Genomic DNA, 57,671 nt, shown 5'->3' on the forward strand with positions numbered 1-57,671 from the left:
GACAAAACAGCGGGCCAGCGTTAGCAATTGCGCTGTAGCATTGTTTTGTCTTGATTTTTTGATTCTTTTTAATCAAGTAAAAAGAATAACCATTATTTGCTGTAAGGGGAGGATTCGAACCTCCAAGAAGCAGTTAGGCTACAGTTTCCACGATAAACTGTTTTGCAAATTATCGTGAAATGTCTGCGCTTTATCCCAAACCTCCACCCCCGAGACAGGAGGGCATGTTTGCCAATTCCATCACCTTACAATATTTAATCTTTTCAGCACTTTTTGCCTTTCTGATATTTCAAAGGTAATAAAAACATCAATACGTTAAATATTATTTAATATTATTTGAAAATAAATACAGTATGATTAATTTTATGATACTTTATTTAAATATTCAATAATTTTTGACTTTCAAACCTATGGAAAATTATCAACTTGATAATACCGATTTAGCCATATTAAACATCTTGATGCAGGATGCTCGCAGACCATTCACTGAAGTAGCAGAAGAAGTCTTTGTTTCCCCTGGCACTGTACATGTTAGAATGCGTAAAATGGAAAAATTAGGTTTGATTAAAAATTCTCAGTTGCAGGTTGATTTATCAAAACTAGGCTTGGATGTAACCGCTTTCCTTGGGGTTTATTTGCAAAAAAGCTCCTTATATGATGATGTAGTTTCAGCTTTAAAAGCCATTCCAGAAATAGTAGATTGCCATTATACTACAGGAGCCTACTCTATGTTTGTAAAAATAGTTTGCAGGGACACTAATCACTTAAAAAATATTCTTCACGACAATATTCAGCCCATTGAAGGAATCGAAAGAACAGAGACTTTTATATCTTTGGAGGAAAGTATAAATAGGCAAGTTCAACTTAACCATAAATAAATGCTCAACTACATCATCTGGAACCCCGATGGAACATTAATAGATTTTGGTTTTTACCAATTAAGGTGGTATTCTGTGCTCTTTGGGTTGGGATTTGTTCTAGGCTATCAGTTTGTAAAATGGCGTTTCAAAAGAGATGAGGTCAATACAAAATTACTGGATAACCTCGCGGTTTATTTAGTAGTTGGAACTATCATTGGAGCTAGACTCGGACATTGCATTTTCTACGATTGGGATTACTATCAAAATCATTTATTGGAAATTCTACTTCCTTTCAGCTTTTCTCCTTCATTTGAATTTATTGGTTATCGTGGATTGGCGAGCCATGGCGGAGGTGTGGGCGTTATCATTGCATTGTTGATTTTCGCTAGAGTAGAAAAAATCTCCAAACTATGGATTCTAGACACCATAGCTTTAGTAATTCCTTTAGCAGCTGTTTGTATTCGATTGGGTAATTTAATGAATTCAGAAATTTATGGAAGCCCTACCAATGTAAGCTGGGCTTTTATCTTTCAGCATATTGATAATATTCCACGTCACCCAGCACAGTCATATGAAGCCCTCTCCTATTTAGTGATATTCGGTGTTCTATTTTGGTTGGACAAAAAACAAAAATTTGGAAAAGGATTTATTCTAGGACTACTATTGGTTCTAATGTTTATAGCTAGGTTCTTTATAGAATTCTTGAAAGCAGATCAATCTGCCTTCGAAGCCAATATGACCCTCAATATGGGTCAATGGCTGAGTATTCCTTATGTTATTTTAGGTTTGGTATTTATTTGGTTTGGGGTGAAGAGGAAAGTATGAAAAATATCAGGCACTCGCGCCACGCGTGCGCTAACTGAGAAGATTAATAACTACTTAACATATAAGAGATGCGCTCCAACGGAGAAGTAAATGAGATTCTACTACAAAATACAAATGATTTTATTGATATTATAATTAGTAAAGGTAAGGACCACCAATAATTACCTAACATTCATCATTTCTATTAAGAATATGACAAAGTAGGAGTATCCCACAATTTATAAGAAATTCAATATTACCTCTTTAAGGGTAGAAAACATCATATAAATCTTTATACGTTTGTTATTAAATTTCATCAATAAAATTATATGCATGTTATGAAAGTATTTTACAAGTTTCTACTTATTGGTTTATTAGTTTTAAACACTGATTTTATAGTTAAGGGTCAAAAAGACAAACCGCGTTTAGTAGGTTTTAATACTAATAATGAGGTTGTGATCGGATACAAATCAGGTACTATTGCTAAATTCAGTGTACCAAATCTTGAGATTATAAAAGAGATAAAACCAGACGACAGAAAGAATAAAACTTCATCCGGAAGTTTTTCGCCTAAGGGCAACAGATTGGTTATTTACGATAAAAAAGTCAAAAAACTTCTTTTATACAATGCCCAGACCTTGGAAGAAATCACAAGGTTTGAAAATAAAACCTGGAATTATACTTTTTTCGGTGACGATAAAATTCTTATCGCCAAGGATATCTATGACCTAAAAACAGGAGAAAAGATTAAGGATATTTCTTATTTGGAAGGAAAAATAAAATACGGAGACTTTAAATTTAGCCCAAGTGCAAAATTAGGATTGAATTTCAATTCCGGTGATATGTTAGGAATGGGTGGTTATACCATCTACGACATGGAAACAGGTCAATGGTTAAGAGAAGGTGAATTAGGAGTAGATAATTCAGGACTGACTGAAAACTCAAGGTTTATAGGTGAAGATTCTGTTTATCTGGAATCAAGAGTTATGGCAACTCAGGATGCCTCTAGCTACAATTTATTTGCTGTTAATGATAAGGATTTCGTATTAAAAGAAAATGCATTTACTCAAAACGTTCCACAGGACAATCCTTATATAAAATCATCTAACAAACTAACTTTGGGCAATCATGGTAATCACTACACAAATGGTTCAGATATCTACATACCGCTAGGAAGTGACTACAGTTTTAATTATGGATATGGTTCAATTTCACCAGATCAAAAATGGACTGTACTAGTTAATAAAAAAGGTGAAATCAGGCTTTATGATCTTACAGAAATGAAACCAATAGAAGAATGGGACGGTGATTATGAGCAACCAACGGAAGTGAAAAGAGTAACAATAGAAGAATAAATTAAATAACTGATTTGAAAACCTGCTACACCAAGCAGGTTTTTTTGTTTAACAATATGAAGATTTTAAATAGGAAATAGCGAATCTGCAACTTAAAAAAGTTGATTTTTGAGTATATCTTATGCTATTTTAGGGTTGGTATTTATTTGGTTTGGGGGGAAGAGGAAAGTATTAAAAATATCAGGCACACGCGACACGCGTGCGCAATGTCGTTAAGTTAAGGCATTCCTCTTCTTTTTTCTGCCTGCATTTGTATCTTCACAATTGTATGGAAGAAAGCTAAGCAACATTCTGCTAATTGGAATGAATTTTAAGTTACAAGTTTTTTCCAACTAGAATAAGAAAAATTATGAGTGAAGCTATTAAAAACAGAATTCCAGTTATATAATTATTTTCATTACTCTTTTTACTAAGTACTTCTTTAATTCCAATTAAAGAATGAAAAATTAATTGAATTATTCTACCAATTTCAATTATAACGTTTTTTATCATTATCCTATCTTGCTATTGTTACTATATCAACTATCAATGATTTTAAATCTTTATCATAATTTTTATTTACTGAAATTCAAATATATTGATTTCAAGCTAATAAAACAGAAAGTTAGCGCACGCGTGTCGCGTGTGCTAAGATAGATTTTGCAATACCTACTACTTAAAACTTATCACCTATAACTCATAACCATCCCAAAATAAATCTTTCCCAAAACCAAACAATCCTCTATGCTATTTTGTAAATTAGCAGGTTATAAAATTAGAGGATGAGTTTAACAAAAGAAGCCCAAAATAAAGTTCAAAATACTACTACAGCAAGCCAAGATGAATATCTTGAAGTCATTGGCGCATGGGAGCATAATCTTAAAAATATAGATATTTCAATTCCGCGTGATAAGCTGGTTGTAGTGACTGGAATTAGCGGTAGTGGCAAATCAAGTTTGGCTTTTGACACCATTTATGCCGAAGGACAAAGGCGCTATATGGAAAGTTTTTCTGCCTATGCTCGTTCTTTTATTGGTAATATGGAGCGCCCTGATGTGGACAAAATTAACGGACTTTCCCCTGTTATTTCCATAGAACAAAAAACCACCTCTAAAAACCCACGCTCAACGGTGGGGACTCTTACCGAAATTTATGACTTTTTGCGTGTGCTTTATGCGCGTGCTGGTGAAGCCGTTTCTTACAAAACAGGTAAGAAAATGCAGCGCCAAACTGAAGATCAAATCATCGGGCATTTAATCAGTGAATTTCCCGATGCAAAACTGAGCATTTTAGCGCCAGTCGTAAAAGGAAGAAAAGGCCATTATCGTGAGCTTTTCCAGCAAATCCGAAAAATGGGTTTCACCAAAGCAAGAGTGGATGGTGTAATTTTCGAAATTGATGCCCGAATGCAGGTGGATCGATACAAAACCCACGACATTGAAATTGTGGTGGATAGAATTGTAGTCAATGAAAAAGACAAATATCGTATCACGCAATCTGTGAAAACTGCACTAAAACACGGAAATGGCATCATGATGGTGCGAGATACGGATGGAAATATTCAACATTTCTCTCAAAACTTGATGGATCCTGAGACAGGTTTGGCGTATGACGAGCCTGCTCCAAACAGTTTCTCATTTAATTCTCCTTATGGAGCTTGCCCGACTTGTAAAGGATTGGGAGAATTGGAAAACATCACTAAGGAAACCGTAATCCCCAATCCTAAATTGAGCATTAGCCGAGGTGGAATCGCACCTTTGGGTGAATACCGTGACATCTGGATTTTCAAAAAAATAGATGCACTATTAAAAAATACGGATGTTAACCTGAGTACTCCCATTGAGAAATTTCCAGAGGAAGTGTTAGATGTATTGCTTTTTGGAAGTAAAACCAAAGTAGAAGTAAATTCAAAAAAATATCCAGGCACTAAATGGAGCACAAGTTTCGAAGGAATAATCAAATTTTTGCAGAAACAACAGGAAAGTGGTACTGACAAAATGCGGGATTGGCTAGAGGAATACACCGTAGTTCAAAAATGCCCCGATTGTAACGGCCAAAGATTAAAAAAAGAATCACTTCATTTTTTGATTGATGGCAAAAACATCTCCGAATTAGCATTAATGAGCATCAGCAAATTAGGAGAATGGTTTAAAGATATTGAAAAAAGACTTTCTGATAAGCAAAACCTTATCGGTGCTGAAGTTTTAAAAGAAATCCGAAAACGTGTAGGCTTTATGCTGGATGTCGGATTGGATTATTTATCATTAGACCGACCACTGAAGACCCTTTCTGGTGGAGAAGCCCAAAGAATTAGATTAGCCACCCAAATCGGAACTCAATTAGTGGGCGTTTTATATATTTTGGATGAGCCAAGCATTGGTTTACATCAAAGAGATAATACAAAATTAATAGCTGCCCTTCAAGATTTAAGAGATTTAGGCAATACCGTGATGGTAGTGGAGCACGATAAAGACATGATGCTAGCATCAGATTTCATTTTGGATATTGGTCCAGGCGCTGGCAGACATGGTGGGAAAATTGTAGCGGCTGGAAGTCCAGAAGAATTTTTAAAGCAGAGAAGTAAAACTGCGAAATATTTAACAGGGGATTTAAAAATTGAAATTCCTAAAGAAAGAAGAAAAGGCAATGGTAAGAAACTCCAACTCAAAGGAGCTAAAGGTAATAATCTGCAAAATGTAAATGTGGACTTCCCTTTAGGTACCATGATGTGTGTAACAGGTGTTTCAGGAAGCGGAAAATCTACCTTAATCCATGATACGCTTTACCCAATTCTGAATCAGAAATTCTATCGTTCCAAAAAGGAGCCGATGGAACATCAATCAATCAAAGGATTAGAACATTTGGATAAGGTAATTGAAGTAGATCAATCTCCCATTGGCAGAACACCTCGCTCAAATCCGGCAACTTACACGGGGGTTTTTACAGATATTCGCGCGTTGTTCAGCAATTTGCCTGAGGCTAAAATAAGAGGTTATAAGCCAGGTAGATTCTCTTTTAATGTAAAGGGTGGAAGATGTGAAACTTGTGAAGGAGCGGGTATGAAATTGATTGAAATGGACTTCTTGCCCGATGTTCACGTTCCTTGTGAGACATGTAAAGGCAAAAGATACAATAGGGAGACGCTAGAAGTTCGATTCAAAGGAAAATCCATCTCAGATGTTTTGGACATGACCGTTGAGCAAGCGGTGGAATTTTTCACCAACCAACCTAAGATTCTAAGAAAAATTCAAACGCTTTCAGAAGTAGGTTTAGGATATATCACATTAGGACAACATGCTACTACCCTCTCAGGCGGAGAAGCTCAAAGGGTGAAATTGGCAACTGAATTATCGAAAAAAGATACTGGTAATACTTTCTACATTTTGGATGAGCCCACTACTGGATTGCATTTTCAAGATATTGAACACCTTTTGGAGGTATTGCAAAAATTGGTAGATAAAGGAAATACTGTTTTGGTGATTGAACATAATATGGATGTCATTAAGGTCGCGGATTACATCATCGACTTAGGGCCTGAAGGCGGTACTGGAGGTGGAAACATTGTTTTTACAGGTACTCCTGAGAAAATCATAAAATTGGAAAACAGCTATACAGGTAAGTTTCTGAAAGGAGAATTAAAAGGCTGATTATTATGTCAGAAGCGTCATCCTAGCAAAATTGAATGCGGTTTGACGCTTAGAATCGTCTAACCGCTAGGCTGTAGTGCTTGTAGTTACATTAATCAGTCAGACGGTGGAAAACCGTCAGACCGAAATTTCAGGCTTTGGTGTTATAAAAATTAATAAACCCACAAGTTATATACTTAATAAAATTGAATTGAAACCCATAATTTTTTCAATGTGCTCAGCATAATTTTTTATATATTGCCCGTATGGAAATGGATGAAGTAACGCTTAACTTCAATAGTGAAAGTTTATTGCTGTTAAATTTTTTGCTCGGCTTTATTATGTTTGGTGTGGCACTAGACTTGAAAGTCGAGGATTTCAAAAGGGTCTTATTAAATCCCAAAGCTTCTATCATTGGGCTCATATCTCAATGGGTTATCTTACCTATTATCACTCTAATCTTAATTTTTATATTTGACCCTCAACCAAGTATGGCTTTGGGTATGATATTAGTTGCTTGTTGTCCAGGTGGAAATATCAGTAATTTCATCAGTAAATTAGCTGGAGGAAATGCTGCCCTTTCAGTAAGTTTAACAGCATTGACTACTTCTGCAGCCATTTTCATGACTCCATTTAGCTTTGCCTTCTGGTCATCCTTTATTAGTAGTGCTGAAGGATTGAAAAGCAGTATCTCTCTCAATATATGGGATATGTTTTCTACAATTATTTATCTTATCGTTATCCCTGTAATACTTGGAGTAACCTTTGCTCAATATAAACCTGCAATAGCTCAAAAAATCAGGAAACCAGTCAATATCCTATCAATCGTAATATTTGCAGCCTTTGTGGTGATTGCATTTATGAAAAATGCCGATTATTTCATTGAGTTTATTCATATTATTTTTGTCATCGTATTATTCCATAATGGATTGGCTTTCTTAAGTGGCTATTGGATGGGGAAACTGGGAGGCTTGGAAGAAAGTGAGCGAAAAGCCATCTCTATTGAAACCGGTATTCAGAATTCCGGCTTAGGGTTGGTTTTAATTTTTAACTTTTTTGATGGTATAGGAGGAATGGCCATTATTGCCGGATGGTGGGGAATCTGGCATATAGTGGCCGGTTTAATAATTGCCTTTATTTGGTCAGGTAGGAAGGTTTTTGCCTAGCAACTAAAGCTCCTCATAATCCACATATTCACCACCTTTGAAATTTCCACCTGTTCTTTTCCCATTTTGATTGGGAATGTGGTCAATATTGATTCCGTCTTTGGATTTACGACCTTTGTTGTTTTGTTGATATTGTCTTTCTTGAGCCGCCTTGGCCGTTCTACCTAAAAAAATTCTAAATAGAAATTTCGCTACTTTAGAAAACAGATAGAAAATTAAAATTAAGACTAATAGATATTTTAATAGTACCGCCATAATAACACTTACTCTAGGCTCTTTGCCAAAATTCTTCTTGATATAAAAACAAATTCCTACTGCTAAAGTTTCAAATTCAGCAATAGGATTTTGTTAATTTACTCTTACTACCTACTCAAGTAAAGGTTTCGTTCTGAAACGATTTTAAGGAAATAATCATCCATTAAATCATCAATAAAATATATTGACTCTCCAGTTGATTTCATTTCAGGACCTAATTCCTTATTTACATTCGGGAATTTATTGAAAGAGAAAACCGGTTCTTTTATCGCATAACCTTTCTTTACAGGATTGAATTTAAAATCCTTCACTTTTTTCTCACCCAACATCACTTTTGTGGCATAATTCACATAAGGCTCCTGATAAGCTTTGCAAATGAATGGAACTGTTCTGGAAGCTCTCGGATTTGCTTCAATGATGTAAACTATATCATTTTTAATGGCAAATTGAATATTGATTAAACCTTTGGTTTCTAAAGCCAAGGCAATCTTTTTGGTATAAGTTTCGATTTGTGTTAAAACAAAATCCCCAAGATTATATGGTGGTAGTACAGCATAAGAATCCCCTGAATGAATCCCTGCCGGCTCAACATGTTGCATTACTCCTATGATATAAACATCTTCCCCATCACAAATGGCATCTGCTTCGGCTTCAATTGCGCCATCTAAGAAATGATCCAATAAGACTTTATTACCAGGAATATCTCTTAAAACATCTACAACATGCTCTTCTAATTCTCTCTCGTTGATCACGATTTTCATTCCCTGACCTCCCAAAACATAAGAAGGCCTTACCAACATTGGGAAACCAATATCTTTAGCCATTTCCAAAGCGTTATCCGCATCTTCCACTACCGTAAATTTAGGATAAGGAATATCATTATCGGCCAATAATTTGGAGAATGAACCTCTGTCCTCTGCCAAATCTAATGCTTCGAAAGAGGTTCCGATGATATTAATACCATATCGATTCAATTTCTCAGCCAATTTCAAGGCGGTTTGTCCACCGAGCTGAACAATTACTCCTACTGGATTTTCATGCAATATGATATCATAAATATGCTCCCAGAAAACAGGCTCAAAATATAATTTATCAGCAGTATCAAAATCTGTGGAAACAGTTTCAGGGTTACAGTTGATCATGATGGTTTCATAACCGCATTCTTTAGCAGCCAAAACTCCGTGCACGCAAGAATAATCAAATTCTATTCCTTGACCAATACGGTTTGGACCTGATCCCAAAATGATGACTTTCTTTTTATCAGACGAAACTGATTCGTTTTCTTCCTGGAAGGTAGAGTAATAATAAGGTGTTTGCGCTTCAAATTCTGCAGCACAAGTATCTACAAGCTTATAAACTCTTTTGATCCCCATTTCATGACGTTTCTTATAAACCTCACTTTCCAGACAACGAACTAAGTGGGCGATTTGCCTATCTGCATACCCTTTCTGCTTCACCTCCATCATCAATTCCTTTGGTATAGAATCGATAGAATATTTCTCCACCTCTTTTTCTAAAACCAATAGTTCTTCGATTTGCTCCAAGAACCATTTGTCAATTTTTGTGAGTTTTTGAATGGTTTTAAAAGGAATACCTAATTTAAAGGCATCATAAATATGGAAAAGCCTGTTCCAACTTGGATTTTCAAGGCTGTATAGTAATTCGTCTTGTTTTTTGAGTTCCTTACCATCTGCCCCTAAACCATTTCTCTTTATCTCCAATGACTGACATGCCTTCTGTAGCGCTTCTTGAAAATTACGCCCAATACCCATCGTCTCCCCTACCGATTTCATTGAGAAGCCTAGTCTTCTATCAGAACCCGGGAATTTATCGAAATTCCAACGAGGTATTTTAACAATCACATAATCAAGAGAAGGCTCAAAATAAGCAGAAGTAGTTTTGGTAATTTGATTTTTAAGCTCATGTAAATCATAACCTATTGCTAATTTAGCTGCAATTTTTGCAATTGGATAACCCGTTGCTTTAGATGCCAAGGCCGAAGAACGAGAAACTCTAGGGTTAATCTCAATTCCTATAATATCATCGTTTTCAGGGTTTACCGCAAATTGTACATTACAACCACCAGCAAAATTCCCGATACCTTTAATCATTTTAATGGCCAAATTCCTCATCTCCTGATAAACGGTATCAGGCAAAGTTTGAGCTGGTGCGACTGTGATAGAATCGCCAGTATGCACCCCCATTGGATCAAAATTCTCAACGGAGCAAATCACAATAACATTTCCTATATTATCCCTTAGGATTTCCAGTTCGTATTCTTTCCAGCCTAAAATACTTTGCTCAATTAACACCTCATGAATTGGAGAAGAATGCAATCCATCTTTCAATGCATTGTCAAATTCAGCAGGATCTTTCACAATTGAACCTCCAAGCCCCCCAAGGGTGAAAGAAGATCGAATTACTAAAGGAAACCCGATTCTTTGAGCTATTTCCTTACCTTGTAAAAAGGAAGTTGCTGTCTCACCTTCACATACACCAACACCCAATTCCTTCATTTTTAAGCGAAACAGCTCTCTGTTTTCCGTAGTATCAATGGCATCGACATCCACACCGAGCATTTTCACTTTATACTTATCCCAGACACCAGCCTTATCGCATTCAATGGCAAGGTTCAATGCAGTTTGACCACCCATCGTAGGCAAAACAGCATCAATTTCATGCTTTTCTAAAATTTCAATGATCGACTTTTTAGTAAGAGGTTTCAGGTAAATATTATCAGCCGTCACTTCATCCGTCATAATCGTGGCCGGATTAGAATTGATAAGCGTAACTTCAATTCCTTCCTCTCTGAGCGAACGTGCTGCTTGGGAACCTGAATAATCAAATTCACAAGCTTGACCGATAATAATTGGACCTGATCCGATAATGAGTACTGACTTGATACTTTTGTCTTTAGGCATGAGCTTTTTATTTCGTTTCGGGGCTAAATAAATTGGGCAAAATTAAGACGATAAATTTGAAATCGAAAGCAGTTTGTCATTCAATCTGACGATAAATTTTGCTTTCTATCATAGAATGGAAAAAAAGGGCATTTCGAGTACAAATAAATTTGTGCTTTTGAAAAAGGTAATCGAAATCAGCTAATGCTGTTACCTTTAATTTGGCTGTAATTCTAAAAAAGAAATACATCGCTCTAACCAAATATCTTTGCAAAACATTTTTAGGGTAAAAATCTGTATGAATCCAGCTAGCTTTTTCGGTTAAATTATTTTTAAGTTTAGTCATAAGGGAGTTTATGCTTGCTTCATTAAAGCAATCTAAAATAAAAGGAGTCAATATAAAATCAAATTTCTCATCAGATTCCCACTTTAGAACATCGCTATTAATAAATTCTATTGAAGCTTTGGAATTCACTTTTTTAGCCTTATTTAACATTGCTCGTGATAGTTCTACATATTTGATTTGATGGGTTGAGTTAAAACAGCTTAAAATATGCCCTGTACCCCCTCCAATTATTAGAATTTTAGAATATGAAGGGATAAATCCTAAAAAATAACGTGTTGCCTCTTCAATTTGATTATTGAAGACCATTTTTTTTAAAAGATTATACCAATTGGCTATTGGATCAAAATCAGCCATCTATTATGATTAATTCAATAATAGGCAAGACGAATACTATATCACCTATAACACGGTACCACTCTTCTTGCCTGAGCATAACTTCTTTGCTCAATACCATTGCTAGAACTGATGCCATTAAAATAAACATAGCCTGATAATCAAGTAAATCCACGGCTTTGAAAAACAAAAATGAGGAAGACCAAATGACAACAAAAGCAAACAATAAAAACAAAATGACCTTTCTGGAAAAGTCGGCACCCTTTACAGTGGCAAAAGAATTAAAACCCAGCTTCTTATCAACTTTATATTCAATCATATTGAATAAAATCAGATTAATACTTGCTAGAATAAAAAGTTGAATCCAAAAATAAATCAAAATAGGAGGAATACTTTGAATATAAGCCAGGGTTGGTAAACAGATTCCAGTTGCATAGACCAAAGCAATAAACCACTCCTTTCCCCAGTAAACTTTTTTTCTGATGAAGTGAATAAAAATGAGATAACAAAAAACTGCAAACCCCAACGCCAATCCATATCCTATCAAATAGGGCTTTAAGTTTTGCAAAATGAAAATTAAAACCATCGTAACAATGGCCATTAATCCAAATATATAAGGAGCATTTTTATAATGAATGATATGCCTAAATAAGGCATCCTTTGATTTAATTTTGCGGGCATCTAATAGATGATCTATAGTATATATTAACCAAACAGTAAGCCCTAATGCCAGAATAGCATAGGTAGGGATGTCTGCCTTAAAATAATTACCAATCCAGCGAGCACTAATGACCGCACCTGCCACTACGTCCAAACTAAAGGCTCTTATATATTGGTAAAACTTAGTAAACATCAGCGTAAAAATAGAATAAATCTAAGAATTTATTCATTTAATCGAACGAATTCTAGTTTTTAACGAAAAAAAAAAGGCGGTCATGTTTCCATAACCGCCTTGAATAATTTTGAATATCAGCTTAGATTTTTTCTTTAATCCTTGCAGATTTACCCATTCTACCTCTTAAGTAGAACAATTTAGCTCTTCTAACTGAACCTCTTCTAACTACTTCGATTTTATCTATTGCAGGAGAGATTAAAGGAAATATTCTTTCAACACCAATTCCACTTGAAACTTTTCTTACAGTGAAAGTTACAGAATTTCCTGAACCTCTTTTTTGAATTACGGCTCCTTGGTATTGCTGAATACGCTCTTTATTTCCTTCTTTAATTTTCACGTGAACATTAACAGTATCACCTGCCTTAAAATCAGGAAATTTACTTACTGCTTCGTGATATTCTTTTTCAATTTCTTTGATCAAATCGCTCATGGCTCTTTCTTTTTTCCGATAATGGTTTCGGTACTATGCCCGAAAAATGGAGTGCAAATATAAGGATAATTTTATTCTTTGCATCCCTAAACAATAATTTTTTATTCTTTTTTCAATAAATCCGGTCTTCGCTCTTCAGTTCTCTTCACTGCTTGCTCAAAACGCCATTTCTCTATGTTGGCCGCATGACCGGATAATAATACATCTGGTACCTTTAAGCCCTTGAAATCAGCAGGCCGGCTATAAACCGGTGGCGCCAATAATCCATCCTGATATGAATCCGTCAAAGCCGAAGTTTCATCTGATAAAACACCGGGCAACAATCTCACTATAGCATCAGTTACCACTGCAGCAGCCAACTCCCCTCCAGAAATCACATAATCTCCTATACTAATTTCTTTTGTAATATAATGCTCCCGAATCCTTTCATCTACTCCTTTATAATGTCCGCATAAAATCAACAGATTTCCTTTTAATGCTAATTGATTAGCTAAAGTTTGTGTAAACTGATCGCCATCCGGACTCATATAAATCACTTCATCATATTCTCGCTGGGATTTTAAGTCATCAATTGCAGTTGCTATTGGCTCAATTTGTAAGACCATTCCAGCTCCGCCACCATAAGCATAATCATCTATGCTTTTTTGCTTATTATTAGAGTATGCCCTCAAATCGTGGACATAAATTTCAACCAAATTCTTTTCTTGGGCACGTTTCATTATACTGTCAGAAAAGGGCCCCTCTAATAATTTGGGCAAACATGTGATGATATCAATCCTCATCTTCCTTTTCGTCTTCTTCCAAATATAATTCCAATAAACCCTCTGGTAAGCTAACCCTTAGAAGCTTGTTATTTCTATCCACATCCAAAATCACCTCATCATTGATAGGGATCAGAACCTCTTTACCTTGGTATTCCATTCCAATCAAGTCTTGATGCCCTGCTTCAAACACTTCTTTCACTATGCCCAACACTCCTTTTTCCGTATCCTCAATTTTAAATCCATCAATTTCATGAAAATAAAATTGGTTTCCAGTCAATTCGGGAAGATCGGTTAATGGTAAATGTAAAGTATTTCCCCTCAAGGATAGAGCATCCTCTTTATCTTCCACATCCTCAAATTTGACTAAAGCTTCTTTATTCTTAAGTTGGATGTGTTCAATAAAAAAAGGAACCAGTTTTCCGTTTTGCAACATGAATACTGATTCCATTTCTTGATAATCTTCCGGATAGTCTGTATCCAGAGAAATGTATAATTCACCTTTTAAACCATGAGGCTTCAATACCACACCTAATTGAAAGCATTGGTCAAGCTTCATGGCTGAAGGATATTAATCTTCTTTCTTTTCTTCTTCAGATTTCTCCTCAGAAGCTTCTTCTTTAGGAGTTTCGTCAGAAGATGATTCAGCCTTTGGTGCTTCTTCAGTAGAAGCTTCCTCTGCTGGCGCTTCTTCCTCTGCAGGCGCCTCAGCGGCCTTAGATTCCGCTTCAGCTTCTTCTTGACGCTTCTTGATGGCTTCAGCTCTAGCTTCATTCACTTTTGCTTCAGCTTCCAATCTAGCTTTCTTTTCAGCAGCTGCTTTATCAGCTAAAGATTTCTCTTTACCTTCAATTGCAGATTGCTTATCTTTCATCCAAGCCTCTAACTTCTTATCAGCTTCTTCCTGGGTCATTGCTCCTTTGATCACACCTATTTGCAAATGCTTCTTGTAAAGCAATCCTCGGTATGATAACATAGCACGAACCGTATCGGTTGGCTGGGCACCATTCATTAACCACTGAAATGCCTTGTCGTTGTCCAACTCAATAGCTGCAACAGGCGTATTTGGGTTATAAGTACCAATTTTTTCAATAAAGCGACCATCACGTGGTGCACGGGCATCAGCTACGACTACATCGTACATTGCCATTTTTTTTCGACCTCTTCGGGCCAATCTGATTTTTACTGCCATTTCTTATTTTAGTTTTAGCAATCACGAAGGATCACGTCCCTCTTTTAATTAGTTCGCAAAGGTAATGAAAAAAGTTTATAAATATAAATAGGGAATATTTAAAAACAGCAAATTTCCCAAATACATTTATTTTAACCTCATACGTGCTAATGATTCCTATATCGTATAAACCCAAGTGCGAGGGTTTTATTACACGTGTCCAAATAAATAATTAATCCCTCTCAAGAAAAGGAATTTCAATGTGAAATCGTGTTCCTTCATATTTCTCAGACTCCATTTTAATGGTGCCATTTAATTTTTCAACGGTCTCTAAGATAATGTAAAGACCTAAACCGGAGCCGGTACTTCTTTCGGTAGCCCTATAAAACATTTTAAAAACCTCCTCTTGTTCGTCCTTCGAAATCCCTATACCATTATCTTCAATTATAATCTCAGCATTTTTGGAATTACTTGTAACTTTTATCTTCAAAAAAGGATCTTCCTTTAAATCATCACTATATTTAAGAGCGTTAGAAATCAAATTTCTGAAGATCACTCCAATTCTCCTTTTATCGCTTATAAAAAGCCCCGATTGATTTACCTTAATTTCTTTCCTCACTTTATTATCACTATCCAAAAATGATAATTCATCTACTATACTTTTTATGGTGGACTCAAAGTCCACTTCATCACAAACAACTTCCTTGCGTTCATTACTGGAAAAATCAATGATCTCGGATATGAAATCATCAAGTCTTTTGATGCTCTTTTCCATTTTATCCAAATAAACATCAATGTTTTCAATATCTTTTCGAGATAGATTTATTAGCCCAAGTAAGGAAGCCAATGGTGATCTTAAGTCATGAGAGGCACTATAAACGAAGCCATCTAATTCACCGTTTACTTTGATTAATTTAGCATTCATTTTTTGAATGGCACTAACCCTCCATTTATAAATAGAATAAACTAAAAAGAAAGTCAATACGCCTACCATTATATAGAACCATAGCGTCTCATGAAATGCAGGTTCCACGGTAAAAGAAAATGTAGCAGGCTCTTTTGTCCAATAACCGTGATTATTGGTTGCAAACAAAAGAAAAACGTACTCTCCAGGCGCCAAATTTGTGTATTCAATCGATCTTTGACCAGAAACAATAGTAAAGTCTTTATCAAATCCTTCTAATTTATATTTAAATTGCGTGGTATGAGGCGCTAAATAGCTTAGTGAAGTAAAATCAAATTTATAACGGTTGGTTTTTGAATTTAAAATAACATTAGGTTTATTTTTGTATGTACTGTCTTGAGTTGTTAAACTTTCAACACATACTTCAGGCAGTTGCTTATTCTCAACCATTCTTTCTGGGGAAATAACGCTAACGCCTCCCAAAGTTGGAATATATAACTTTCCATTTGATGAAATTAATGATCTTACTGCACCTGTACATTCATTATCATACATACCGTCAAAACTATTCAACATTCGGCTATCCACTTTATAACTGGGGTCATCTAAAAATTTATTTATTTCCTCTCCATAAATTTTTATCACCCCTTGATTGGTCGTAATCCAAACATCTCCATTTTTATCTTGCAACCAATCAAACATACTTAAGCCTTTATACTCTCTGTCAAAGCCTAATTTCAAGACCTTATCATCTTTAATTAAAATTATACCTGTAGTGGTTACTGCCCATAAAAGCCCTGATTCTTCAATATGGGTATTAAAGACTATTACACCTTGATCATTATCTGTCAATGAAATATTTTTTATTTCACCCTTACTATTAAGTATTGAGATTCCTCCGCTGTGAGTACCTAAATATAAATTACCTAGGCTGTCCTCTTCAATTGAAAGGATAAAATCTGAATTCAGTCCTGTATTTTTATCTAATACCTCTACAATTTCATCATTCTTTATCTTGATTAATCCACCTGAACGACTTGCTACCCAAATAATCCCCTTCTTATCTTCTAAAATTCTTCTCAAATCTAAGGAGGGAAGTCCATCATTTAGACTGTAAAATTTTTCGGTAGTGCCTCTTTTTCTAATAAGACCCTTATAACTGGCAATCCAGACTGTCCCGTCCTCTTGTTCATAAACATCCCGTATTCCTGTTGGTGCCACAGAATTCTGGAAGTAATAAGGTTTAATTCCTTTTGAGTCTAATGTAAAAATATTTCCATCATCGCAACCGATAAAAAAACTGTTCCCATCTCTTCTTTGCGTTATAATATTTACATTGTCATTTTCAAGTCCATCAAATCTGTTATAGTTAATAATTCCCGTTTCCTTAAGTTGAACTAGTCCATTTCTTCCCGTAGCCAACCAAATACTGTTTTCTGCATCAATCATTATATCGTTCACCCTTGTAACATCAATAAATCCTAAAGAAGAAATGAATTCAGTATTGCCGCTATTTAGGTTAATCCTGCCCAACCCATTATCTGAACCTATCCATATATAGTTATTTGCATGTAAAAGACTATTGACTGATTCACCCTGCATGAAATCAAAAGAATATAATTGATTATCTACTATATAATTTATTCCTGATTGAGTACCGATAAAAAGTGAGTCACCAATAGTGACAGTTGTATTAATAATATCACTTAATAATCCGTTTTGATTTGTATGGTGATTTATTACTTCATAATCATCAATCACAAACAATCCATCACCCTCTGTTCCTAGATAAATAATACCATTATCCGCTTCCAACAATGAAAGTGCATTACTCCTTTCTATTATTGGATGCTTAAATTTAATTAAGCTGTCTTCTTTTAAGATTGACAATCCTTCATTAATTGAGGCGATCCATAAACTCCCCTCTTCATCTATCATTACATCCTCTAAAGAGGGAGGCAAATTCCCATTGCTTGCTTTTACCTGTTTAAAACCTTGCCTTTCATTATAGCTTATTAAACCACTACTTTGGGAAGAAAAATAAATTGTATGACCGATTGGGCTATGATAAATATTCCGAAATCCGTTACTTCTTAAAAAAGGTAATTGGTTCTTATCATAAGTAACCGTTTTATGACCATCAAATTTTTGAATGCCATTATAAGTTGTCAACCAGATATAACCTTGATGTGATTGCATGACATTCGTGACATTATTCGCAACCAATCCTACTGACTTAGAAGACCATTCTGTGGCGATTAAACGTTTCAAAGGAGTTTCATTCTGCAAAACACCTTGTGCCAAGACCACAGTTAAAGCATTTATAGCCAATGAAATAGATAATATATATTTTAGTATTCTAAAAAACTTCATAAACCATCCCCCTTTATAAGGTTAAGAATTTTACTTTAAATAATGAAGCAATTCTTTAAATATTACAAATAATAAGTGATATAACAAATGATTTAAAGAATGAATAATGAAAATTTTAAAATGTATAATAACCAACAAAATAAATTATTGCTCGTTTTGAACTGCTAAACACTTGATAATCTTTGTTATTTGCTTAATCGTTTATGCAATTTTAATAGTATTTTAGAAGTGTTTATATTTGCATATCGATAAATAAAACAATTCCATAATGGATAAATACACATACATTGCCAACGCCCATGGCAATTACATAGAGGAACTTTACCAGTCTTATCAAAATGACCCTGAATCCGTAGATGATTCATGGCAAAAATTCTTTGAAGGTTTTGAGTTTTCTCAGAAAGATTTTGGGGGAAACGGAAAAGCTACTGAAACTAGGGTATCATCAAAAGAGACCCAGGTTCGCAACCTAATTCAAGCTTACCGAATGCGGGGTCATTTAAAATCCAAAACCAATCCGGTTAGGGACAGAAGACCACATGATGCAAGAATTAGCCTAGAGGAATTTGGCTTAAAGCAAGAAGATTTAAAGGAAGAATTTTCCATAGGTCAGGAAATTGGTTTAGGAAAAACCAGCCTTAAAAATATCATTGAAGCCCTTGATAAAATTTATATTGGGTCAATTGGTTTTGAATACATGCATATTCGAGACCCAAAAATTGTGGATTGGTTTATTGATAAGGCTGAAAGTTCCAAAGGAGATTACCAACCTAAATTAGAAGAGAAAAAAAGAATCCTCTCTAAATTAAATGAAGCCGTAGTTTTTGAAAACTTCTTGCACACAAAATTTTTAGGACAAAAAAGATTTTCTCTTGAGGGTGGAGAAAATACTATTCCATTTTTGGATAAAGTCATTAACCGATCATCCGAATTAGGCACAAAAGAAGTGATCATTGGCATGGCACATCGTGGGAGATTGAATGTATTGGCCAATATCATGAATAAGACCTACGAGCAGATTTTCTCTGAATTCGAAGGTAGTACTGACCCAGATTTAACCATGGGAGATGGCGATGTGAAATATCACATGGGGTATTCAAGTTACATCGAAACTTCAGAAGGCAAAAAATCTTATGTAAAACTAACACCTAACCCCTCTCACTTAGAAGCAGTGAATTCCGTGGTTTTAGGCTATACCCGTGCACAAATCGATGATGAGTATAATGAAGATGTTAATGCCGCCCTTCCTATATTAATTCATGGAGATGCGGCTGTTGCTGGTCAAGGAATTGTCTATGAAACCACTCAAATGTCATTACTTGAAGGATATTCCACAGGCGGAACGGTTCATTTGGTCATCAACAACCAAGTAGGTTTTACTACTGATTATGATGATGCAAGATCTTCCATTTACTGCACGGATATTGCCAAAATGATTGATGCTCCTGTGCTTCACGTAAATGGCGATGATGCAGAGGCTGTTAATTTTGCGGCCAATTTAGCTGTTGAATACAGAAACAAATTCAAAAAAGATATATTCATAGATTTATTATGCTACAGAAGGCATGGACATAACGAAAGTGATGAGCCTAAATTTACACAGCCGAAATTGTATAATAAAATTGCTAAGCACCCGAACCCAAGAGAAGTATATGTTAAGAAATTAACTGAAAGAGGCGATTTAGATAATGATTCGGTCAAAAAGCTGGAAAAAGATTTTAAAAAACAACTACAAGATAGGTTAAATGAAGTAAAACAAAAGCCTTTACCATATAAGCCACAAAAAATTGAGGAAGAATGGGAACAATTAAGAAGGGCAAAATCAGATGACTTTTTAGAGTCTCCGGATACTTCCATTTCTCAAGATTTAGTAGAAAAAGTTGGCAAAGCATTAACTAGCTTACCAAATGGTTTTAAACCATTAAAGCAAATTGACAAACTTTTAAAAGAACGCAAGAAAAATTTCTTTGATGAAAAAATGCTCAATTGGGCTGATGCCGAATTGCTTGCTTATGGCTCTTTATTGACTGATGGAAATATTGTGCGAATGTCAGGACAGGATGTGAAAAGAGGTACTTTTTCTCACAGGCATTCTTATTTATTTGATGCAGAAACCAATGAGCCATATTGCAATCTTGATCATATAGAAGAAAATCAGAAAGAGCAGTTCAAAATATTCAATTCCCTTTTATCAGAGTTTGGAGTTTTAGGCTTTGAATACGGCTATGCTATGGCCACCCCAAATGCCTTGGTGATATGGGAGGCACAATTTGGCGATTTCGCTAATGGTGCTCAAGTAATGATTGACCAATTTATCACCTCAGCTGAAAGTAAATGGCAAAGAATGAATGGCTTGGTGATGTTATTACCACACGGATATGAAGGTCAAGGCCCTGAACATTCAAATGCAAGACCTGAAAGATTCCTACAATTGGCTGCCGAAGAAAATTTAGTGGTGACCAATATCACGACTCCAGCAAATCTTTTTCATATGTTCAGAAGACAGGTGAAATGGGAATTCAGAAAACCATTGGTTCAATTTGCCCCTAAATCACTATTGCGTCATCCAAAAGTAATTTCACCTATAAAAGAATTCACGGAAGGTAAGTTCAGGGAGATATATGAGGATGATTATGTAACCAATAAGAATGTAAAAAGAGTATTGCTGTGTACCGGTAAAGTTTATTATGACTTATTGGAAAAACAGCAAGAAGATAAAAGGAAAGATGTGGCAATTATTAGAATAGAGCAACTGCATCCTTTCCCTATGAATCAAATTGATAAGGCTTTGAAAAAATTCAAGGATCCTGAAATTTTCTGGGTACAAGAAGAACCTTCAAATATGGGATATTGGACTTATATGTTGAGAACCATTGCCAATAAAGCGGGCTTGCAGTTGATATCTAGAAAATCAAGTGCATCTCCTGCTACAGGCTATGCCAAAGTACATAAAGCAGAACAAGAAGCATTAGTCGAAAAGGCTTTTGACACAAAGAAATAAAAATTTTTTAAGATAGAATTCAGAGAAACATGAGTTTAGAAATAAAAGTACCGGAAGTAGGCGAATCAATCACTGAAGTAACCATTGCCTCGTGGTTAAAAAAAGATGGTGATTTTGTTGAACAAGATGAAATCATTGCAGAACTGGAATCTGATAAGGCAACCTTTGAATTGCCTGCCGAGGCTTCCGGAGTATTGAAAATTAAAGCTCAAGAAGACGAAACCATTGAAGTGGGTGCGGTCATTTGTGAGATAGATGAAGATGCCAAAGGCGGTGGTTCTAAATCAGAAGAAAAATCTGAGGACAAGAAGGAAGAAAAGAAAGAAGAAAAATCAGAACCAAAACAGGAGAAGAAAGAGAGTTCTTCTTCAAGCAGTGGACCGAAAAAGACAGGCGAAGTTCACGAGATGGTAGTGCCAACCGTAGGTGAATCCATCACGGAAGTAACCATAAGCTCTTGGTTGAAATCAGATGGCGATTACGTAGAAATGGATGAGGTTATTGCGGAAGTTGAATCTGACAAGGCCACTTTTGAATTACCAGCTGAAGCCAATGGTTTCTTAAAAATTGTTGCACAAGAAGATGACACAATAGAAATCGGAGCTACAATCTGTAAAATTGAGGTTACTGAAGGGGGAGCTCCAAGCGAATCTACATCAGAGGAAAGTTCTTCAGATGGCGATTCAAGCTCTGATTCTAAAGAAGATGGAAAAGAAACCTATGCAACAGGCCATGCTTCTCCTGCAGCAGCTAAAATACTGAAAGAAAAAGGAATTGATCCTGCTGATATAAAAGGAAGCGGAAAAGATGGTAGAATCACAAAGGAAGATGCTGAAAATGCAGAGAAGAAATCAGCTAAGCCAGCGGAGAAAGAAAGTAAACCATCTGAATCGGGCATAGAAACCAGCAGTATCCCGGCACCAAGTGGGCAGAGAGATCAGAAAAGAGAGAAAATGTCCAGCTTGCGTAAAACGGTGGCAAGAAGACTTGTAAGTGTGAAGAATGAAACGGCTATGTTGACCACTTTCAATGAAGTGGACATGAAGCCTATCATGGATTTACGTAAAAAATACAAGGAACAGTTTAAAGAAAAGTATGAAGTTGGATTAGGCTTTATGTCTTTCTTCACCAAAGCCTGCACAATGGCTTTGAAAGAATGGCCTGCAGTCAATGCACAGATAGATGGAAACGAAATGGTTTATAGCGACTTCGTGGATATGTCCATAGCTGTTTCTTCTCCAAAAGGATTGGTAGTTCCAGTAATTCGAAATGCTGAGAAGCTTTCTTTTAATGAAGTGGAATCAGAAGTAATCAGATTAGCCAAGAAAGCTAGAGATGGAAAATTGAGCATAGAAGAAATGACAGGGGGGACTTTCACGATCACGAATGGTGGTATTTTTGGTTCCATGCTATCAACACCTATTATCAACGCCCCACAATCTGCTATTTTAGGCATGCACAATATAGTAGAGCGACCTGTGGCAATCAACGGTGAAGTACAAATCAGACCGATTATGTATGTAGCCCTTAGCTATGACCACAGAATTATTGACGGTAAAGAATCAGTAAGCTTCTTGGTAAGAGTGAAAGAGTTATTGGAAGATCCTACAAGATTACTTTTAGGTATTTAGAAATGTAGTAAGTATTAGGTTTTAAGTTGTAGGTTTAATATTTGAACATTAATTTTCTGTAAATTCATTATTTAATTTTTCAACTAAAATAAAATAAAAATGCAAGATTACAGAAAATTGAGAATTTGGTTATTAGCAATGGAATTAACTAAAAATATTTATGAGCTAACTAAAGAGTTTCCATCTGAAGAAAAATACGGGCTCACCTCTCAAATAAGAAGGTCATCAATATCAATTCCTTCAAATATAGCAGAAGGAGCAGGAAGAAATGGTTATAAAGAGTTCAATAAATTTTTAGGCATTGCAATGGGATCACTTTTTGAATTAGAGACCCAAGTCGAATTATCATATAATTTTCAATACATTAAACTTGATAGTTTTAATAAAACGATAGATACAATTGACCAACTGAAAAAAATGCTATATCATTTTCAGAAAAAACTTACAACTTAAAACTTATAACTTAAGACAAATAGAAATAATTTATCAAACACTCTGTGAATTAAATTATTTTAGTTTACGGACATAAATAAATAAGAAATGTCAAAATACGATGTTACAGTAATTGGTTCCGGTCCTGGTGGTTATGTTGCGGCTATCCGCTGTGCACAGCTTGGAATGAAAACAGCCATTATTGAAAAATACAATACGCTTGGTGGAACTTGCCTAAATGTAGGCTGTATTCCATCAAAAGCATTACTGGATTCTTCGGAACATTATCATAATGCAGAAACTACTTTTAAAGAGCATGGGATTAACCTTAGCAACCTAAAAGTGGATATCAAGCAGATGATTAACAGAAAAGCGGATGTAGTCAAGCAAAATGTTGACGGAATTGCTTTCTTGATGAAGAAAAACAAGATTGACGTACATACTGGAGTAGGATCCTTTAAGGATAAAAATACTGTGGTGGTGACAAAATCTGATGGGAAGAAAGAAGAACTCAATACTGATAAAGTCATTATTGCAACTGGTTCTAAACCTGTTGAATTACCTTTCGCTAAATTTGACAAGAAAAGAGTGATCAGTAGCACCGAAGCCTTAGAACTTAAAGAAGTGCCTAAACATTTGATATTGATCGGTGGTGGTGTAATCGGCCTCGAACTGGGATCTGTTTACAAAAGAATTGGTTCTGATGTGACGGTAATTGAATTTATGGACAGTTTAATTCCTACAATGGACGGAACTATGGGTAAGGAAATGAAGAAGAGCATGAAAAAGCTCGGAATGGACTTAAAGCTGAAACATAAAGTCACAAAAGTTGAAAATAAAGGCAAAGAGGTAGAAGTTACTTTTGAGACTGATAAAGGAAAAGAAGAGACCATTAAAGGTGATTATTGCCTGGTAGCTGTGGGGAGAAAACCTTATACTGAAGGTCTTAATTTAGAAGCTGCAGGATTAAAAGCAGACGATAAAGGTAGAATTTCAGTTGATGATAATTTGAAAACTGAAGTCGATAATATTTATGCAATTGGAGATGTGGTGAGAGGTGCAATGCTGGCACATAAAGCCGAAGAAGAGGGCGTATTTGTAGCCGAAACCATGGCAGGACAAAAACCTCACATTCACTATAAATTAATCCCAAATGTAGTTTACACTTGGCCTGAAGTGGCTGGAGTGGGCAATACTGAAGAGGAATTGAAAGAAAAAGGCATAGATATTAAAACAGGTTCCTTTCCTTATAAAGCATTAGGACGAGCAAGAGCAAGTGGTGATTTAGAAGGCTTGGTTAAAGTGATAGCCGATAAAAAGACTGATGAAATATTAGGAATCCACATTATTGGAGCAAGAGCAGCGGATATGATTGCAGCAGGCGTTACCGCTATGGAATACAGAGCTTCAGCTGAGGATGTATCCAGAATGTCCCACGCACATCCAACTTATATGGAGGCTGTAAAAGAAGCTTGCTTGGCGGCAACTGAGAATAGGCCAATTCATATGTAATAAAGATGCTAGAGTCAAGAATATAGACTTGAAACAAGAAATCCGACAGAAAATTCTATCGGATTTCTTGTTTAACTTATTATAACTACTAAGCCACCCCTTTCCCAACAGGAAAAGCTCTATAGGCATAATACTGCATTACCGCCTCTAAGGCCGCCTGAATAGCCTCATTAATAGGTAACATATCTTTAGCTAATCTGAAATCTATCTGCATCAACTTTTGGTAGTAGTCTGTAAAAACCGGCACTTTGGATTTTGATTTCAACATTTCTACCGCCTTCTCATAATTTTCGGCTTGGCTTTCTTTAATCAATTTGCAAGTGACCATTCGTAATTGGCCATATTTATCTTTTCCAGCTCCATAACCAAATAATCTACATATTAATCCTCTATGTTGATATTCTCCGCAATGCCCGTGATTTGGATCATCTATAGCTAGAGGATGGTAAGCCATACAATTAAGAGATTGGTTTTCTTCTAATTTTTGATAAATCTCTTCTGCCTTTCCTTCCGAATACCAATGAAAGGCTAAGGGCAAAAATTCAAGAGGGGAAGCTTCAATATCAGGTTTGTTACAGCATCTTCCGCATCCTGAAATGCAATAAATACCAGATTCTTTTCTGAATTCAGAAATCTCAATATCAAGGCGTTTGAACAATTTCTCAACCGCCAGAACTTTTTGTTTGATTGTCATATTTTGGATGCAAATGTAATCTGAAAAACAATCTTTCAGTTCAATTTATCCAAAATTATTTTTCATGATAAAATGCTTAGGCAACTTTTACCACACAATACTTTTCAGAAAAGTATTTCTTACTGATTTCCAATATTCTTTCCGCGGTAATATTTCTGATTTTATTTACATAATTATCAAAATAATCAATGTAATCAGCACCTTCGGAAAGCTTTACCTTATAATTTTCTGATTGGTGGAATACAGTATCCAAACTGCTGGCTATTTTGCCCAACATATAATTCTTGATGGTCTCAATCTCCTCCTCAGGAACAAGCTTCGTTTTAAGCGCTTCCATTTCCTTATATACCTCCTTTACGGTATCTTCAACATGGTCAATTTTCACATCTGCTCCTATAATGTGGTAATCCAAATGTTTATAATTAATTAAAACAGAATAAATACCATAAGTGTATCCCTTGTCTTCCCTGATGTTTCTCATGAGTCGGGAACCAAAATATCCACCTAATATTTCATTGGCAATATTTAAATCAAAATAATCCGGATGATTACGTGGGATGGAAATAGCGCCCATTCTTACGGAAGCTTGAACTGACCCTTCCCTTTTAATAAGATTATCGTCTAATAAAGGAGATAATTTACCAGTATATTGAGCCGTGTCATTTGAAAATTCCAACATTCCCAAATGCTCTTCTAGGAAATTCAATATATCATGATCAAAATCACCTGCAACAATAATGTTAGGTTTTAAGGTAAAATATTGATTATAGTATTGTTCAATATCATCCTTATTAATATCATTCAAATATTCTTCTTCCAAGGTATTTGCATAAGGAGTGCCATTTAAAAGATTCTTTCGAAGATTCTTAGTAGCAATCAATGCATTTTTTTGATTGTTTACCCTAATCTTTTGAAGTTGCTGTAATTTTATTTTTTCAAAATCACCCAAATCAAACAATGGTTCTGTTACCGCACTTTTTAATACTGGTAAAAGAGGAGTAATATGCTCTTTTAAACATAATAAAGTTATAGTGGTATAATCAAAATCAACCGAAACATCTAAATGCGCGCCATAATGATCCAAAAGCTCCTGTAATTCACTCCCAGGATAACTTTTAGTACCTTCCACCATTAATTTTGCACAAATCAATGATTGACCTGGCTTTTTGTCATTGATCTTTCCCGCAGGAAAAAGAATATCAATTTTTAAAACAGGATTGGTGTCATCCTCTAAGATGTGAACAGATAACTCATTGGACAAATCCTTTATTTTTGGTTTTGTCAAGGATAACTCTTTTAACATAAAGGAATCAGGAGCTATTTGTCTGTCGAGCATATAACTTAATTGAAAATTTTAAAACTAGAATTAATATTGGTAACTATTCAGCTACAGAAGCTTTAGCCATTCCTAAACTTTCAAATTTAAAAACAGCTGTAAACCTAAGTGTTTCAGCCAACGGATTGTTTTGTTGAGTAGGGATTAAATAAGAAAAATCTAATCCAAGTACTTGATATCTGAAGCCCAATCCGGCTGTGAAATATTTTCTACCACCTTTAGTTGTATGTTCATAAAAATAACCGGTACGCACTGCAAAAACATTATTATACCAGTATTCAATTCCTGATGAAACAGTAATTTCCCTTAATTCCTCTTGAAAACCACCGGGCGCGTCACTAAAGGAGCCGAACATACCTTCTAGCAAGGTTGCAGGAATAGTATCACCTGCATTAGGTGTTGGCACCATCAATTTATTAAAATCCAGTGCGATAGTCAGTTTATTGTATGGATCTAGCTCTGTGGTAAATGCCGAACCGACTTTAAGATTAATGGGCAAAAATTGCTCGTTATCATCTCCGCTGTAAGACACCTTATTGGCGATATTGGCAATCTGTAAACCAGAAGAAAATTCAGAATCCTTGCCGTTAAATAATAAATCCTTAGTATATAACAAACCTAAATCAACTCCTAAAGCAGTAGCCGGACTAGGGTTGGATTGATTATTATTAGTGTAATTTCCAAATAAATTGGACCTAGCAAATTTACCTGTTAATGATGCGCTTAGATTATCACTAAGTTTTCTGGAATATGCAGCAGCAATAGAAAAATCTTTTGGAGAGAAATCCGTACCTGTACTTCCATCATCAGTGAAAAATATATTCCCCAAATCAAAATATTTCATGGAGATACCTACCACCTGTTCTTTATCAATCCTGTAATACCCACTTAGGTAAGAAATGGACATATCTGTTACACCTATACTCATCAACCATGGAGAATATGAAATAGAAGCTCCAATCTCATTTTCTACAAAAGCCAATCGTGCGGCATTCCATTGCATGGCATTGGCATCCGCAGATAAGGCCACTCCAACATCCCCCATACCGGCAGAGCGGGAATCGGGTGAAATTAATAAAAAAGGCATGGCTGTGGTAATAACATTTCTTTCGGCATCTTGGCCTGAAACCGTTGTAGGAGGTCCTGTGATTTGCCCTATGGCAACACTAGAAATGAATGTTGTAATGGTGAAAAATATTAAACTTGCTACTCGCATTTTTTCTTGATTTACTTCAAATATACTTAATTGATTACAATTAGCTTTTTAAATTGGTCAGTTTTTGCATTATCTTCTATAGAACGTATAAAAACCCTGACAAAATATATCCCGGGTGAAAGATTTCTTCCATTTTCGCCTTTCAAATCCCAAACGTCCTGTCTAAAATCTTCTTTGGTATTATAGCTATAGGAATAAACATTTTGACCCTGATTATTGAGAATTTGGTATTTCACCTCCATCTCTTTGTTTTTTCTGTTTTGTCTTAACTTAAAATTCACATTTTCCGATGCCGGATTGGGGAATATGGTAAAATCCAAAATCGATAACTGGTCATTGCCTATCACCTCGAACTCAACAGTTGCCTTTGATTTATTATTAAATACATCCATAGCAGTAACCGATATAAAATGTTTCCCTTTTGATAAACCTGATACATTATAATTCAAACTTCCCTCTTGGTAAGAATCACGATTATAATAAAAAAAGTCGTTAAGATTGATATTCTCCTCCCCTTCCAAATTAAAACTTATTCCCGGATTTACATTGCTATTGGAGATGCTAATCCCATGTTCATCAAATAAATCAATAATTAATTCTACATTACTACCAGTTTTATCACCACTCACAAATTCTCTGTCATTCAGATAAATATTGATATCAGGGCCAATATTATCTTGATTTGCCATAGAACTACTTCCGCCAATAAAATAATCGTCATTAAAACCACTTGCATCTTCAAGCCCCTCATCCGGTTTGGCATAAAGACTAAATTTCCCTTTATCAATTTGATAGTTTATTTCTTTAGGAACATAAAAAGTAAAACTGAAATCACCATTTTGGATGGTAGATTTCCCCCTATATATCACTTGGTCAAATGCAAGAAAATTGAATTCGTTTTCTGATGGGTCAATGGTACTGCTTTCTTGAGGTTTGTCGTAAAATTCGGCTGTCAATTCCCCAATATAACCATTAAGCTTTTGCCCTGCAGAATTTTCAACAATTCCACTAACTGAAATTTTTGACATACTATTAAGTGTATCTGTACTTCCATTTTCATTTACCACCTCTTCAATTCTTAAATTATTTTTAGGTTCGGCCAATGTAACTGCCGGATCTCCCAGCAAAATAAAATTTCTATTTTTAACCCCTACAATGCCAGAATTCTTCGTATTCTTGATGATATCCCCCAATTTCTTGGGTTCTCCACCTTCCTCTTTAAATACATTTTCGAAAAAGGAGCGATTGAGTGTAGCATTCGAACTGGATTCCACAGGTCGAGAAGTAGTTAACAAAGCTATTGCACCGCCATCTGCTTTAAGCAACATTTCCTGTGCACCAGACACTATGTTTGGATTATCGAATCTACCATATTCACAAGTGGCAGTGACAAACAAGGGTAAGCGATCTAAATTATTCCAATCATCTACCATATTTTTAGAAAGAATTGACTCATTGGTCCAGCTATTTTCAGATCCGTGTCCGATGTAATTCACTATTAAAGCGCCTTTTTCCACCATTTCATTAATAGCTTCCCGCATTTTGGGCGAGCGCTGCGTGCTTGCAAAAACCTCTTGTTCGAAAGCGCCTAAATAAAGCTTGTTAATATTATAAAATCCAAAATTATCTATTACATATTCACTCAGTATTTCTGAATCCCTATGAAATATATTGCCATCCTCATCATCTGCAATAAAGTATAAATCATTTCTCCATTTTTGAAATACTTGTGGGCTACTCTCATAATGAATAACTTTATTGATAGCATCGGAAGCTTCCTTTGTTGTTTTGGCAGGAATTCTCCCAATACCAATATCGATATCATCTATATTATCGAATTCCTCCTCCCAAAAGCCTTCATTTTCATCCATAAAGCCATAAAAGTCATCAGATGCATAAGTGAAAACAGGATGAAGCGAATTTCTGGATTCATATACAGGAACCAAATTGGTGTTATTGGCAACCCTATCTTTGTAATCGTAAGAAGAAGCACCCAGCATCAATACATATTTCAATTTATCAGGGTTTTTATCATAAAAATATTTGATATAGTTCCGAATGGCGGAAACATCTCCCCTGCCCGACCCAAATTCATTAAATATTTGACTGACTTTTGCTACCTCCACCGAATAGGCATTATGACTTCTTCTAAAATTTGCCAACTTATTAGCTTCTTCTATAAAACCATCATAAGTGATTATGAGGTAATCGGGACTATTTGCTGTTTTAATATTTTGACTACTTAATTCTTCTATAAAAGATAGATCATGAGCTGTTGATTGATCAAAAACCACAAATTTTCTTTCCTGAAGTTCCTCTGTCTGAGTAAACACATACTTTTGATTTTGAAAACTTAATTCTTTATAATTCATCAAATCCGTTACATCCCAAACTGAATGATTTGTATTAAGTCCTTCAATATTCAATTCATAATTTCCAAGCTGCTGAAAGTCCTTATTCCTAATCACAATCTGCGCATCACCAATCTTTAATTTTTCCGGCACTGTTAAAAAAAGATAATCCAAATAACCTTCCGATCTTCCAGTTCCCAAAGCCTCATGAGAAATGCCAACTGAAAGTTCATTGCCCGATAAAAGTGAGCTCACTATTGTAGAATAGTTGTTTACGATTTCTCCTTTTTGCCGATAGGGGAAAACCGTGAAGTCAGACACTTGGGGCATTTCCACAGAAGCCAAATCAAAATCATTAATCGAAATATTTAAATTAGCAGGGTCGTAAGTTTGGACCATATATTGAGTAGTTAATGTAAGCTCTTTGGATTGTGCTAATTCATTTGATAAATTAAATGAAAAATTTTGAGAGCGATTAACATTAAAGGATTCACCAAACCATTGCCTGCCAGAGCGTAAAATATTGGTTTCATCTATTTCATGGAAATAAACTGCATCGTACCAATCTATAATCTTATCTGAAGGAGCATCGATAGATGATTTGGACTCAATGGTTTTTATATTATTTGCGTTTAAATCAATGAAATAGTATAAAGAATCACTATATAAATTATTGCTGTATTGATAAGCTTCTTCTTCAAAATTATAATTAATATTTTGAACTGCATCAGCATAGAAATAGATGAGCTCTCCATTTTCAAAAATGTTATTGCTGTTTGCTTCAATTTTTACTGGTATAGGCTGGGGATCAATAGGATAGTCCACAGCATTTGATTGAGGGATATGACCACCAGGCATTCCATAAACCTGAATATTATTTGGGTTTAACTCATTTGGATTTAAACCTATGGATTCAATAAAGGCCAAATCAATTTTATGTACCCCTTCATTTACAGTTGCCACTTTTATAATACCTTCCTTTTCTAAAATAGACTGGCTATTTAGAAAGTGAAAAGAATTGATGGTCAATATAATACTTAGAAAATACTTCATTATTTTATTAAATCACTGAACTAACAGCTTTTACATAAAATTAATTTCTTTTGAAGAATGTAAACTTAATCACCGATAATAAAATATAAAGCAGGATAACGACAGGTATGGCAGAAAATTGAAAAATACTTATTAAAACTACTGCCATAATAATCGTGAGATATCTAAAAATATTTTCCCGAATATTGAAGTTTTTGAACTTTAGTGCAATCATTGGTATTTCGGCTACCAGTAATAAGGAGAAAACAACGGCTATAATTAGCAATGAGGGCGTTTCAAATAGAAATCCCAGTTTTTCATAATCTTTTAGAAAAACTAAAAAGCCAAGAAGCAATGCATTGGCTGGGGTAGGAAGTCCAATAAATTCCTCTGATTGGCGTGTATCTATATTGAATTTTGCCAATCTGAGCGCAGAAAAAACGGCAATTAAAAAAGCGGTGAAGCTTAGAATCCCCGCATCATTCATTTGTAAAAATTGGAAAAGTACATATGACGGTAAAAAACCAAAAGTCACCATGTCAGCTAAAGAATCCAATTGTTTTCCAATTTCAGAATGAACTTTTAACAATCTGGCCAACATACCATCCAAAAAATCAAATATGGCGGCTAAGACTATGCAGAAGGCTACCCATTCGAATTGAAATTGACTAGCAAAATACACTCCCACTGCCCCCGTAAATAGGTTGGCCGCTGTGATTGTATTAGGAATATTCTTTTTTATCATAACAATCTATTTGATGGCACAGAAAGGATTACTAGCTTTTTCTTTCCCCAAAGTAGTTTCAGGTCCATGACCACAATAAACTTTTACGTCATCATGATATTTAAAAAGTTTATTTTGAATACTGCTAATCAGCGTATCGTGGTCGCCCCCTGGAAGGTCTGTTCTTCCTATACTACCATCAAATAAAACGTCCCCACCTATAAAAACTTTTTCGGCTTCATTCATGAAACCGATATGACCTGGTGCATGCCCGGGCAAAAACAATACTTCGAATTCAATATCTCCAATATTATGAGTATCCCCTTCTTTCAAAAAATGGTCAGGTTGCGTAGGTTGATAATTTGCAAAACCATAAGAAGCAGCATAACTTGGAACCGCCTCCAAAATTGGTAAATCCTTTTCGTGCATGTATAACTCCACCCCGAATTTATCTTTCACAAAAGCATTTCCCAATACGTGATCAATATGACAGTGGGTATTTATTAATTGTCGCACATATAAAACCTCCGATTTTATGAAATTCACCAGCTCATCTTGCTCGTAACCTTCATAACATCCCGGATCAATAATGGCCGCATTTTTATTATCATCATAAACCACGTAGGTGTTTTCCATAAATGGATTAAAAACAAATTGCTTGATGTTTATCATTTCCTTAAAGTTTGGTGCAAATTTGTTGAAATTAAAACTGATAGCCTAAAATAAGAATTACTAAATGGAATCTTAAAGCAAAGGATAAATAAAAAGCGGAAGTAATTTAAACTTAAACGCCCTTAAAAACCTTATTGTATAACTGTAAAAATTGATTCTTAAAAATATATGCAAATTGATTATATTATTGTGGGTCACGGATTGGCTTCGGTAGCTGTCGTGGAACATCTTAAAAAATACAGTAAATCATTTTTAGTTTTTTCAGATGAAAATCCAAACGCTAGTTCTAAAGTGGCAGCGGGCTTATATAATCCTGTAACAGGCAGAAAAATGAAACAAACATGGAAGGCCACTGAGCTATTTCCATATTTAGAGGAATTCTATAGTGGTTTAGAAAAATCAACACAAGGTAAATTCCTTCATAAAAAAGCTATTTACAGACCGTTTCTATCATTGGAAGATCAAAATGATTGGATGGCCAAAACAAATAGAAGTGATCATTTCATTAATGCAACATATACTGTTTCCCACTTTCCTGAATACATCAATGATGAATTCGGTGGCATTTTATTGAACAGAAGCGGTTTTTTGGATGTAAAGGAAATGCTCGAATGCCATAGGTCTAAACTTATATCCGATAAACAATTTAGAAATGAAAGACTAGATTTTGAAAAATTAGATATAAAGGAAGACAGAATATTGTATAATGATATCCAAAGCAAGAGCATCATTTTTTGTGATGGTCCTTTGAGTAAAAATCCATTTTTTGATTGGCTGCCAACTGCCCCAGTTAAGGGTGAAATCCTTCATATTAAAACCGAAAAGCCATTACCTAATGAAGTGATCTTCAACAGAGGTGTTTTTTTAGTTAAAAGCCCAAAACATGATTACTACAGAGTAGGCGCTACTTACGAATGGAACAACCTTGATTATGAACCAACTGAAAAAGCAAGAAAGCAATTAACAGATAAATTGGATGATCTATTGAACATAAAATATGAGGTTTTAGAGCAAGTAGCGGGGATTAGACCTGCATCCAAAGATAGGCGACCATTAATTGGAAACCATCCTGAATTGAAGAACGTATTTATTTTCAATGGTTTAGGAACTAAAGGCGTTTCTTTAGCACCTTTTTTTGCTAATGAATTCGTTGAGTCAATAATTAATTTAAAAAAATTGAACGATGAAGTAAACATAAATCGTTATTATCCATTATATTCAAGTTAGTATGAATAGGAATTTTTTAAAATGCGCTTTATTTGTTTTAGGCTTCACATTTATGTTGACGCCAAATCTTTTATTTGCGCAAAACAGTGAAGAAACTTTTGGCAAGAGTAGAATTCAATACCGATATTTTGAATGGAAATATTATAGTACACCTCATTTCGATATTTACTATTACTACGGTGGTCAAAAATTAGCTAAGCAATTAGCAGAAAATATTGAAGAGGATTTTTTGCGCATAACCGATATAATGGGCTATGCTCCTTACAGCAAGACCAAAATCTTTTTATTTAATAGCAATTTAGATTACAACCAAAGCAATGTTGGTCTTAACGAGGCCCAATTTGACATAAGCGGACAAACTAACTTCTTGAAAACACATATAGAATTAGCTTTTTCCGGATCCTATCAAGAATTTAAAGAAGAACTAATCTATAAGGTTTCAAAGCTTTATGTAAAAGACATGTTATTTGGCGGTGGGTTGGTCTCTGAAGTTTTTCAATCAAATTCATTATTTACAGTTCCTGATTGGTTTATAAGTGGAATTGCCGCCTATATCGCCTATGGGTGGAATGCAGAAATGGACGATTTTGTAAGAAATTTCATGGTTGACAATAGCGCCAAACATATAGATAAATTAGAAGGTAAAGAAGCAGAACTTGCCGGACAATCTTTATGGAATTTTATATCAGAAAAATATGGGCGAATTAATATCTCCAACATTTTAAATTTAACAAGGATTATCCGAAATGAGGAAAAAAGTATTACTAACACATTGGGAATACCTTTTAAAGCATTTCTAAATGAATATAGATATTTCTATGTCAATAATTTTTCGGACATGGAAACAGAAAAACCTTCCAAGAAAAACCAAATTTCAAAACCGTGGAAAGGGAATTTAGATTATAGTTCCAAAATCAGTCCTAATGGTGATTATTTGGCTTATTCAATCAATAACCGTGGAAGATTTAAAATCAAATTAAGGGAAATAAATACAGGAAATGAGAAAACAATCTTTAGAGGGGGCCAAAGAAGGCTAGAAGAATTTGAAGATACTTTTGCACCCGCTATGGATTGGGGTGACAGCACTACTTTAGGATTCGTAAGCTATGAAAGAGGGGTGAATTATTTATATTTATATAATCCTTACACCAACAAATTTCAAAAAAGAGATTTAAGAAGATTTGATCAAGTCAACCAAGTCGATATTTATCCCAATGGTAAAACCGCAGTGGTAAGCGCCAATATAAATACCCAGTCAGACTTATACTTGATAAGTACAGGAAGGCCTAATATTAGAAGATTAACCAACGATCTATTTGACGACCTACATCCGGCTTTTATACCCGATACTAAACGTATTATATTCTCATCAAACAGAGGGTCCGATAGTATCTCAACTGAAAATACCTATGAAGACTTGGTTAAGAATTTCAATTTATTTGAATTGGATATCGATGAGCCGAATAAATTAGATCAAATAACAAAAGACTTTGGGCAAAACTCGAAAGTTGTGATTCCAGATAGCACCGCTATTTATTATGTAAGTGATAAATCGGGGATTAATAATTTATACAAATACGACACACAAAAGGGAACTTCTAAACAAATTACTGCCTTTGGCACTGGAATTCTAAATTTCGATATACGACCTGATTTTAATTATTTTTCAGTAGTATTAGACCAAAATGGAGATCAGAGATTTTTCTTCAGAAATGATTTTTCAGGAAATGAAGCAAAATTTTTACCATCTACGCTTCGTAAGCAAGTTGAACTAAGCAGAAAACTCAACAGTGAAGTTCCTAAACAAAATAAAATTCAAGCCAGAAGCAACGAATTGGAAATTAACAATAAGCCCGATTTCAAGCAAGATTCATCTCTTTCAAGTCTTCAAAAAAAATTAAACCAATCGGATGAATCAACCACCAAATTGGATGCCGATAACTTCGATTTTGAAGAACAACAATTCGAACAAGAAAAGAAAGAAAGTTCTTTATTGAAAAATTTAAGCAAGCTTAGAAATACAGCCAGCATGATGGGGCCTTTTGATTATGAACCAACATTCACTACAAATAACATAACTGCCTCTTGGAATATAGACCCGCTAATTGGGCTTACCATGTATTCCAGATATCAGATGAATGATTTAAGGGAAAACAATAAATTCTATGGAGGATTTGATGTCTCTTTACAAGATTTCAAAAGTGGTTCCATATTTGGTGAATATCAGTATTTAGAAAGATTAGTTGACTATAGTGTCAGGTTTGAAAGAGAAGTTTATGCTACTAAATTAGATGATAGATTTACAGATCAAACTTATGCTCTTAATAGTTTTAGTGCCGGTGGAGCCTTTCCTTTTTCAAATAACAGTCGAATTAGTGTAAAACCTCATATTGTTTACCAACAATTCATAGAGAGTAGTTTCAATGTCTTGACCCAACAAAATAACCTGGAAAAAGACCCATTGCAAAATGACTTGCTATTTGGAGGAAAAATCGAGTATATATATGATAATTCAGAACCTTTAGGGTTAAACATGAGGCAAGGTTTAAGAGGAAAAATTGCCTTTGAAAACTACACAGGTGGCTTTAATGCAGGCGAATCATTCAGTAAGTTATATATTGACGTAAGAAATTATCAGAAAATTTTCAGGGAAATAACTTTTGCAAGCAGACTTTACGCTGGCGGCTTTTTTGGCCAAAATTCACCCTACTATATGTTGGGCGGAGTAGAAAACTGGGTATTTAGAAGGGTGAACCAACCTGCACCTGGTGCCGAAATCACACCAGAAGAAAATCCACTTGCCCTAACCTCCACAGAAAGCCCTATTTATAATTCGAATATTTTATTTCATGAATTTGTAACCGGTTTACGAGGTTTCCAACTCAATGAATTCAGTGGCAAAAACGTAATCCTTCTAAGCAATGAATTAAGATTCCCATTATTCAGGGTGTTGAGCAATAATTCTATGTCATCGAATTTTGCCAGAAATTTTCAATTAATCGGCTTTTATGACATTGGGACTGCCTGGCTGGGAGGAAGTCCTTGGGATCAAGACAATAGCATTAACCGTCAAAATATTGAAACTGATAATTTTAAGGCCGTCATTAGAAATTATAAAAACCCTTGGCTTTCTTCTCTTGGTTTAGGTCTTCGTACCACTTTATTGGGCTATTATTTGAGGCTTGACTATGCTTATCCAATTGAAGATTATATAGTTCAAGATCCAAAATTGAGTCTTAGCATTGGTTACGATTTTTAATAAAATCCTACCTATTCTTTACAATTAAGAACTGGAATCCTATTAAATTTACTCCATGATTAAATCAATGACTGGCTTTGGCATTGCTGAAGCACAAAACGATAACATTACAGTTGAGGTAGAAATTAAAACCCTCAATTCTAAATTTTTAGACTTATCACTAAAGCTTCCTAAAGTTTTGAATTCAAAAGAAATTGAGGTTCGAAATTTAATAACCCAAATGCTCATTAGGGGAAAGGCTTCCGTTTCCATTAATATTTCCAAAAAAAATAAGCAATTGGCTTTGCCCAATATTGATCAAGAACTTTTTGCGGCTTATCTGGAAAAGCTTTCAGAATTGGAAGAATTGAACGGAAGGAAATTTCATGATATCATGAAAATGTCACTGGAAGCACCTGAAATCATAAAATATGAGGATGATCAGCTTACTGAGGCAGATCAACTGCTGATAATTGACACGTTGAAAAATGCTTTGGAAAAATGCAATGAGTTTAGAGATGCAGAAGGAAAAACAGTTAGTGATGTTTTAGCAGGCTATATCAATACCATTTCCGAAAAATTGGAGAAAGCAAAGGAAATTGAACCTAAGAGAATGGAGAAAATCCGAGCTCGACTACAAAACAATATTAAAGAATTAACCCTTTCTGTAGATTACGATCAGGAAAGATTGGAGCAGGAATTAATCTACTATTCTGAAAAGCTAGATGTAAACGAAGAAGTAGAACGCTTATCCATCCATTTAAAATATTTCTTAGACACGCTTAAAAGCAAAGCTGAATCTCACGGTAAAAAGCTTGGCTTTATCAGTCAGGAAATCGGCAGGGAAATCAATACTTTAGGCTCCAAAGCCAATGATTCTGATTTACAGGAGCAGGTTATTCAAATGAAAGAAGAGTTGGAGAAAATTAAGGAGCAGAGTTTGAATGTATTGTAAAAGAAGGGCTTGGCAATATATACCAAGCCTTTTTTATTTTATTAGTAATAATCGAATACCACTTCCTGAGTTCCATCCCCTTCTGTTAATCTTAAAGTTTTAATTTCCCCACCTAAATCAGTGTGTACAAGGTTAGATTGTGTATCAAATTCATCAAACAATACCGTATTAGTGATTCTGAATTTTTTTGGTTTTCTCACTTTATAAATCTCCTGATAGACCCAAAGGACATTTTCCTCCAATTCACTACCGATATAAGTGATATCTTGCTCCTTTCCATCTATTGAAACTGCAAATCTTTTTGAAAAATAGTCTTTTACCATCTCATCAATTTCAGCCGTGCTTTCCATTGCTAAAATATCAAGATTGACATTATAATGCTTATTCAAAGTTTGCTCAAAATCATCTACAAAGACTTTGTGCATTATTTGAACTGACTTTGTATCTTCTTTATAAACCAAATCTGTGATGGACACATAAAATGGATGCAGCATTCCGCTAAGCATCAAGAAAAAACCGATAATAAAATTACTGTATAACATTTTTGAAAGTCTAGTGTCTGTTTTGCAAAATTATGGTATTATTATGTTTTGTTACCATAAAACTAGATTTTTACTGAAAAGATTATGTCAACATTTAAAGCCTACTTTTTAGAAGGACTTGATCACATACTGGACATTAACGGATACGATCACATTTTATTCGTTTTAGCATTAGCAGCCATTTATTTAATGCGCGACTGGAAAAAGGTTTTAATTTTAATCACCGCTTTCACAATCGGTCATTCCATTACTTTGGCATTATCTACATTAAATTATGTAGTGATTAAACCAGAGTTGATTGAATTTTTGATTCCTGTTACAATCTTTATTACTGCTTTTGCAAACCTTTTCAAAAAAGAAAGGGATTTAAAAAGTACTGGAAAGATGCAATTGAATTATATTTTTGCTTTGCTTTTTGGTTTGATTCATGGATTAGGATTTAGCAATTATCTTAAAGCCATTTTAGGCAAAAACAGTTCGATTGTAATGGAGTTATTGGCCTTTAACATAGGATTAGAAATAGGGCAAATCATCATAGTGCTGGTGTTCTTAGTTTTATCTTTTATCTTTATTGACCTTTTTGGTATGAAAAGAAGAGATTGGGTGCTGATTGTTTCCAGCGCCATAGCGGGTATAGCCGTAACAATTATGATGGAAACAAAATTTTGGTAAGTAGTACAATAAATTAAAATCAATATGAAAAGAATATTTACCGCCTTTATGGCACTTTTTACTTTTGCAGCAACTGCTCAAGAGTACAAAAACCAAGGCAAATTCGAGCAATTGGATTATATGCTAAGGTCACCGAATGTTTATAGAACAGCATCAGGTGCACCAGGACACATGTATTGGCAACAAAAAGCCGATTACAAAATTGATGTAACCTTGGATGAAGGAAAGAATCAAATCATAGGTTCTGAAACCATCACTTACACCAACAATTCACCAGATCAATTAACTTATTTATGGGTACAGTTGGATCAGAATATGCGTGCAAAAAACAGCATGACTTATGATGTAGCTGAAACAAGTGTTCCTGAAAGAGCAAGCGAAGGACAGATTGATCGTATGATGGGATACCCTGATTATGATGGTGGTCACAAAATTCAAAAATTGGTAGATGCTGAGGGTAATGATATGAATTACACCATCAATAATACCATGATGAGAATTGATTTAGATGAGCCTTTGAAAGCAGGTGAAGAAATTTCTTTCTCAATAGATTGGTACTACAACATCAACGACAGAGCCAGAATGGGCGGACGCGGTGGATTTGACCACTTTGAAGATGATGATAATACCGTTTATACCATCACACAATGGTTCCCTAGAATGGCAGTTTACAATGATTTTGAAGGATGGCAAAACAAACAATTCATCGGAAGCGGTGAGTTTGCATTGCCTTTCGGAGATTATGAAGTGAATATCACCGTTCCAGAAGATCACATTGTAGCTTCAACAGGTGAACTACAAAATGCAGATGAAGTATTAACTGAAGATCAATTGGAGAGATGGGAGAAATCAAAAACTGCTGATGATCCTGTTTTAATCGTAACCAAAAAAGAAGCTGAGAAAGCGGAAAAAAGCAAAGCTTCAGGCACTAAGACCTGGACTTACCATGCGGAAAATGTTCGTGATTTTGCATTCGGTTCTTCTCGTAAATTTATTTGGGATGCAATGGGCGTTGATATTGAAGGCAAAACCGTTATGGCAATGTCTTATTTCCCAAAAGAAGCTTGGGGATTATGGGATAAATATTCTACACGAGTTGTAGCGCACACATTGGAAGTTTATTCTAGAATGACTATTCCTTATCCTTATCCAGTAGCCATATCAGTGGAAGCTGCAAACGGTATGGAATATCCTATGATCTGCTTCAACTACGGAAGACCAGCTCCAGATGGTACTTATTCTGCCAGAACGAAATACGGAATGATTGGGGTAATTATTCATGAAGTGGGGCACAACTTCTTCCCAATGATTGTAAACTCTGATGAGCGTCAATGGACTTGGATGGACGAAGGCTTGAACAGCTTTGTGCAATTTGTCGCAGAACAAGAATGGGAACCGAATTACCCAAGCCGAAGAGGCCCGGCAGGAAATATTGTTTCTTACATGAAAGGAGACAAAGACAATATCCGTCCAATTATGACCAATTCAGAAAATATTATTCAGTTTGGAAATAATGCTTATGGAAAACCCGCGACAGCTCTAAATATTTTAAGAGAAACTGTAATGGGTAGAGACCTTTTTGATAAAGCATTCAAAACTTTCTCTGAAAGATGGGCATTCAAACACCCTACACCAACTGACTTTTTCCGCACTATGGAAGATGCATCAGCAGTTGATTTAGATTGGTTCTGGAGAGGTTGGTTCTATTCAGTTGATCATGTGGATATTGCAATTGAAGATGTGGAATGGTACAAATTGGATTCTAAAAATCCTGATGTAGAAAACAAAATCAGAAAAGAAAGAGCAGAAGAAGGTAGCTACCATGTAACTCCTGATAAAAACAAAAAAGAAGGTGTTAAAACAGTAGTAGAAAAACATCCTGAATTGAAGGATTTTTATAATAGCTATGATCCTTTTGAAGTTGATAGTGATGACAGAAAGGCTTATAAAACTTTCAGAGCTTCTTTGACCGATAAAGAAGAAGCATTATTAGATGGTGGCTATAACTTCTATGAAGTTCAGTATGAAAATAAAGGTGGCTTAGTGATGCCAATTATCATTGAAGCTACTTATGCTGATGGAAGTAAAGAAACTTTTAAATATCCAGCAGAAATATGGAGAAAAAGAGAAAATACTGCCACTAAAGTAATTATTTCTAAAAAAGAAATTGTTCAGTTTCAGGTGGATCCTAAAAGAGAAACAGCTGATGTAGATGAAGAAAACAACTACTGGCCACCAAGAAACATTCCTAACAAATTTGAATTATATCAAAGAAGGAATTCTACTCCAAGAGGTCAATCTCCTGCAGATAATGAAATGAGCAGAAATAGGTAAACTTTATTGATATTAATTAAAAAAGGCAGGGAAAATTCCTGCCTTTTTTGTTTTAACTGTGTTTCGATTAATTGCAGCCGAAATGTCACAAAAGGTTTTATAAAGGATGTAAAAATTGTGTTGAGGTAACTATAAATTTTATAAAATAAAAAAAGCTACCCAATTTCATCGAGTAGCTTTCCAATTTTAAAAATTTTCAATTAATATCTGTAATATTCTGGTTTGAAAGGCCCTTCAACCTCAACACCAATATAATCAGCTTGGTCTTTGCTCAAAGTATCCAATTCAACTCCAATTTTAGCCAAATGCAATGCTGCCACTTTTTCATCTAAGTGCTTAGGCAACATATAAACTGCATTTTCATAATTGTCTTTGCGAGTCCACAATTCAATTTGTGCTAAAACTTGATTTGTAAATGAATTCGACATCACAAAAGATGGGTGCCCAGTAGCACAACCTAAATTCACTAATCTACCTTCAGCTAATAAAATGATTTGCTTTCCGTTTTTCATGGTGATCAAATCTACTTGAGGCTTAATGTTGTCCCACTCAGCATTTTTGTGCAACCAATCTACGTCAATCTCATTATCGAAGTGACCAATGTTACAAACAATGGCTTTATCCTTCATGGCTTCAAATAAATCGGAAGTAATGATATCTTTATTTCCAGTGGCTGTCACAATGATATCCGCTTCTTGAACTGCTTTTTTCATTGGCTTCACTTCAAATCCATCCATTGCTGCTTGAAGTGCACAAATTGGATCAATTTCAGTAACGATAACCCTTACACCTGCACCTCTTAATGAAGCAGCTGATCCTTTTCCTACATCTCCGTAGCCACCTACAACAGCTACTTTACCAGCCATCATTACATCAGTAGCTCTTCTGATTGCATCCACCAATGATTCCTTACAACCATATTTGTTATCAAATTTAGATTTAGTAACAGAATCGTTCACATTGATAGCAGGCATTGGTAAAGTGCCTTTTTTCATACGCTCATATAATCTATGAACTCCAGTAGTAGTTTCTTCAGAAAGACCATTGATTCCTTCAGCTAATTCAGGATAGTTATCCAAAACCATATTGGTCAAGTCACCACCATCATCCAAAATCATATTTAATGGTTTTTTATCCTCTCCAAAGAAAAGCGTTTGCTCAATACACCAGTTGAACTCTTCTTCCGTCATGCCCTTCCAAGCATATACTGGAATTCCAGCAGCAGCAATTGCCGCAGCCGCCTGATCTTGAGTGGAAAATATATTACAAGAACTCCATGTTACTTCAGCACCTAATGCCACTAAAGTCTCAATTAATACAGCCGTTTGGATGGTCATGTGTAAACATCCGGCAATTCTAGCACCTTTTAACGGCTGATCTTTTCCGTATTCTTCTCTTAACGCCATCAATCCAGGCATTTCAGCCTCTGCAAGCGTGATCTCTTTTCTTCCCCAAGCAGCTAGGGAAATGTCTTTAACTTTGTAATTCTGTGTATCTATCATCTTAACTTATTTTCTTCTTATGATTTGCTTTTAGCAACACAAAATTACCACATTAGTTTTAATAAATAAAGAGACTAAGAATTTATTGGATAAAAACCTTAATGATTTGATAGTAAGCGGACTTCTTTGAACTGATATTGTTTATGAACCCCGCTTTCATCTTCGATTTCCAGAAGCCCATCAGGATGGACTTTACGAATAATTCCGTTGAATTTACCAATTCCATCTTCATAAAAAGCTACTTTATCCTTTAGATATAAATTTGCTTCATAAAGCTCATGAATCAATCGATAATCCCCTCCTCTTAAAATCAAATAATAATGCTCAAGTCTTTGGGCAATTTCTAATAAAATATTATTTAAATTCCATTTAGTTTGAGTATTTAAAGTCAATGAAGTAGCTGAGCTTAATAAATTATTTTTTTGGTTTACATTTAATCCAATTCCAATGATACTTTCAGAAATAGCATTTTGGCCAATAGAGTTTTCAATTAAAATACCTGCTATTTTTTTCTTGTTTAAAATTAGATCATTTGGCCATTTTACAAATGATTTAGCATTAGGTACCAATTTCTTCAAAACGTCCAAAAGCGCTAAAGAAACCATTCTATTCAGCTCAAATTGTTGGGAGGGTTTCAAAAATTTGGGTTTAAGAAAAACAGAAAAGGTTAAATTTTCTCCTTCGGGTGAATTCCAAACATTCCCTCTTTGTCCTTTCCCTTTTGTTTGGTGTTTTGTAATGATAATTGCACCTTCGTGAAGTTGATTATTGGCAGACATTTGTGCCATCAAATCATTGGTAGAATGACAGCTTGGCAGAGAAACAACTTGTTTCCCTATAAATAAGGTATTGGCAAAGATTTTATGCAATATTATTTATTAAATTTACAGCAAATAAACATCTTTGATTTGAAACCAAAAAATAATTAATGAATTCAGAGGCTTTAAGTAACTTAGTGGTGCAAGGAATGCAGGAGAGAAAAGCTCATGACATCACCATAATTGATTTATCGGATGTAAAAAACGCAGTAGCTGATTTCTTTGTATTATGTTCAGCAACATCCGATACCCAAGCAGATTCAATTTCTGAATCTATTGAAAAATTTGTCTTTAAGGAAACAAAGGAATCACCTTGGAAGTCGGAAGGAAAAAACAACCGAGAATGGATTCTCATTGATTTTGTGAATGTAGTCGCCCACGTTTTCAAAAAAGATAAAAGAGAGCATTATAACCTTGAAAACCTGTGGGGCGATGCTAAAATAATAGAGGTTGAAAGCGTTTAAAAAATTATCATAAACATAATGCTAAATGCTAACGTTATGCTAGCAGCATTGTAATAGTAAAAAGTAATGGCAGAAACACCAAAAGATAACAAAAGAAAAAAAATCATACCTAAGCCACCTCAAAAGCCTAATTACCAGATATGGGTAATTATTATTTTGATTTCAGTGGTATTTGGTATCTCCATGTTTAGTGGCAGCAGCAATGCCATTAAAATATCTGAAAAGAGATTCGAAAGAATGTACTTAAGCAATGACGTTAAAAAAGTGTTATTGCTTAAGAATCAAGGAGTAGTAGAAGTCTTTCTTAAAGAAGAAGCACTTCAAAATTCAAAATATATTCAAGAATTAGAAAATAGTAATCCTTGGAATTATCAACAAGGTCCTCACTATTCATTTGAAATTCCTAGTTTAGATATTTTTGACAAGAATTTCACTGAGCTTGAAAGCCAAGTGCCTGAAGGCGACAGAATAGGCTACGAGGTAGAAGAAAGAACTCAATGGTCAGAGATGTTTTGGAGCTATGGCTTCTTAATATTCCTTTTATTCGGGGTTTGGTTCTTGATGAGAAGGATGTCTGGGCAAGGAGGCCCTGGTGGTCAAATTTTCAATATCGGTAAATCTAAAGCAGCATTATTTGATGCGGAAAATAAAGTTAAAATCACTTTTAAAGATGTTGCTGGATTAGATGAGGCCAAAGAAGAGGTTGCTGAAATCGTAGAATTCTTGAAAAACCCTTCAAAATTTACCACTCTTGGGGGTAAAATACCAAAAGGAGCATTGCTAGTAGGCCCTCCAGGCACTGGTAAAACCTTATTGGCGAAAGCAGTAGCCGGAGAAGCAGAAGTACCATTCTTCTCTTTGTCAGGATCCGATTTCGTTGAAATGTTCGTGGGTGTTGGTGCAGCTCGAGTAAGAGATTTATTTAAGCAAGCAAAAGAGAAAGCTCCTTGTATTGTATTTATTGATGAAATTGATGCAATCGGTCGCTCAAGAGGTGGCGGAAGAATGCCAGGCTCAAATGATGAAAGGGAAAACACCTTAAATTCACTATTAGTGGAAATGGATGGTTTCTCCACTGATTCTGGTGTTATCATATTAGCTGCAACCAATCGCCCTGATGTACTGGATTCAGCTTTAATGCGTCCAGGAAGATTTGATAGACAAGTTAGTATTGACAAACCGGATATCATAGGAAGGGAAGCTATTTTTAAAGTTCACTTAGGCCCTTTAAAAGTTAGCAAGGAATTGGATGCTAAAAAATTAGCCGCTCAAACACCGGGATTTGCCGGTGCTGAAATTGCCAATGTTTGTAATGAAGCCGCTTTAATTGCTGCCAGAAGGAATAAAAAGGCAGTGGATATGGATGACTTCCAAGATGCTATTGATAGGGTGATAGGTGGTCTAGAGAAGAAAAATAAAATCATATCACCAGAAGAGAAGAAAATTGTGGCCTACCATGAAGCTGGGCATGCGGTTGCAGGATGGTTCCTAGAACATGCAGATCCTTTGGTTAAAGTAAGCATTGTTCCTAGAGGAATTGCCGCTTTGGGTTATGCACAGTATTTACCAAAAGAACAGTTTTTACATCAAACAGAGCAACTATTTGATGAAATGTGCATGGCACTCGGTGGACGTGCCGCTGAGGAAATTGTTTTTGGTAAAATTTCTACTGGTGCATTAAGCGATTTAGAAAGAATTACCAAAATGGCTTACAGCATGGTAAGTGTTTACGGTATGAATGAAAAGATTGGTAATGTATCTTTCTATGATTCCAAAGATGGTGGTGATTACAAATTCACAAAACCATATTCTGAAGATACTGCAAAAGTGATTGATGAAGAGGTTAATAAACTAATTGCAAAAGCTTATGCAACCACTAAAAAGCTCTTAACAGAAAAAAGAGATAAGTTGGAGATTTTAGCTCAACAACTGCTTGAGAAGGAAATTATATTCCAATCTGATTTAGAGAAATTAATTGGTAAAAGACCATTTGAACAGCAGACAACTTATGAAGCTTATACAAATGGTAAAAAGCAAGAAAAATTAGAGAAGGAAAAGAAAGCAGAAGAAAGTAAAAAAGCAAAAGATAAAAAGGATGAATCATTAGCTGAGGAGACTACTTCTCAAGCTTCTGACTCTTCAAAATCCGAAGATCAAAAAGAGGATAATTAATCCTCAATAATCATAAATTTAATAGCTCTGCATTATTTGTGGAGCTATTTTTTTGTGCTAGCCATTTTTAATTTTTCCTCAAGACGATCACTAATCATTAACGGGATAGCCTCAGTTTGAATAATCTCGCCTTCATTGTCCATTATAAGATAAAAAGGCAAATCCCTTATTTTGAATTCCTTTTTATATTTACTTTTCCTAAATGCATTAGATTGCTCAGGCATTAAGTGATATCCCCCTACTCTATTCTGGTAAATAAAAGATTTAGATTTTTCAGGGGTTTCGTATGCATCTATACAGATATGCACAAAATTATATTTCGTATTATAATCGCGTTTTAAATCCGCCAATAAATTAAATTCAGTAGCCATATCCTTGTTCCAAATTGACCAAAAGACCAGTACTGTTTGCTTTTGAGATGAATCTCGTGCAACATAGCCTTCCATGGCCCCATCTATGTCAATGCCAAAAATAAAATCAATATTAGAATTGAATGAAGTTTCCTTTATTTTTTGATTTTGGATGAGTGACTGAGCTAATTTTATTTCCCTGTTACTTAAGTCTTTTCTGAACAATTGATAATTCTCTTCCAATTCTAATAAAGGCAATCCTTTTCTGAAAAAATGATGAAATACTAACAATCTTGATTCAGGATTTTGAAAATCATCCTCGATTTTAGATTTCATTTCCATTTTCGTCAATCCCTTAAAGGCATTGGTATGGAAATATTGATAATATAATTTATACATCAATTGCCAGTAAAGGGCATAGGCAGGTGAAAAATAAATCAGTCCTTCTTCAAACTGTTGAGTGAAATATTCAATGGAAAAATTAAATAAACGCTTAGCAGAACGGTGATCCCAGACAATTACTTTATGATCGATTTCAGCACTATAGGTATCATCAGTTGTGGCTAATTTATTTAAACTATCCAAAGCAAGAGCGTAATAAACATCTATTGCGTTGATTTTTTCCAAATCAGAATTAGGAGTATTTAATTCCCCAGATTGCCACTGATCAATTGACACTATTACTATATTATCTTCCTCCATTTCAGGATTTGAGACTTCTATCTCAAAATCCGTATTTGTATCTTTAATCCATAAATAATATTTTGAATTATTTAAAGTCAGTAAATAAAAATGAAAGTCACTTTCGCTTAAATGATATCTAGTGGAGTTAGAATATGCAAACTCTGGAGAAAAGCTTAATAATTGAGGATATACAGCATCTTGAAGCTTGACTTTTACATTTTCCCCATGATTGAAAGTGATGGAACCTGCATAGCCATTTATTGAAACTAAAAGAAATAATAATATGCTAATCAAAAGCCGAACCTTCATAATATTTATAATATTTTAAGCAAAAATATAAATATTAGCCAATAACAGAGAAGTTATGAGGATTTTATTTGAAATTCAGGTATTTACAGATTTAAACAGTTTTTTATAAATGGGTTTTCGGTATGCAAATTGAAGCCATAAAACTGGGTACATTATAAAGTCCATTAAAATAAATGGGGATTTGAAATTAATATCATCAATAATATAAGAATTGCCATCATCGATTTTTGAAACAATATGATGGTGTTTCCAAGATTTTAAAAAGAAAGGTAATTGAGTTCCTTCATCGATAAATTCAAAAATTGAATCAGAGGTTTTGTCAAATGTGATTTTACTTATCCAGTTTTGTTTAAATAATATAAAATTTAGTTCTAGATGAACTTTATCACCTGTTTCACAACCTCCAAACTCTTTTAGCTCAACAGGTGGAAAAGGAGGATTCAACGATAAAAACAGTTTTTCATCAAATCCTTCTTTTACAGATAAAAAATTTTGATTGACTTTGGTTTTAAGTTTTAAGTGCATGAAGTCAAAATCAAATTAGACGGTAAATGTTTGAATTTATTCTGTATATTTTGAGCCGTAAGTGTGGGTGATCACCTCATCGGATGCAAACCTTAGTTCAAAAATTTTATCATACTCATTTTCATGAATTTCTTCCTGGGGCTTTTTAAATCCCAATGCCTCAATTTGTTCAAGGATTGTATTACTATGGCCGATTACTAAAATAGTATCCACTTTCATTTCTTTCAATTGTGTTGCAAAATCTGCTGGTTTATAAATAGAGATTTCCAGATTTTTACGCTCCGCCACAGGCTTGGCTGTTTCTCGTGTTCTTGCATAGTCAGTAGAAAAAATTGAGTCTATCTGGATGTCTTTGAACCAACTAGCTAAATCAACAGACCTAATAACACCATCAGTAGTGAGTGGTGGGTCATTTTTTGGTACTACATCCTTTTCAGCATGACGTACCATATAAATTACCTTTTTTTCATTTTCATTTTTACAGGCTACTGCCAAAAAGCCAAATAAAACAATTGCAATAATAATTCTCATCAATTTTTTGTTTAAAATTTATACTTTAGGGAATGCCACTATGAATTTAGCACCCTTTCCTAATTCACTTTCACACCAAACACTACCGTTCATTTCCTCTACATATTTTTTAACTATGGATAAACCAAGTCCTGTAGAGGTTTCATCACCTGTTGGTTTAGCTGACAGAGTCATATATTTTGAAAATAACTTAATTTTATCTTTTTCGGAGATTCCAGGCCCTTCATCCTTAACAAAAATATGATGGTACTCATGATGAGTTTCAGTCCCAATAAAAACCTTGCTCCCCAATGGAGAAAATTTCAACGCATTACTGATTAAATTTTCAAAAACTTGCTTTAAAAAAAACGGATCGATCATGGCAGTTTTCCCATATAGGACTTTAGAAGTGTCTATAGAAATATTTTTCGACTCAGCCTTTTCTTTAAATATAGATACAGTTTCCATTAATATATTCGCTATATCGACTGTATTTACCTTATAATTAAGACTTCTTTTTTGAATAGACTCCAAATCTAGAATACGTTCAACCAATTCCTTTAAATGAAGATTGGAATTCTCAAGTTTTTCAAAAATTTCCACTTCATCCTTATCCCACTTTTCGCTTTTGAAACCCAAAATTGTTATTAATCCATTCATTTGATTGATCGGACTTTTTAAATCATGGGCTACAATTCCGATTAAATCATCTTTCTGTTTATTAATATCTGTTAATTCCTTATTCTTCTTCTGCAAGAGTTGTCTTTGATGTGATAATTCATCCTTGCTTCTATTTAATTCAGACAACAATTCTTCCAATTGTTCACTTTTCTCTGTTAATAGTACATTGTCCCTTTCTCTTATCCGATTAGATCTAATCAATAAAAATACAATTATAATAACAAATATCAATCCGATGCTTACCGATATAATGATAGTCCATTGCAATTCCTTTTGCTTTTCCGAAGCCATCAAACTCTGGCTTTGAATCTCTTTCTCTTTATTTAAAAAAGCAATTTCATCTGCCCTGTCTGTAATATTATCTCCTGCCAGTCCCCAAATCAGTTCAGAATAATCATTCCCAAGATATCTTCTAATAATTTTATCAGCTTCCGCTCGGTAAAGATAACTTTCGAAATAGTTTTTAACCGGTTTATCCAGTCCATTACCTAATTGGTAAATAAATCTATAACCATCTCTTTTTACTTGAAAATTACTATGCCTTTTAACAGGATTGCCTTTTGCTATTTCGATAACGTAAAAGGGCAAGCCAACATAGCCCACCATCTCCTTATTTCTGCTTACCAAACGAATTATATCCTCATCATTTGGAACATCAACATAGTTTAAATTTAAATCATATAAATTGCTTAGCTTATCCAAATCATGTTTATAGGTGGTACTGGACATGGTAGCGGCCTCGTAACCGTCAATATTGGTCTTTAATGAAATTCCGTCATCTAAATATGGAACTGAAAGATGTGTAATAAAAACACTTACATCCGGCATATAGGAGTAAGAAAAACCAACTAATTTTGAACGTTCTTTTGTTTTTGATATTACGGATAGGCCAAATGCTGGAATTTTTGATTTATTGACATATTCAAAAACTGAATCGAAGGTGGGTACTTGCTCCCATTCCACAAAAAGTTTAACCGAATACTTCTTTTCTATAAAACGTAGAAAGGAATCCATGATTTCTTTTTCTATCCCCAACAAATTCCCGATTTCATCTTGGTATATAAAAGGTTCAATGGGGTAATAATAGACTTTAACTTTCCCTGAACCTTCCTCAAGAATTTGTTGAAAGGATTGCGCACTTACATTTAAAGTGCCCATACAAAAGATGAATGATATGATGATGATTTTTTTCAAGCTATAAAAGCATTTCAATTCTTAAAATAAGCAGAAAGCTACCATTTAAAAAAATAATTGACCTATTATGGAGCATATTTCCATATAAGTGCTCTAGCAAGAAACTAAATTTTTATTAAAATTACTTAGTGGAGTTTAACAAAATGGTACAGTCAATTTCAAATATGAATTTTAAAGGCTTTCGTTAATCTTTCATCGGAAATGACCTGATAAATATTAGTTGGGAATGAATTTAATCCTTGTTTTGAAAGTCTCCTCTTTTTATGGCTCTGAATATTTCAACCCAAGACATTGGATTAAGGAGTGGGTTAATTCTAACAGAATTTCTAGTCTGATCATAAAAAGCTTGTTGTTGGACAAACCAACGGTGGTTCATTGATCCGTCTGCAGGCAATGACTTATACATTTCCTGCAAAGTTGCAGGGTCAAGATTTCTATTCATATTGTCATAATCATCAGGTAATCTAACTGCGAGAAGGGCTTTTTTAAAAGCTTCAGCCGTTGGAGGCATGTTGTAAACCTGAACCTCATTTAACATCTCAGTATCAGATTCAAGTTTGAAAATAACTTTTAAAGTAGATGTTTTTATTTTTGGTATGACATAAGTAGCCTTTTTGAAACCCACAGCACTAATCACTAAACTATCCCCTTCCAAGGCAGGCATTGAAAAAAATCCATATTGGTTTGTAGATGTACCTCTACCAAATACAGGAGTATAAATATGAACACCCGGAATACTGGCACTATCTTCATCTAATACGACACCAGTGAATTGAATCACCTTTTCCTCTTCAGTTTCTTCCTGAGAAAAGGAAAGAAAAGGAATCGCTACTAAACAAAATAATAATATGGTTTTATTAATCTTCATTCAACACAAATATAATAGATTAAAGCGAATTCTTGAAATATATATTGAAGTGCTGTTAAACAACTCCATTTTTGACACTTAAAACTAAAACAGTAACGTATTAGTTAAGCTATAGTTATAAGAATGATAATTATTAAATAGATGCAATAGTTCATGATTCCTTTATTACTTTTACCGTGACAATGACTTAAGTATTATGAGGCTTAAAAATTTTACTTTAAATTTCAGCGTACAATTTTACAAATGTCTGTCGGACGATTCTCGATTAAGGGTGCTGTTTTTAGTACACCAAAATCAGGAAATGTGTATATCTGATTTAGAGTTAATTTTAGATTTTACACAGGCCAAAACTTCACGACACCTATCTTATTTAAAAAATAATGGCGTTTTGAATTCCAAAAAAGTTGACCAATGGGTGTTTTATTATGTAAAAGAAGAAGTAAAGGACTTATTGGCGCAAACCTTAAAATTTGTAGAAAAAGACCAACAATTACAAAAAGATTTAGAAACCTTTAAAGTGATGTATTCGAATAGGACGCTTGCTTTAAACAAACTACACAGCAAAAAATGGGCGAAATAAAATCATATAAACATATATTTTTTGATTTAGATCACACACTTTGGGATTATGAAAAAAATTCAAATGAAGCCTTAGGTGAATTATTCCTAAAGTATCAACTCAACAAACTGGGAATCGACAGTTGCGATCATTTCAATATTTGTTTTGAAAAAGTCAATCAATCACTTTGGAGCGATTTCAATAAGAATAAAATTTCCAGGGACACCATTAGAGAACAAAGGTTTTTAAGAATATTAAGTCAATTTAAAATTGATGACAGGAAATTAAGTGATCAATTATCTGATGAGTATTTGATGCTTTGCCCCAAAAAACCACATCTAATGCCTTACACATTTGAAGTACTTGATTACCTAAAAGATCATTATCAATTACATATTTTAACTAATGGTTTCAATGATGTTCAGAAATTAAAACTGGAAAAATCCAGATTACATTCGTATTTTTCAACGGTAGTCACCTCTGATAGTGCGGGTTATAAAAAACCGATGTCATCAATCTTTAAATTTGCCATAGATAAAGCAGAAGCAAGGAAAAATGAAAGCATTATGATTGGAGATAATCTTCAAACCGACATTATGGGAGCTAGAAATTTCGGAATGGATACTGTTTATTTTAATCCTAAAAAAGAAAAGCATAATTCAAGTGTTACGCACGAAATAGACTGTTTGAGCAAGTTGAAAACTATATTTTAGGTATTATTCTAATACAGCAAACGGATTAATTTATTTACCGTATTAAAATATTGTTAAATTACAATTGGAATAATAATTGCTAGTATAATTCTGACTATTAAAATTTGGTGTATTTCTATAAAAACTAATCAACATGCAGAAGATATCCCTTACTTTTTTCCTTTCCCTTTTATTAACCATACAAGTCACTGCTCAAGAAAAAAAACAACCTAAAGATTCTGCATTTGGTATAGGAGCGGAAGCAATCATTTTACTTGATAGTGGACAGAGCATCTACAATGAAGATTTTGAACTCATTTTTACTCATACCACAAAAATTGAAATTTTAAAGGAAGAAGGTCTTAGCTGGGCAAATGTAATGATTCCATATAGTGAAAGTGATTCATTACTATATATTAAAGGACACACCTATAATCTTGATGAAAATGATTCCTTGATAATAGATAGTTTAAATTCTGCCAACATTAAAAAAGAGGTGAATAATGGTATAGTGGAAAATTACTTCTCTTTACCCAATGCCAAAGTTGGAAGTGTAATTGAATATACTTACCAAATAAAAATTGCTGATTGGAAAGAATTAAATACATGGTATTTTCAAAACGACATACCGGTTGTAAAATCAATTTACACCACTGAAGTACCCAATTATTTACTTTTTTATAAGTATTTGGAAGGGTCGTTAAATTTAGATGACTTTAACAGAAAGACTGTTAAAAAGATGATCAAAGACAAACAAACAGATGTCTTGATTGAAGACTTTAAGATGGATAGTATTCCGGCTTACATTGAAGAAGCTGATGTCCCGGGATATGATTATTTTGTATCAAAATTGAAATTTAAATTGGCGGAATATACACTTCCAAAAAAATCGAGTGAATTTTTATTACCACAGAATTATGAAGAATTAGCCTATAATTGGGCAGGTGCCCCATTCTTTAAGGACGTTTACACCCGTAGTAGCTATTTACAAAAGGAAATTGACCGTATTTACCATCCTGAATTATTCAAAATGGATGTTATAAAAGGCTTTTATTTCTTTGTCAGGAATAACTTTAATATTGATTTATCCTACGGTGAGAAAAGTTTAGAGGAAGCTTATAAGGCAAGAAAAGGCACTCCTCAGCAAATCAATATGATATTGACTAAGATGTTAAACCAATCCGGATTAGATGCCTATTTAGTTGCTTTAAGCACGATTTCCAATCGGCCTACTTACCCGGACAATCCATATTTCGAATTGTTTGACTCCTATGTAAGTATGGTCAGGTATAATGGTAACAATTACTTTATGGACGCATCAGACAAGAATTTATTATTCAATATGCTTCCACCGGATTATGTTAATAACGGAGGATTAGTCATTTCTCAAAATGCTCCAGGATTTGTTCCACTTAGCTTTAATCATGAAGATAAGGAGATGGTTACGGGTGAATTTGTGGTTTCTGATACCGCCACTATTCAAGGTATATATGAAGTTAAAAGAGAGGGTTATGCGGTCTATAATTTTGATTCCCGTTTTTTAAGCAATTTTAGAACCTATAATGATTACCTTATTGAAACCATATTTGAAAATATGGATTGGGATATTGAAAAGCATGAGGTTAATGACGGTTTTGATGAATCTAAATTTATAAAAGAGTATTTATCATTTGTTAGACCTGCAGATTCGACTGCTAAAAATTATATGGAAATTCAGCCTATAATTTTTAATGAATTTCCTGAAAATCCACTTCAAGCTGAAAAAAGACAAAATCCATTGACCTTATACACTCCTTTAATTAGAAAAGCTAGTTATTCTTATACCATACCCGAAGGCTGGACAGTGGTTGATTTCCCGACTGACAAAAATATATCAATGGAAGACGGAAAAGGAAAGTTTATGTATCAATACAAAAAGATAGGAGATACATTGAAAATTGAATACACTATTGATTATGATCAAGTGATTTATATGCCTGATGAATACCCCATGATTAAATCTTTCATGCAGGAAATAACGGATGCCTTAGCTCAAAAAATTGTGCTGATTCGTTAAATTATTATGCTCCTTAAGGTAAGTTAAACTCACTGCAACCACTTCCCCCATGGTCTTGCAATTTCTAAATTCATTATGTTTGTAGTGGTCAGCTAATTCCTCCTTAAGATTTGCCAAATTTTCGGGAGTTGTTAATTTATCCTTTCTCATAGCTTTCATCAATTCTTTGAGGTTATGATCAGATGCTTTCATCCTGTTTACAATTAAGGAACGTTCCTCTTTTTGATATTGCTTTACAGTGGCAGGCGTCATTAATTCCAGGCCTAGTTCAATAATGGGATTATTTTGCTTAAAATATTGAGGCATGTAAACTGCCTTTCTTCCTTCATACGATTGCTGATCGAAATCAATGGACTTAATTCTGTAATGGATTTCTTCAAAATCAGGTGTAATGTCAATCACAAAATTGCTGGAATGCATATCTCCTAATAAGCGGACGAAACATCTTTCTGTGAATTTAACAAATTCCTTTGCTAACCTTATTTTATTAAGCTTCCCATCATTCATATAATTTCGGATAAACTGATCGCCCGGAATACCCGGAATATGCTCCTCAATTAAAGTTTCACCGTTTACTATATAGCTCATTCTATTAGGAGATAACAAATGCTCCAATTCCAAACCGTAAATTCTAGAGGCATCGGCTTTTTTAATGTAGAAATAATCAAAATTATCATTAATTTGATTGACAATTCTTACCCGAAAAGGATAGGTATTTCCATAAGTACAAGCATCTACCCGGTCCACATAAAGATGTTCCATCACGGATAAATCACCATCTGCTTTTAGAATAGCATAAATATTTTTCAAGCCATAATAGATATGCTTCATGTCATCCTGAGGGAAAAACAAAGTTTCCCAAAGCGTGTCATTATCTTCGCTGTCATAAAGCGGAATGGCATTATTTGCCCTTGTTAAATCATCATATTTAATGGGAATATCCATTTGCCTACCGTGATTTCTCAGGTATTTCATCAAATGGTCGCTAACGGGAAATATTTTTTTCTTTTTACTGATTAAAGCCATTTTCGAATATAAAGCCTTTTCAGCAAAATTTTGTTATGCAGTCTTTTTTCGTAGGTTTATTTCCTCTGTTTCAATGCTGGCATCTTCATCTAAATTGATCTTTGCTATCTTTTTATGATTTGACTTAAAGCCTGAAGTGTCTGCATAATAAACTAATGACCAATTCCCATCATTATCCTCCGCAAGAGCGCTCATACTTTCAACCCAATCACCAGAATTCATATAAATCAAGCCATTTATTTCCTTTAACGCTGGTTGGTGTATATGTCCGCAGACGATGCCATCACAATCTTTGATTTTAGCAATTTCCACCAATTGCTTTTCGAAATCATCTATGTAAGAAACCGCAGATTTCACTTTTGTCTTCACCATCTGGCTGAGTGAATAATAAGGCAGACCTTTTCTTCTTCTATATTGATTGTATTGAGAATTGACCCACAGTAAAAATGTATATCCTACATCACCCAACTTAGCTACCCATTTAAGATTAGTAGTGATGGAATCGAAAATATCCCCATGAACCACATAGAATTTTTTACCATTACTTTCAATCATTATGTCACGGGTAATAGTCAAATTACCTACTTTGAACGGAAGCACTTGATCTAAAAAATCATCATGGTTTCCCCTTAAATAAATCACTTCGGTTTTATACTCCTCTATCATTTTCAGGATTCTATTGAAAAAACGGGTATGTTTCCTTTTCCAGGTTCCGTATTTTTTGAGTTGCCACCCATCAATAATATCTCCATTAAGTATTAATCTATCGCAACTGCATTGTTTTAGAAATTTGACAAGCTCCTTTGCTTTGGATCCTTTTGTGCCAAGATGCACATCAGATATGACTAAAGTTTTGTAGTGTGTTATCATGACCTTTGTTGGTTTCCTAAAGGTCATCATTGATTATTATTCCATGTTTATCTACCTGTTAAACAATTAAAAAGTATTTAAATAGTATTACCACTTTAGTAACATTCCTTTAAAAGGAACTCAATATTAATTTAATAGTAGAGATAATATACAGTTAAAAAAGTGTCAAAATTAGCTTAAATTTATCCGATTCTGTCAATCTTTAGGTTCTATAATAATATTTCTCCTTTGGATTGAACTAAATTGAATGAAGCCCAAAGGCTCATTTTCAGGATTTGTGATGTTTTTTATATTGGTTTTAGGGTTTACTGGTGGTGGGCTAAACACTCCTCCATCATTAAATAATAGATTTATAAACTCCACATAATATTGATATACATCTTCATTTAAAGTGTAAAGTTCCAAGGCAACAGAATCTTCCTTCTCAAAAGTACCTGGCACTGGCAATGCCTGAAATTTTTTGCCGAAAAATTCAGATGTTAAAACAGAATTAGACAAAGCTCCTCTGGAATTTCTCAGCGTATCGTTTACAGTTACGTCTAATTTAAAATACTCAATTCCTTCATTGTTAAGTTCTCCGCTCACAAACATAAAGAAGCCCTCACCAAAAGTAGGCTGGCCTAAACTTTGTAATTCTTCTGCGGACAAATAATATAAAGAATCC

At 34.5% G+C, this 57,671-nt stretch carries 45 protein-coding genes (1 of these 45 running past the window's edge); 19 read left to right on the forward strand and 26 right to left on the reverse strand.

Translation table 11 applies throughout. From position 1 onward, the window contains the following. The first annotated feature begins 410 nt into the window (after positions 1-410). The 5 genes from ACFE0M_RS09795 (at position 411) to ACFE0M_RS09815 (ending at position 7,790) form a co-directional block, all read left to right on the forward strand. Entirely contained in the window at positions 411-878 is a 468-nt protein-coding gene (locus tag ACFE0M_RS09795) for an Lrp/AsnC ligand binding domain-containing protein (RefSeq protein WP_434545578.1), read from the forward strand. Next, positions 879-1,685 carry a prolipoprotein diacylglyceryl transferase gene (gene lgt, locus ACFE0M_RS09800; protein ID WP_434545579.1) on the forward strand — a complete coding sequence of 269 codons (807 nt, stop codon included), beginning with the start codon at positions 879-881 and terminating at the stop codon, positions 1,683-1,685. A gap of 317 nt (positions 1,686-2,002) precedes the next feature. Continuing rightward, the gene (locus tag ACFE0M_RS09805) at positions 2,003-3,019 is read left to right on the forward strand and encodes a hypothetical protein (RefSeq protein ID WP_434545580.1); all 1,017 of its coding nucleotides are present in this window, start codon (positions 2,003-2,005) and stop codon (positions 3,017-3,019) included. Positions 3,020-3,780: 761 nt separating this feature from the next. Continuing rightward, positions 3,781-6,645 (forward strand): excinuclease ABC subunit UvrA, encoded by a 2,865-nt coding sequence (gene uvrA, locus ACFE0M_RS09810; protein WP_434545581.1) that lies wholly within the window; start codon positions 3,781-3,783, stop codon positions 6,643-6,645. 245 nt (positions 6,646-6,890) lie between these two features. Then, positions 6,891-7,790, forward strand: a complete 900-nt coding sequence (locus ACFE0M_RS09815) for a bile acid:sodium symporter family protein (RefSeq protein ID WP_434545582.1) — start codon at positions 6,891-6,893, stop codon at positions 7,788-7,790. 3 nt (positions 7,791-7,793) lie between these two features. Here ACFE0M_RS09815 and ACFE0M_RS09820 read toward each other — a convergent pair whose 3' ends face one another. The 9 genes from ACFE0M_RS09820 to ACFE0M_RS09860 all read right to left on the reverse strand — a co-directional run bounded on the left by ACFE0M_RS09820 (position 7,794) and on the right by ACFE0M_RS09860 (position 18,158). Then, positions 7,794-8,045 (reverse strand): DUF4834 domain-containing protein, encoded by a 252-nt coding sequence (locus ACFE0M_RS09820; protein WP_434545583.1) that lies wholly within the window; start codon positions 8,043-8,045, stop codon positions 7,794-7,796. A gap of 107 nt (positions 8,046-8,152) precedes the next feature. Then, positions 8,153-10,966: a carbamoyl-phosphate synthase large subunit gene (carB, locus tag ACFE0M_RS09825; RefSeq protein ID WP_434545584.1), complete on the reverse strand. Its 2,814-nt coding sequence runs from the start codon at positions 10,964-10,966 to the stop codon at positions 8,153-8,155. Between the two features lie 76 nt (positions 10,967-11,042). Next, a complete protein-coding gene (locus ACFE0M_RS09830; RefSeq protein WP_434545585.1) occupies positions 11,043-11,645 on the reverse strand; it encodes a class I SAM-dependent methyltransferase in 603 nt (200 codons plus the stop codon). Further along, the gene (locus ACFE0M_RS09835) at positions 11,638-12,477 is read right to left on the reverse strand and encodes a hypothetical protein (protein ID WP_434545586.1); all 840 of its coding nucleotides are present in this window, start codon (positions 12,475-12,477) and stop codon (positions 11,638-11,640) included. Before ACFE0M_RS09835 ends, ACFE0M_RS09830 begins: the two co-directional genes overlap by 8 nt. A 121-nt stretch (positions 12,478-12,598) precedes the next feature. Further along, positions 12,599-12,949 (reverse strand): 50S ribosomal protein L19, encoded by a 351-nt coding sequence (rplS, locus tag ACFE0M_RS09840; RefSeq protein ID WP_434545587.1) that lies wholly within the window; start codon positions 12,947-12,949, stop codon positions 12,599-12,601. Positions 12,950-13,050: 101 nt separating this feature from the next. Then, positions 13,051-13,731, reverse strand: coding sequence for a tRNA (guanosine(37)-N1)-methyltransferase TrmD (trmD, locus tag ACFE0M_RS09845; RefSeq protein ID WP_434545588.1), 681 nt, complete (start codon positions 13,729-13,731; stop codon positions 13,051-13,053). Further along, the gene (rimM, locus tag ACFE0M_RS09850; RefSeq protein WP_434545589.1) at positions 13,721-14,269 is read right to left on the reverse strand and encodes a ribosome maturation factor RimM; all 549 of its coding nucleotides are present in this window, start codon (positions 14,267-14,269) and stop codon (positions 13,721-13,723) included. The genes trmD and rimM overlap by 11 nt, the downstream gene beginning before the upstream one ends. Before the next feature lie 12 nt (positions 14,270-14,281). Next, the gene (locus tag ACFE0M_RS09855; RefSeq protein ID WP_434545590.1) at positions 14,282-14,902 is read right to left on the reverse strand and encodes a 30S ribosomal protein S16; all 621 of its coding nucleotides are present in this window, start codon (positions 14,900-14,902) and stop codon (positions 14,282-14,284) included. A gap of 211 nt (positions 14,903-15,113) precedes the next feature. Then, complete coding sequence (locus ACFE0M_RS09860; RefSeq protein WP_434545591.1) at positions 15,114-18,158, reverse strand: sensor histidine kinase; 3,045 nt, start codon at positions 18,156-18,158, stop codon at positions 15,114-15,116. Between the two features lie 268 nt (positions 18,159-18,426). Here ACFE0M_RS09860 and ACFE0M_RS09865 point away from each other — a divergent pair, with 268 nt between their 5' ends. The 4 genes from ACFE0M_RS09865 to lpdA all read left to right on the forward strand — a co-directional run bounded on the left by ACFE0M_RS09865 (position 18,427) and on the right by lpdA (position 24,734). Continuing rightward, positions 18,427-21,159 carry a 2-oxoglutarate dehydrogenase E1 component gene (locus ACFE0M_RS09865; protein WP_434545592.1) on the forward strand — a complete coding sequence of 911 codons (2,733 nt, stop codon included), beginning with the start codon at positions 18,427-18,429 and terminating at the stop codon, positions 21,157-21,159. A gap of 29 nt (positions 21,160-21,188) precedes the next feature. Continuing rightward, positions 21,189-22,790 (forward strand): 2-oxoglutarate dehydrogenase complex dihydrolipoyllysine-residue succinyltransferase, encoded by a 1,602-nt coding sequence (gene odhB, locus ACFE0M_RS09870; RefSeq protein ID WP_434545593.1) that lies wholly within the window; start codon positions 21,189-21,191, stop codon positions 22,788-22,790. Positions 22,791-22,889: 99 nt separating this feature from the next. After that, positions 22,890-23,243, forward strand: coding sequence for a four helix bundle protein (locus ACFE0M_RS09875; RefSeq protein WP_434545594.1), 354 nt, complete (start codon positions 22,890-22,892; stop codon positions 23,241-23,243). 87 nt (positions 23,244-23,330) lie between these two features. After that, the gene (lpdA, locus tag ACFE0M_RS09880) at positions 23,331-24,734 is read left to right on the forward strand and encodes a dihydrolipoyl dehydrogenase (RefSeq protein ID WP_434545595.1); all 1,404 of its coding nucleotides are present in this window, start codon (positions 23,331-23,333) and stop codon (positions 24,732-24,734) included. Positions 24,735-24,822: 88 nt separating this feature from the next. Here the strand turns inward: lpdA and ACFE0M_RS09885 are convergent, their stop codons facing one another. The 6 genes from ACFE0M_RS09885 to ACFE0M_RS09910 form a co-directional block, all read right to left on the reverse strand. After that, entirely contained in the window at positions 24,823-25,428 is a 606-nt protein-coding gene (locus tag ACFE0M_RS09885) for a YkgJ family cysteine cluster protein (protein WP_434545596.1), read from the reverse strand. A gap of 76 nt (positions 25,429-25,504) precedes the next feature. Beyond that, the gene (locus ACFE0M_RS09890; RefSeq protein WP_434545597.1) at positions 25,505-26,764 is read right to left on the reverse strand and encodes a M16 family metallopeptidase; all 1,260 of its coding nucleotides are present in this window, start codon (positions 26,762-26,764) and stop codon (positions 25,505-25,507) included. 43 nt (positions 26,765-26,807) lie between these two features. Next, the gene (porV, locus tag ACFE0M_RS09895) at positions 26,808-27,980 is read right to left on the reverse strand and encodes a type IX secretion system outer membrane channel protein PorV (protein WP_434545598.1); all 1,173 of its coding nucleotides are present in this window, start codon (positions 27,978-27,980) and stop codon (positions 26,808-26,810) included. A 26-nt stretch (positions 27,981-28,006) separates the two neighbouring features. Further along, positions 28,007-31,384 (reverse strand): type IX secretion system sortase PorU, encoded by a 3,378-nt coding sequence (porU, locus tag ACFE0M_RS09900; RefSeq protein WP_434545599.1) that lies wholly within the window; start codon positions 31,382-31,384, stop codon positions 28,007-28,009. Positions 31,385-31,424: 40 nt separating this feature from the next. Next, complete coding sequence (pssA, locus tag ACFE0M_RS09905) at positions 31,425-32,108, reverse strand: CDP-diacylglycerol--serine O-phosphatidyltransferase (protein WP_434545600.1); 684 nt, start codon at positions 32,106-32,108, stop codon at positions 31,425-31,427. Between the two features lie 6 nt (positions 32,109-32,114). Beyond that, positions 32,115-32,759, reverse strand: a complete 645-nt coding sequence (locus ACFE0M_RS09910) for an MBL fold metallo-hydrolase (RefSeq protein WP_434545601.1) — start codon at positions 32,757-32,759, stop codon at positions 32,115-32,117. Between the two features lie 168 nt (positions 32,760-32,927). Between ACFE0M_RS09910 and ACFE0M_RS09915 the strand changes: the two genes are divergently transcribed. Genes ACFE0M_RS09915 through ACFE0M_RS09925 form a run of 3 tightly spaced genes read left to right on the forward strand, consistent with a single transcriptional unit; the run spans position 32,928 to position 38,179 of the window. Beyond that, complete coding sequence (locus ACFE0M_RS09915; RefSeq protein ID WP_434545602.1) at positions 32,928-33,986, forward strand: NAD(P)/FAD-dependent oxidoreductase; 1,059 nt, start codon at positions 32,928-32,930, stop codon at positions 33,984-33,986. 1 nt (position 33,987) lies between these two features. Beyond that, positions 33,988-37,245, forward strand: coding sequence for a hypothetical protein (locus ACFE0M_RS09920; RefSeq protein ID WP_434545603.1), 3,258 nt, complete (start codon positions 33,988-33,990; stop codon positions 37,243-37,245). A gap of 55 nt (positions 37,246-37,300) precedes the next feature. Next, positions 37,301-38,179, forward strand: coding sequence for a YicC/YloC family endoribonuclease (locus ACFE0M_RS09925; protein ID WP_434545604.1), 879 nt, complete (start codon positions 37,301-37,303; stop codon positions 38,177-38,179). A gap of 41 nt (positions 38,180-38,220) precedes the next feature. Here the strand turns inward: ACFE0M_RS09925 and ACFE0M_RS09930 are convergent, their stop codons facing one another. After that, positions 38,221-38,721, reverse strand: a complete 501-nt coding sequence (locus ACFE0M_RS09930; RefSeq protein ID WP_434545605.1) for a DUF6702 family protein — start codon at positions 38,719-38,721, stop codon at positions 38,221-38,223. An 84-nt stretch (positions 38,722-38,805) separates the two neighbouring features. Between ACFE0M_RS09930 and ACFE0M_RS09935 the strand changes: the two genes are divergently transcribed. Beyond that, on the forward strand, positions 38,806-39,393 hold the full coding sequence (locus ACFE0M_RS09935; RefSeq protein WP_434545606.1) for a HupE/UreJ family protein: 588 nt from the start codon (positions 38,806-38,808) through the stop codon (positions 39,391-39,393). A gap of 24 nt (positions 39,394-39,417) precedes the next feature. Next, positions 39,418-41,727 (forward strand): M1 family metallopeptidase, encoded by a 2,310-nt coding sequence (locus tag ACFE0M_RS09940; protein WP_434545607.1) that lies wholly within the window; start codon positions 39,418-39,420, stop codon positions 41,725-41,727. A 200-nt stretch (positions 41,728-41,927) separates the two neighbouring features. On the opposite strand, the gene ahcY is transcribed toward ACFE0M_RS09940, so the two are convergent. After that, positions 41,928-43,229: an adenosylhomocysteinase gene (gene ahcY, locus ACFE0M_RS09945; protein ID WP_434545608.1), complete on the reverse strand. Its 1,302-nt coding sequence runs from the start codon at positions 43,227-43,229 to the stop codon at positions 41,928-41,930. Positions 43,230-43,327: 98 nt separating this feature from the next. Then, positions 43,328-44,098: a biotin--[acetyl-CoA-carboxylase] ligase gene (locus ACFE0M_RS09950; protein ID WP_434545609.1), complete on the reverse strand. Its 771-nt coding sequence runs from the start codon at positions 44,096-44,098 to the stop codon at positions 43,328-43,330. A 59-nt stretch (positions 44,099-44,157) separates the two neighbouring features. Here ACFE0M_RS09950 and rsfS point away from each other — a divergent pair, with 59 nt between their 5' ends. After that, positions 44,158-44,511 (forward strand): ribosome silencing factor, encoded by a 354-nt coding sequence (rsfS, locus tag ACFE0M_RS09955; protein WP_434545610.1) that lies wholly within the window; start codon positions 44,158-44,160, stop codon positions 44,509-44,511. A 66-nt stretch (positions 44,512-44,577) separates the two neighbouring features. Further along, positions 44,578-46,683, forward strand: coding sequence for an ATP-dependent zinc metalloprotease FtsH (gene ftsH / locus ACFE0M_RS09960; protein WP_434545611.1), 2,106 nt, complete (start codon positions 44,578-44,580; stop codon positions 46,681-46,683). A 44-nt stretch (positions 46,684-46,727) separates the two neighbouring features. Here the strand turns inward: ftsH and ACFE0M_RS09965 are convergent, their stop codons facing one another. The 5 genes from ACFE0M_RS09965 to ACFE0M_RS09985 all read right to left on the reverse strand — a co-directional run bounded on the left by ACFE0M_RS09965 (position 46,728) and on the right by ACFE0M_RS09985 (position 51,804). Then, on the reverse strand, positions 46,728-48,026 hold the full coding sequence (locus tag ACFE0M_RS09965) for a thioredoxin-like domain-containing protein (protein ID WP_434545612.1): 1,299 nt from the start codon (positions 48,024-48,026) through the stop codon (positions 46,728-46,730). A gap of 75 nt (positions 48,027-48,101) precedes the next feature. After that, on the reverse strand, positions 48,102-48,551 hold the full coding sequence (locus ACFE0M_RS09970; RefSeq protein ID WP_434545613.1) for an SRPBCC family protein: 450 nt from the start codon (positions 48,549-48,551) through the stop codon (positions 48,102-48,104). Positions 48,552-48,587: 36 nt separating this feature from the next. After that, positions 48,588-49,082 carry a SixA phosphatase family protein gene (locus ACFE0M_RS09975; RefSeq protein ID WP_434545614.1) on the reverse strand — a complete coding sequence of 165 codons (495 nt, stop codon included), beginning with the start codon at positions 49,080-49,082 and terminating at the stop codon, positions 48,588-48,590. Positions 49,083-49,100: 18 nt separating this feature from the next. Then, complete coding sequence (locus tag ACFE0M_RS09980; protein ID WP_434545615.1) at positions 49,101-50,900, reverse strand: ATP-binding protein; 1,800 nt, start codon at positions 50,898-50,900, stop codon at positions 49,101-49,103. Between the two features lie 268 nt (positions 50,901-51,168). Continuing rightward, positions 51,169-51,804, reverse strand: a complete 636-nt coding sequence (locus tag ACFE0M_RS09985; protein WP_434545616.1) for a carboxypeptidase-like regulatory domain-containing protein — start codon at positions 51,802-51,804, stop codon at positions 51,169-51,171. A 196-nt stretch (positions 51,805-52,000) separates the two neighbouring features. Here ACFE0M_RS09985 and ACFE0M_RS09990 point away from each other — a divergent pair, with 196 nt between their 5' ends. From ACFE0M_RS09990 to ACFE0M_RS10000, 3 genes are all read left to right on the forward strand, one after another. Continuing rightward, a complete protein-coding gene (locus ACFE0M_RS09990; protein ID WP_434545617.1) occupies positions 52,001-52,384 on the forward strand; it encodes an ArsR/SmtB family transcription factor in 384 nt (127 codons plus the stop codon). Next, complete coding sequence (locus ACFE0M_RS09995) at positions 52,372-53,076, forward strand: YjjG family noncanonical pyrimidine nucleotidase (RefSeq protein WP_434545618.1); 705 nt, start codon at positions 52,372-52,374, stop codon at positions 53,074-53,076. The genes ACFE0M_RS09990 and ACFE0M_RS09995 overlap by 13 nt, the downstream gene beginning before the upstream one ends. A gap of 133 nt (positions 53,077-53,209) precedes the next feature. Continuing rightward, positions 53,210-55,111 carry a DUF3857 domain-containing protein gene (locus ACFE0M_RS10000; protein WP_434545619.1) on the forward strand — a complete coding sequence of 634 codons (1,902 nt, stop codon included), beginning with the start codon at positions 53,210-53,212 and terminating at the stop codon, positions 55,109-55,111. Here the strand turns inward: ACFE0M_RS10000 and ACFE0M_RS10005 are convergent. The 3 genes from ACFE0M_RS10005 to ACFE0M_RS10015 all read right to left on the reverse strand — a co-directional run. Beyond that, on the reverse strand, positions 55,082-56,137 hold the full coding sequence (locus ACFE0M_RS10005; RefSeq protein ID WP_434545620.1) for a hypothetical protein: 1,056 nt from the start codon (positions 56,135-56,137) through the stop codon (positions 55,082-55,084). The two genes, ACFE0M_RS10000 and ACFE0M_RS10005, sit on opposite strands and share 30 nt — an antisense overlap. Positions 56,138-56,170: 33 nt before the next feature. Further along, positions 56,171-57,007 (reverse strand): UDP-2,3-diacylglucosamine diphosphatase, encoded by an 837-nt coding sequence (locus ACFE0M_RS10010; RefSeq protein WP_434545621.1) that lies wholly within the window; start codon positions 57,005-57,007, stop codon positions 56,171-56,173. A gap of 195 nt (positions 57,008-57,202) precedes the next feature. Further along, positions 57,203-57,671 carry the 3' portion of a DUF4249 family protein gene (locus ACFE0M_RS10015; protein ID WP_434545622.1) on the reverse strand. Its footprint extends 395 nt past the window's final position, so the window shows 469 of its 864 coding nt (coding positions 396-864); its start codon lies off the right edge, out of view — the gene reads right to left on this strand; it ends in the stop codon at positions 57,203-57,205.

The sequence above is a fragment of the Marivirga sp. genome (genome assembly GCF_051117495.1).
GTDB lineage: Bacteria > Bacteroidota > Bacteroidia > Cytophagales > Cyclobacteriaceae > Marivirga.

Bases quoted from the DNA above. Each gene is read 5' to 3' on its own strand.
- ACFE0M_RS09795 (WP_434545578.1), top strand. From the start codon at position 411: ATGGAAAATTATCAACTTGATAATACCGATTTAGCCATATTAAACATC.
- ACFE0M_RS09940 (WP_434545607.1), top strand. From the start codon at position 39,418: ATGAAAAGAATATTTACCGCCTTTATGGCACTTTTTACTTTTGCAGCA.
- ACFE0M_RS09995 (WP_434545618.1), top strand. From the start codon at position 52,372: ATGGGCGAAATAAAATCATATAAACATATATTTTTTGATTTAGATCAC.
- rimM (WP_434545589.1), bottom strand. From the start codon at position 14,269: ATGAAGCTTGACCAATGCTTTCAATTAGGTGTGGTATTGAAGCCTCAT.
- ACFE0M_RS09890 (WP_434545597.1), bottom strand. From the start codon at position 26,764: ATGCTCGACAGACAAATAGCTCCTGATTCCTTTATGTTAAAAGAGTTA.
- odhB (WP_434545593.1), top strand. From the start codon at position 21,189: ATGAGTTTAGAAATAAAAGTACCGGAAGTAGGCGAATCAATCACTGAA.
- ACFE0M_RS09915 (WP_434545602.1), top strand. From the start codon at position 32,928: ATGCAAATTGATTATATTATTGTGGGTCACGGATTGGCTTCGGTAGCT.
- porU (WP_434545599.1), bottom strand. From the start codon at position 31,384: ATGAAGTATTTTCTAAGTATTATATTGACCATCAATTCTTTTCACTTT.
- ACFE0M_RS09970 (WP_434545613.1), bottom strand. From the start codon at position 48,551: ATGCACTTAAAACTTAAAACCAAAGTCAATCAAAATTTTTTATCTGTA.
- uvrA (WP_434545581.1), top strand. From the start codon at position 3,781: ATGAGTTTAACAAAAGAAGCCCAAAATAAAGTTCAAAATACTACTACA.
- ACFE0M_RS09985 (WP_434545616.1), bottom strand. From the start codon at position 51,804: ATGAAGATTAATAAAACCATATTATTATTTTGTTTAGTAGCGATTCCT.
- trmD (WP_434545588.1), bottom strand. From the start codon at position 13,731: ATGAGGATTGATATCATCACATGTTTGCCCAAATTATTAGAGGGGCCC.
- ACFE0M_RS09835 (WP_434545586.1), bottom strand. From the start codon at position 12,477: ATGTTTACTAAGTTTTACCAATATATAAGAGCCTTTAGTTTGGACGTA.
- ACFE0M_RS09965 (WP_434545612.1), bottom strand. From the start codon at position 48,026: ATGAAGGTTCGGCTTTTGATTAGCATATTATTATTTCTTTTAGTTTCA.
- ACFE0M_RS09830 (WP_434545585.1), bottom strand. From the start codon at position 11,645: ATGGCTGATTTTGATCCAATAGCCAATTGGTATAATCTTTTAAAAAAA.
- ACFE0M_RS09975 (WP_434545614.1), bottom strand. From the start codon at position 49,082: ATGAGAATTATTATTGCAATTGTTTTATTTGGCTTTTTGGCAGTAGCC.
- ACFE0M_RS09980 (WP_434545615.1), bottom strand. From the start codon at position 50,900: ATGGGCACTTTAAATGTAAGTGCGCAATCCTTTCAACAAATTCTTGAG.
- ACFE0M_RS10005 (WP_434545620.1), bottom strand. From the start codon at position 56,137: ATGGCTTTAATCAGTAAAAAGAAAAAAATATTTCCCGTTAGCGACCAT.
- ACFE0M_RS09815 (WP_434545582.1), top strand. From the start codon at position 6,891: ATGGAAATGGATGAAGTAACGCTTAACTTCAATAGTGAAAGTTTATTG.
- lpdA (WP_434545595.1), top strand. From the start codon at position 23,331: ATGTCAAAATACGATGTTACAGTAATTGGTTCCGGTCCTGGTGGTTAT.
- ACFE0M_RS09805 (WP_434545580.1), top strand. From the start codon at position 2,003: ATGAAAGTATTTTACAAGTTTCTACTTATTGGTTTATTAGTTTTAAAC.
- ACFE0M_RS09920 (WP_434545603.1), top strand. From the start codon at position 33,988: ATGAATAGGAATTTTTTAAAATGCGCTTTATTTGTTTTAGGCTTCACA.
- ACFE0M_RS09935 (WP_434545606.1), top strand. From the start codon at position 38,806: ATGTCAACATTTAAAGCCTACTTTTTAGAAGGACTTGATCACATACTG.
- ACFE0M_RS09990 (WP_434545617.1), top strand. From the start codon at position 52,001: ATGAGGCTTAAAAATTTTACTTTAAATTTCAGCGTACAATTTTACAAA.
- ACFE0M_RS09855 (WP_434545590.1), bottom strand. From the start codon at position 14,902: ATGGCAGTAAAAATCAGATTGGCCCGAAGAGGTCGAAAAAAAATGGCA.
- ACFE0M_RS09910 (WP_434545601.1), bottom strand. From the start codon at position 32,759: ATGATAAACATCAAGCAATTTGTTTTTAATCCATTTATGGAAAACACC.
- rplS (WP_434545587.1), bottom strand. From the start codon at position 12,949: ATGAGCGATTTGATCAAAGAAATTGAAAAAGAATATCACGAAGCAGTA.
- ACFE0M_RS10010 (WP_434545621.1), bottom strand. From the start codon at position 57,007: ATGATAACACACTACAAAACTTTAGTCATATCTGATGTGCATCTTGGC.
- ACFE0M_RS09860 (WP_434545591.1), bottom strand. From the start codon at position 18,158: ATGAAGTTTTTTAGAATACTAAAATATATATTATCTATTTCATTGGCT.
- ahcY (WP_434545608.1), bottom strand. From the start codon at position 43,229: ATGATAGATACACAGAATTACAAAGTTAAAGACATTTCCCTAGCTGCT.
- pssA (WP_434545600.1), bottom strand. From the start codon at position 32,108: ATGATAAAAAAGAATATTCCTAATACAATCACAGCGGCCAACCTATTT.
- ACFE0M_RS09865 (WP_434545592.1), top strand. From the start codon at position 18,427: ATGGATAAATACACATACATTGCCAACGCCCATGGCAATTACATAGAG.
- ACFE0M_RS09875 (WP_434545594.1), top strand. From the start codon at position 22,890: ATGCAAGATTACAGAAAATTGAGAATTTGGTTATTAGCAATGGAATTA.
- ACFE0M_RS09820 (WP_434545583.1), bottom strand. From the start codon at position 8,045: ATGGCGGTACTATTAAAATATCTATTAGTCTTAATTTTAATTTTCTAT.
- lgt (WP_434545579.1), top strand. From the start codon at position 879: ATGCTCAACTACATCATCTGGAACCCCGATGGAACATTAATAGATTTT.
- rsfS (WP_434545610.1), top strand. From the start codon at position 44,158: ATGAATTCAGAGGCTTTAAGTAACTTAGTGGTGCAAGGAATGCAGGAG.
- ACFE0M_RS09930 (WP_434545605.1), bottom strand. From the start codon at position 38,721: ATGTTATACAGTAATTTTATTATCGGTTTTTTCTTGATGCTTAGCGGA.
- carB (WP_434545584.1), bottom strand. From the start codon at position 10,966: ATGCCTAAAGACAAAAGTATCAAGTCAGTACTCATTATCGGATCAGGT.
- ftsH (WP_434545611.1), top strand. From the start codon at position 44,578: ATGGCAGAAACACCAAAAGATAACAAAAGAAAAAAAATCATACCTAAG.
- ACFE0M_RS09885 (WP_434545596.1), bottom strand. From the start codon at position 25,428: ATGACAATCAAACAAAAAGTTCTGGCGGTTGAGAAATTGTTCAAACGC.
- ACFE0M_RS10000 (WP_434545619.1), top strand. From the start codon at position 53,210: ATGCAGAAGATATCCCTTACTTTTTTCCTTTCCCTTTTATTAACCATA.
- porV (WP_434545598.1), bottom strand. From the start codon at position 27,980: ATGCGAGTAGCAAGTTTAATATTTTTCACCATTACAACATTCATTTCT.
- ACFE0M_RS09925 (WP_434545604.1), top strand. From the start codon at position 37,301: ATGATTAAATCAATGACTGGCTTTGGCATTGCTGAAGCACAAAACGAT.